This window comes from Mitsuokella apri (genome assembly GCF_047974105.1).
GTDB lineage: Bacteria > Bacillota > Negativicutes > Selenomonadales > Selenomonadaceae > Mitsuokella.
Window position 1 is genome coordinate 20,581 of the sequence record NZ_JBHYRS010000001.1, and the last position, 57,219, is coordinate 77,799.

53 protein-coding genes, 1 CRISPR repeat array and 1 riboswitch (1 of these 55 only partly in view) are annotated in these 57,219 nt (G+C 56.0%); of the genes, 10 read left to right on the forward strand and 43 right to left on the reverse strand.

Annotated features, from left to right (window positions below; all coding sequences use genetic code 11):
* Window positions 1-51: 51 nt before the first annotated feature.
* Window positions 52-4,228: direct repeats of the CRISPR family, unit length 29 nt; unit sequence GGGATCATCCCCGCGTGTGCGGGGCATAC.
* Between the two features lie 344 nt (window positions 4,229-4,572).
* Entirely contained in the window at window positions 4,573-5,688 is a 1,116-nt protein-coding gene (locus ACE419_RS00060; protein WP_435720607.1) for an IS110 family RNA-guided transposase, read from the forward strand.
* 297 nt (window positions 5,689-5,985) lie between these two features.
* Window positions 5,986-6,225 (forward strand): helix-turn-helix domain-containing protein, encoded by a 240-nt coding sequence (locus ACE419_RS00065; RefSeq protein WP_435720608.1) that lies wholly within the window; start codon window positions 5,986-5,988, stop codon window positions 6,223-6,225.
* A gap of 106 nt (window positions 6,226-6,331) precedes the next feature.
* On the opposite strand, the gene ACE419_RS00070 is transcribed toward ACE419_RS00065, so the two are convergent.
* From ACE419_RS00070 to ACE419_RS00100, 7 genes are all read right to left on the reverse strand, one after another.
* Window positions 6,332-7,225 (reverse strand): RpnC/YadD family protein, encoded by an 894-nt coding sequence (locus ACE419_RS00070; protein ID WP_435720609.1) that lies wholly within the window; start codon window positions 7,223-7,225, stop codon window positions 6,332-6,334.
* Between the two features lie 183 nt (window positions 7,226-7,408).
* On the reverse strand, window positions 7,409-8,686 hold the full coding sequence (locus ACE419_RS00075; RefSeq protein WP_435720610.1) for a TRAP transporter large permease: 1,278 nt from the start codon (window positions 8,684-8,686) through the stop codon (window positions 7,409-7,411).
* Window positions 8,687-9,232 carry a TRAP transporter small permease subunit gene (locus ACE419_RS00080; RefSeq protein ID WP_435720611.1) on the reverse strand — a complete coding sequence of 182 codons (546 nt, stop codon included), beginning with the start codon at window positions 9,230-9,232 and terminating at the stop codon, window positions 8,687-8,689.
* Window positions 9,233-9,249: 17 nt separating this feature from the next.
* Complete coding sequence (locus ACE419_RS00085; RefSeq protein ID WP_435720612.1) at window positions 9,250-10,257, reverse strand: TRAP transporter substrate-binding protein; 1,008 nt, start codon at window positions 10,255-10,257, stop codon at window positions 9,250-9,252.
* 284 nt (window positions 10,258-10,541) lie between these two features.
* Window positions 10,542-12,053 (reverse strand): dihydrolipoyl dehydrogenase family protein, encoded by a 1,512-nt coding sequence (locus ACE419_RS00090; protein ID WP_435720613.1) that lies wholly within the window; start codon window positions 12,051-12,053, stop codon window positions 10,542-10,544.
* A gap of 160 nt (window positions 12,054-12,213) precedes the next feature.
* Window positions 12,214-12,609, reverse strand: a complete 396-nt coding sequence (locus ACE419_RS00095; RefSeq protein ID WP_432646445.1) for a hypothetical protein — start codon at window positions 12,607-12,609, stop codon at window positions 12,214-12,216.
* 103 nt (window positions 12,610-12,712) lie between these two features.
* Entirely contained in the window at window positions 12,713-13,324 is a 612-nt protein-coding gene (locus tag ACE419_RS00100; RefSeq protein ID WP_432646444.1) for a DUF5662 family protein, read from the reverse strand.
* A gap of 207 nt (window positions 13,325-13,531) precedes the next feature.
* On the opposite strand from ACE419_RS00100, the gene ACE419_RS00105 reads away from it, so the two are divergent.
* The 5 genes from ACE419_RS00105 to ACE419_RS00125 all read left to right on the forward strand — a co-directional run bounded on the left by ACE419_RS00105 (window position 13,532) and on the right by ACE419_RS00125 (window position 19,225).
* Window positions 13,532-14,086, forward strand: a complete 555-nt coding sequence (locus ACE419_RS00105; protein ID WP_435720614.1) for a helix-turn-helix domain-containing protein — start codon at window positions 13,532-13,534, stop codon at window positions 14,084-14,086.
* A 244-nt stretch (window positions 14,087-14,330) separates the two neighbouring features.
* A complete protein-coding gene (locus ACE419_RS00110; RefSeq protein ID WP_435720615.1) occupies window positions 14,331-15,548 on the forward strand; it encodes an aspartate aminotransferase family protein in 1,218 nt (405 codons plus the stop codon).
* Between the two features lie 153 nt (window positions 15,549-15,701).
* On the forward strand, window positions 15,702-16,484 hold the full coding sequence (locus ACE419_RS00115; RefSeq protein WP_435720616.1) for a cytidylate kinase-like family protein: 783 nt from the start codon (window positions 15,702-15,704) through the stop codon (window positions 16,482-16,484).
* A 5-nt stretch (window positions 16,485-16,489) separates the two neighbouring features.
* Window positions 16,490-18,043 carry an APC family permease gene (locus ACE419_RS00120; RefSeq protein ID WP_435720617.1) on the forward strand — a complete coding sequence of 518 codons (1,554 nt, stop codon included), beginning with the start codon at window positions 16,490-16,492 and terminating at the stop codon, window positions 18,041-18,043.
* A 36-nt stretch (window positions 18,044-18,079) separates the two neighbouring features.
* Window positions 18,080-19,225 carry an iron-containing alcohol dehydrogenase gene (locus tag ACE419_RS00125; protein ID WP_435720618.1) on the forward strand — a complete coding sequence of 382 codons (1,146 nt, stop codon included), beginning with the start codon at window positions 18,080-18,082 and terminating at the stop codon, window positions 19,223-19,225.
* Window positions 19,226-19,397: 172 nt separating this feature from the next.
* On the opposite strand, the gene metK is transcribed toward ACE419_RS00125, so the two are convergent.
* The 21 genes from metK to ACE419_RS00230 form a co-directional block, all read right to left on the reverse strand.
* Window positions 19,398-20,573 carry a methionine adenosyltransferase gene (metK, locus tag ACE419_RS00130; RefSeq protein ID WP_435720960.1) on the reverse strand — a complete coding sequence of 392 codons (1,176 nt, stop codon included), beginning with the start codon at window positions 20,571-20,573 and terminating at the stop codon, window positions 19,398-19,400.
* 137 nt (window positions 20,574-20,710) lie between these two features.
* A riboswitch (SAM riboswitch) is annotated at window positions 20,711-20,814 on the reverse strand.
* A gap of 77 nt (window positions 20,815-20,891) precedes the next feature.
* On the reverse strand, window positions 20,892-21,470 hold the full coding sequence (gene pyrR, locus ACE419_RS00135; protein ID WP_435720619.1) for a bifunctional pyr operon transcriptional regulator/uracil phosphoribosyltransferase PyrR: 579 nt from the start codon (window positions 21,468-21,470) through the stop codon (window positions 20,892-20,894).
* 56 nt (window positions 21,471-21,526) lie between these two features.
* Window positions 21,527-22,477: an RluA family pseudouridine synthase gene (locus ACE419_RS00140; RefSeq protein WP_435720961.1), complete on the reverse strand. Its 951-nt coding sequence runs from the start codon at window positions 22,475-22,477 to the stop codon at window positions 21,527-21,529.
* A gap of 14 nt (window positions 22,478-22,491) precedes the next feature.
* Complete coding sequence (lspA, locus tag ACE419_RS00145) at window positions 22,492-22,935, reverse strand: signal peptidase II (protein ID WP_435720620.1); 444 nt, start codon at window positions 22,933-22,935, stop codon at window positions 22,492-22,494.
* A gap of 9 nt (window positions 22,936-22,944) precedes the next feature.
* Window positions 22,945-23,586 (reverse strand): DivIVA domain-containing protein, encoded by a 642-nt coding sequence (locus ACE419_RS00150; protein WP_435720621.1) that lies wholly within the window; start codon window positions 23,584-23,586, stop codon window positions 22,945-22,947.
* Between the two features lie 55 nt (window positions 23,587-23,641).
* Window positions 23,642-24,436, reverse strand: a complete 795-nt coding sequence (locus ACE419_RS00155; RefSeq protein ID WP_435720622.1) for a YlmH family RNA-binding protein — start codon at window positions 24,434-24,436, stop codon at window positions 23,642-23,644.
* 14 nt (window positions 24,437-24,450) lie between these two features.
* Window positions 24,451-25,257 carry a pyrroline-5-carboxylate reductase gene (gene proC, locus ACE419_RS00160; RefSeq protein WP_435720623.1) on the reverse strand — a complete coding sequence of 269 codons (807 nt, stop codon included), beginning with the start codon at window positions 25,255-25,257 and terminating at the stop codon, window positions 24,451-24,453.
* A gap of 47 nt (window positions 25,258-25,304) precedes the next feature.
* Window positions 25,305-25,826, reverse strand: a complete 522-nt coding sequence (locus ACE419_RS00165; protein WP_432646433.1) for a cell division protein SepF — start codon at window positions 25,824-25,826, stop codon at window positions 25,305-25,307.
* A gap of 35 nt (window positions 25,827-25,861) precedes the next feature.
* Complete coding sequence (locus tag ACE419_RS00170) at window positions 25,862-26,554, reverse strand: YggS family pyridoxal phosphate-dependent enzyme (RefSeq protein WP_432646432.1); 693 nt, start codon at window positions 26,552-26,554, stop codon at window positions 25,862-25,864.
* Between the two features lie 68 nt (window positions 26,555-26,622).
* Window positions 26,623-27,456 (reverse strand): peptidoglycan editing factor PgeF, encoded by an 834-nt coding sequence (gene pgeF, locus ACE419_RS00175; protein WP_432646431.1) that lies wholly within the window; start codon window positions 27,454-27,456, stop codon window positions 26,623-26,625.
* A gap of 34 nt (window positions 27,457-27,490) precedes the next feature.
* Window positions 27,491-29,215, reverse strand: coding sequence for a TIGR03960 family B12-binding radical SAM protein (locus ACE419_RS00180; protein WP_435720624.1), 1,725 nt, complete (start codon window positions 29,213-29,215; stop codon window positions 27,491-27,493).
* A 58-nt stretch (window positions 29,216-29,273) separates the two neighbouring features.
* Window positions 29,274-29,798: a transcriptional regulator NrdR gene (gene nrdR / locus ACE419_RS00185; protein ID WP_435720625.1), complete on the reverse strand. Its 525-nt coding sequence runs from the start codon at window positions 29,796-29,798 to the stop codon at window positions 29,274-29,276.
* A gap of 2 nt (window positions 29,799-29,800) precedes the next feature.
* Window positions 29,801-31,645 (reverse strand): YgiQ family radical SAM protein, encoded by a 1,845-nt coding sequence (locus tag ACE419_RS00190; protein ID WP_435720626.1) that lies wholly within the window; start codon window positions 31,643-31,645, stop codon window positions 29,801-29,803.
* Window positions 31,645-32,721 (reverse strand): helix-turn-helix domain-containing protein, encoded by a 1,077-nt coding sequence (locus tag ACE419_RS00195; RefSeq protein WP_435720627.1) that lies wholly within the window; start codon window positions 32,719-32,721, stop codon window positions 31,645-31,647. The genes ACE419_RS00190 and ACE419_RS00195 overlap by 1 nt, the downstream gene beginning before the upstream one ends.
* A 116-nt stretch (window positions 32,722-32,837) precedes the next feature.
* The gene (locus ACE419_RS00200) at window positions 32,838-33,983 is read right to left on the reverse strand and encodes a cysteine desulfurase family protein (RefSeq protein ID WP_435720628.1); all 1,146 of its coding nucleotides are present in this window, start codon (window positions 33,981-33,983) and stop codon (window positions 32,838-32,840) included.
* Window positions 33,980-34,432 (reverse strand): RrF2 family transcriptional regulator, encoded by a 453-nt coding sequence (locus tag ACE419_RS00205; protein WP_432646425.1) that lies wholly within the window; start codon window positions 34,430-34,432, stop codon window positions 33,980-33,982. Before ACE419_RS00205 ends, ACE419_RS00200 begins: the two co-directional genes overlap by 4 nt.
* A 153-nt stretch (window positions 34,433-34,585) precedes the next feature.
* A complete protein-coding gene (locus ACE419_RS00210; RefSeq protein WP_435720629.1) occupies window positions 34,586-35,992 on the reverse strand; it encodes a replication-associated recombination protein A in 1,407 nt (468 codons plus the stop codon).
* Window positions 35,993-36,047: 55 nt separating this feature from the next.
* A complete protein-coding gene (dut, locus tag ACE419_RS00215; protein ID WP_435720630.1) occupies window positions 36,048-36,500 on the reverse strand; it encodes a dUTP diphosphatase in 453 nt (150 codons plus the stop codon).
* A 130-nt stretch (window positions 36,501-36,630) separates the two neighbouring features.
* Window positions 36,631-36,885, reverse strand: a complete 255-nt coding sequence (gene hfq / locus ACE419_RS00220) for an RNA chaperone Hfq (RefSeq protein ID WP_432646422.1) — start codon at window positions 36,883-36,885, stop codon at window positions 36,631-36,633.
* 55 nt (window positions 36,886-36,940) lie between these two features.
* Window positions 36,941-37,966, reverse strand: coding sequence for a tRNA (adenosine(37)-N6)-dimethylallyltransferase MiaA (gene miaA / locus ACE419_RS00225; protein WP_435720631.1), 1,026 nt, complete (start codon window positions 37,964-37,966; stop codon window positions 36,941-36,943).
* Window positions 37,963-38,640, reverse strand: a complete 678-nt coding sequence (locus ACE419_RS00230) for a metal-dependent hydrolase (RefSeq protein ID WP_435720632.1) — start codon at window positions 38,638-38,640, stop codon at window positions 37,963-37,965. Before ACE419_RS00230 ends, miaA begins: the two co-directional genes overlap by 4 nt.
* A 143-nt stretch (window positions 38,641-38,783) precedes the next feature.
* On the opposite strand from ACE419_RS00230, the gene ACE419_RS00235 reads away from it, so the two are divergent.
* Window positions 38,784-39,590, forward strand: a complete 807-nt coding sequence (locus ACE419_RS00235; protein WP_432646419.1) for a thiamine diphosphokinase — start codon at window positions 38,784-38,786, stop codon at window positions 39,588-39,590.
* A gap of 10 nt (window positions 39,591-39,600) precedes the next feature.
* Here ACE419_RS00235 and ACE419_RS00240 read toward each other — a convergent pair whose 3' ends face one another.
* From ACE419_RS00240 to thrS, 5 genes are all read right to left on the reverse strand, one after another.
* Entirely contained in the window at window positions 39,601-40,416 is an 816-nt protein-coding gene (locus ACE419_RS00240; protein WP_435720633.1) for a TrmH family RNA methyltransferase, read from the reverse strand.
* Window positions 40,417-40,509: 93 nt separating this feature from the next.
* Window positions 40,510-40,863, reverse strand: coding sequence for a 50S ribosomal protein L20 (gene rplT, locus ACE419_RS00245; RefSeq protein WP_005842448.1), 354 nt, complete (start codon window positions 40,861-40,863; stop codon window positions 40,510-40,512).
* Window positions 40,864-40,914: 51 nt separating this feature from the next.
* Complete coding sequence (gene rpmI, locus ACE419_RS00250; protein ID WP_432646417.1) at window positions 40,915-41,112, reverse strand: 50S ribosomal protein L35; 198 nt, start codon at window positions 41,110-41,112, stop codon at window positions 40,915-40,917.
* Window positions 41,099-41,677, reverse strand: a complete 579-nt coding sequence (gene infC, locus ACE419_RS00255) for a translation initiation factor IF-3 (RefSeq protein ID WP_432646455.1) — start codon at window positions 41,675-41,677, stop codon at window positions 41,099-41,101. The genes rpmI and infC overlap by 14 nt, the downstream gene beginning before the upstream one ends.
* 206 nt (window positions 41,678-41,883) lie before the next feature.
* On the reverse strand, window positions 41,884-43,803 hold the full coding sequence (thrS, locus tag ACE419_RS00260; RefSeq protein WP_435720634.1) for a threonine--tRNA ligase: 1,920 nt from the start codon (window positions 43,801-43,803) through the stop codon (window positions 41,884-41,886).
* Between the two features lie 445 nt (window positions 43,804-44,248).
* Between thrS and ACE419_RS00265 the strand changes: the two genes are divergently transcribed.
* Both ACE419_RS00265 and ACE419_RS00270 read left to right on the forward strand, forming a co-directional pair.
* Window positions 44,249-44,458, forward strand: coding sequence for a hypothetical protein (locus ACE419_RS00265; protein ID WP_435720635.1), 210 nt, complete (start codon window positions 44,249-44,251; stop codon window positions 44,456-44,458).
* 628 nt (window positions 44,459-45,086) lie between these two features.
* Window positions 45,087-45,383 (forward strand): HigA family addiction module antitoxin, encoded by a 297-nt coding sequence (locus tag ACE419_RS00270; RefSeq protein WP_432646595.1) that lies wholly within the window; start codon window positions 45,087-45,089, stop codon window positions 45,381-45,383.
* Between the two features lie 45 nt (window positions 45,384-45,428).
* Here ACE419_RS00270 and ACE419_RS00275 read toward each other — a convergent pair whose 3' ends face one another.
* The 10 genes from ACE419_RS00275 to ACE419_RS00320 all read right to left on the reverse strand — a co-directional run.
* Entirely contained in the window at window positions 45,429-45,821 is a 393-nt protein-coding gene (locus ACE419_RS00275; protein ID WP_432646594.1) for a (deoxy)nucleoside triphosphate pyrophosphohydrolase, read from the reverse strand.
* Between the two features lie 49 nt (window positions 45,822-45,870).
* A complete protein-coding gene (locus ACE419_RS00280) occupies window positions 45,871-48,873 on the reverse strand; it encodes a DEAD/DEAH box helicase (RefSeq protein WP_435720636.1) in 3,003 nt (1,000 codons plus the stop codon).
* A gap of 92 nt (window positions 48,874-48,965) precedes the next feature.
* Entirely contained in the window at window positions 48,966-49,508 is a 543-nt protein-coding gene (locus ACE419_RS00285; protein WP_432646592.1) for a biotin transporter BioY, read from the reverse strand.
* 191 nt (window positions 49,509-49,699) lie between these two features.
* On the reverse strand, window positions 49,700-51,586 hold the full coding sequence (locus tag ACE419_RS00290; protein WP_432646591.1) for a glutamine synthetase: 1,887 nt from the start codon (window positions 51,584-51,586) through the stop codon (window positions 49,700-49,702).
* A gap of 202 nt (window positions 51,587-51,788) precedes the next feature.
* Complete coding sequence (locus ACE419_RS00295; RefSeq protein ID WP_432646590.1) at window positions 51,789-53,447, reverse strand: hypothetical protein; 1,659 nt, start codon at window positions 53,445-53,447, stop codon at window positions 51,789-51,791.
* Between the two features lie 73 nt (window positions 53,448-53,520).
* Window positions 53,521-54,267 carry an ABC transporter permease gene (locus tag ACE419_RS00300; protein ID WP_432646589.1) on the reverse strand — a complete coding sequence of 249 codons (747 nt, stop codon included), beginning with the start codon at window positions 54,265-54,267 and terminating at the stop codon, window positions 53,521-53,523.
* Complete coding sequence (locus ACE419_RS00305; RefSeq protein WP_435720637.1) at window positions 54,264-55,043, reverse strand: ABC transporter ATP-binding protein; 780 nt, start codon at window positions 55,041-55,043, stop codon at window positions 54,264-54,266. The genes ACE419_RS00300 and ACE419_RS00305 overlap by 4 nt, the downstream gene beginning before the upstream one ends.
* Before the next feature lie 38 nt (window positions 55,044-55,081).
* Window positions 55,082-56,053 carry an ABC transporter substrate-binding protein gene (locus ACE419_RS00310; protein WP_432646587.1) on the reverse strand — a complete coding sequence of 324 codons (972 nt, stop codon included), beginning with the start codon at window positions 56,051-56,053 and terminating at the stop codon, window positions 55,082-55,084.
* 90 nt (window positions 56,054-56,143) lie between these two features.
* A complete protein-coding gene (locus ACE419_RS00315) occupies window positions 56,144-57,121 on the reverse strand; it encodes a PilN family protein (RefSeq protein WP_435720638.1) in 978 nt (325 codons plus the stop codon).
* Window positions 57,114-57,219: the 3' end of a DUF3783 domain-containing protein gene (locus ACE419_RS00320; protein ID WP_432646585.1), read on the reverse strand. 389 nt of this gene lie beyond the right edge of the window; only the last 106 of its 495 coding nucleotides appear in the window; its start codon lies off the right edge, out of view; it ends in the stop codon at window positions 57,114-57,116. Before ACE419_RS00320 ends, ACE419_RS00315 begins: the two co-directional genes overlap by 8 nt.

Below are 57,219 nucleotides of genomic sequence, written 5' to 3' on the forward strand. Positions count from 1 at the left end.
CCGCGTGTGCGGGGCATACTATCTCGCCGAGGATGGCGTACACCTTCCGGCGGGATCATCCCCGCGTGTGCGGGGCATACTATCTCGCCGAGGATGGCGTACACCTTCCGGCGGGATCATCCCCGCGTGTGCGGGGCATACCGGTGTTGGCTCCGGCGTGACAAAATGCCGACGGGATCATCCCCGCGTGTGCGGGGCATACGCCAAAGTAAAGCCGATCGAACGCAGCCACCTGGGATCATCCCCGCGTGTGCGGGGCATACCGGTGTTGGCTCCGGCGTGACAAAATGCCGACGGGATCATCCCCGCGTGTGCGGGGCATACTGACTCTGGAACTGGGCGAGCTGTTGCGGAACGGGATCATCCCCGCGTGTGCGGGGCATACCGAAAACGACGAACTTGTTGTAGATCGTTGCGGGGATCATCCCCGCGTGTGCGGGGCATACGTTTGCCTGCTGCATCGTCTTCCACTGACGCAGGGATCATCCCCGCGTGTGCGGGGCATACTTCACCATCTCGCAGATCCACAAGATGATGGAGGGATCATCCCCGCGTGTGCGGGGCATACGTTGGTAGCAAAAAAGTCAACGGATACTTTGCGGGATCATCCCCGCATGTGCGGGGCATACGGCAGGCGACAGGGTAATGAGCGGCTGCAGGCGGGATCATCCCCGCGTGTGCGGGGCATACAGATTATCCTGACCTGCGACGGGGAGCGTTTCGGGATCATCCCCGCGTGTGCGGGGCATACTGATTCAGTCATCGCATCTGGAGATATCGGTAGGGATCATCCCCGCGTGTGCGGGGCATACCTCCAAGCATTCGAGTAACTCGCGTCATTGTAGGGATCATCCCCGCGTGTGCGGGGCATACCTGGCGCCGTGCCGGCATGATCGAGCTGCCAAGGGATCATCCCCGCGTGTGCGGGGCATACGGCGTGCCGTCGATCATGCCCGAGCCGCCATTGGGATCATCCCCGCGTGTGCGGGGCATACCATGACGCGCTTGACCGTTATATCGGCGGCATGGGATCATCCCCGCGTGTGCGGGGCATACTTATCCCGGAAGCTGAACGTCACTTCGGACTCGGGATCATCCCCGCGTGTGCGGGGCATACGCTTTCTTCTTGTCATCCGTTGCTTTCCTATAGGGATCATCCCCGCGTGTGCGGGGCATACGGGTTCACCTTGGTGGTTTTGATAACAACACCGGGATCATCCCCGCGTGTGCGGGGCATACAATATCATCATGGTTTATCTTCGTGTCTCTCAGGGATCATCCCCGCGTGTGCGGGGCATACTCGACGAAGCGCACGCCAGAGACGCAGGCCGAGGGATCATCCCCGCGTGTGCGGGGCATACTCACCGTCATGCCATACAAGCAGAGCAAGACCGGGATCATCCCCGCGTGTGCGGGGCATACCCAGCCGGTCATAATTTTTATCGTTATATTTTGGGATCATCCCCGCGTGTGCGGGGCATACAATTACAAGTGCTGCTCAGATTAATGGCAATCGGGATCATCCCCGCGTGTGCGGGGCATACTCCTAGTCTGTGATTACACCATTACAAAGAAAGGGATCATCCCCGCGTGTGCGGGGCATACTCGAGAAAGTATTTTCCAATCCACATTCAATCGGGATCATCCCCGCGTGTGCGGGGCATACTACAGACCTAATCGACAGCTACCTAGGCAGAAGGGATCATCCCCGCGTGTGCGGGGCATACTTCGTTACCGTTGGGAACGTGTACAGGTCAACGGGATCATCCCCGCGTGTGCGGGGCATACTAGAGCCCAAGCACAAAAAGTGCTCGGGCCGTGGGATCATCCCCGCGTGTGCGGGGCATACTAAAGAAGCTGCATCTCCGGTGGCGCCACACTGGGATCATCCCCGCGTGTGCGGGGCATACGACAAAGGAATTTCTCACGAACCTCATCAACAGGGATCATCCCCGCGTGTGCGGGGCATACTAAAAGAAAGAGCGTGCTGTATCATCGTGACCGGGATCATCCCCGCGTGTGCGGGGCATACTTCCTTTTCACTGCGGCGTGTGCTACAATGAAGGGATCATCCCCGCGTGTGCGGGGCATACATGCCAGAGTTAAAGAAATCTATCTGCTCAATGGGATCATCCCCGCGTGTGCGGGGCATACTCCTTGAAAAGGTACTGCGTGTCAAAATCCTCGGGATCATCCCCGCGTGTGCGGGGCATACGGACAAAAAGACATTCAAGAAGCGCATCCACCGGGATCATCCCCGCGTGTGCGGGGCATACTTGTTCACGAAAAGCGGTAGCGCAGTCGTTACAGGATCATCCCCGCGTGTGCGGGGCATACTTCACATCCGGAGACACTACAACCGTGATGAAGGGATCATCCCCGCGTGTGCGGGGCATACGTCGCCGGCCGCGCTGATCAGGCTCGTTACCAGGGATCATCCCCGCGTGTGCGGGGCATACCCGTACGGCGGGAGTGCGATGGATGCGCGGAGGGGATCATCCCCGCGTGTGCGGGGCATACGCAAGATACTGCTCGACCAGATAAACAGCCTGGGGATCATCCCCGCGTGTGCGGGGCATACCAAGCAGCCGCCGCATTATCAGCAACTATGGTGGGATCATCCCCGCGTGTGCGGGGCATACTTCGAGCTCATGATTTTCTTGCCGGCGTAAATGGGATCATCCCCGCGTGTGCGGGGCATACTATCAGAAAACGATTGACTATGTCGAAAAAATGGGATCATCCCCGCGTGTGCGGGGCATACGACGAAAACCATTTCATCACGCTCAAGCGCGAGGGATCATCCCCGCGTGTGCGGGGCATACGCGAGACAGCGGCATCGCAAGCTGGGAGTTATGGGATCATCCCCGCGTGTGCGGGGCATACCGGCTGATTGGCTGCGAAATCGCATTGCAGCAGGGATCATCCCCGCGTGTGCGGGGCATACGCTGGGTAGCCTCGGCATCGGGGCTCGCGCCGGGGATCATCCCCGCGTGTGCGGGGCATACCGGCGATAAACTGTATATCTCATGGGAGCGCGGGGATCATCCCCGCGTGTGCGGGGCATACGAGTTTTTCTTTTGCCCGAAAAAGGCGCACTAGGGATCATCCCCGCGTGTGCGGGGCATACTTTCATCCGTGCGGATGCCGACGAGCTGAGCGGGGATCATCCCCGCGTGTGCGGGGCATACATGAATCTGGGTGGAACAAAGTGCGCGATGCAGGGATCATCCCCGCGTGTGCGGGGCATACTAGTCTCTGGAATCAATCCAGAATCTTGCGGTGGGATCATCCCCGCGTGTGCGGGGCATACGCCCGGTCCTCACGGCCACGCGCCACAATCTCGGGATCATCCCCGCGTGTGCGGGGCATACTTTGACCACGCCAGGCTCCGGCTGCACCTCGCGGGATCATCCCCGCGTGTGCGGGGCATACTTCTTCATCTTTTCCAGCAGCGTGACAATCTCGGGATCATCCCCGCGTGTGCGGGGCATACGTTCATGCTCTCCCCCTCCTGAAATTCATCCAGGGATCATCCCCGCGTGTGCGGGGCATACTCCACCCTGCAATCGCACCAACGACAACTCCAGGGATCATCCCCGCGTGTGCGGGGCATACCTCGATAAACATCGGACAGCCTTTACAAGCCCGGGATCATCCCCGCGTGTGCGGGGCATACCTTATCAAGCATTTGCACGGGCGCAGAAAGTAGGGATCATCCCCGCGTGTGCGGGGCATACGCGTTGACAACGCACATCCCCAAGCTTGGTGCGGGATCATCCCCGCGTGTGCGGGGCATACGAAGTCATCAGGGCAAGGAAAGTGCTCGACGAGGGATCATCCCCGCGTGTGCGGGGCATACCATACCCATGTCGGCTCGAGGTATGATAAGCTGGGATCATCCCCGCGTGTGCGGGGCATACGCTTCCATCCAGCCGCCGCCGTTGCCGGACGTGGGATCATCCCCGCGTGTGCGGGGCATACGCCGCTGTGAGTACGTAGCCGCCCGTGTTGACGGGATCATCCCCGCGTGTGCGGGGCATACTGATGCTCTTGTAGCTTCTCTTGTAAACAAAGGGGATCATCCCCGCGTGTGCGGGGCATACAGACGAACACGAAGCAGAAAATGAAGCAGGCAGGGATCATCCCCGCGTGTGCGGGGCATACACACGATGATTTACATCTGGGGCGCGTATAACGGGATCATCCCCGCGTGTGCGGGGCATACACTAACAAATCCCAATAGTAGCGCCATTTCTAAAATCCGTTTTCATTATTTTATTTAGTTTTAGTAATTATTCACTACGACAACATTCTTCTCGATAGCACGAATTGTAGTCAGATCGATAAAGCCTTGTACATCTGTCTGTAATTTATTTAACCAAGTTTTTAGTCATCTGTCAAATATAGCACAGACCAGTCTCCGCCTTCCCGATATTCCTCAGAAAGATGTTGTATACTGGTCTTAGATAATATGTAGTGACCTCCAATTGCAAGCATCGTGGATTTACCTGTATGATAAAGATGACATCAAAACCAACAGGATTTACCGCATACAAATGGAGGCCACCTATGAAAAGTATAGTATATGTCGGAATGGATGTCCATTCCTCTAATTACACTCTTTCCTGCTACATGGTAAATAATGACAAATGCTTCGCAACGGTCCAAGTGGAACCGGACTACAAGGAAATCTTGAAATATCTGGCAAAGGTCCAGAAGAATGTTGGCGAGCCGTGTGAATTCCACTGCGGTTACGAAGCAGGATGTCTTGGTTATTCTCTCTACCATCAGCTGGTGGATCATGGTATCGATTGTACGATTCTTGCGCCCTCGACCATGCCAATGTACAAGAAAAATGAAATCAAGACGGATAAGCGGGACGCCATGAAGATTGCGCGCTGCCTGGCATTCAACACCTATCGCGCGGTGTATGTTCCGACGAAAGAGGATTCTGAAGTCAAAGAATATATCCGTATGCGGGACGCTCATAAACTGGCGTTGAAGAAGGTAAAGCAGCAAATTCTGGCATTCTGCCTGCGCTACGATTTCCAATTTACGATTGGCAAGAGTTATTGGACGGTGAAGCATTTAACTTGGCTGAGAAGTCTTAAGATGGATGCTTTGATGAGAGAAATACTGGATGAATACCTCCAGACCTACCAGCATCTTACCGATAAGCTGGAACGCTTTGACAAGCGCATTGAAGAGCTTGCCGGCGGTACTGCTTATGCTGAGAAGGTGAAGAAACTTTCCAGCCTGATTGGTATTCGGACGCATACCGCTTTGGCACTGGTTGTTGAGACTGGTGATTTTGCACGGTTTGCGAAAGCAAATCAGTATGCAGCGTTCCTGGGACTGGTCCCCGGAGAACAATCCAGTGGTGATAAACAAAACCGAACAGGCATAACAAAAGCGGGCAATACGCATCTGAGAAGATTGTTAACAGAAGCAGCTCAATGTTACGGACGAGGCCGTATTGGCTACAAGTCCCAGGCATTGAAGGCACGTCAATATGGCAATACGCCGGAGACGATTGCGTATGCCGACAAGGCAAACGAACGCCTGAGAAGGAAGTTTTACCACATGGTTTTGAAGAATAACAAGAAACACAACGTAGCAGCGACGGCAGTGGCTCGGGAATTGTCCTGCTTTATTTGGGGACTGATGACCGACCATACTGCCTGACAGGTGGCCGAAAAAAGCTGCTGGAAGGCATCTTGAAGGGACTTTGGCATAGCAGTGTAAGGTTTAGTGATCTACGACCTTTCTATGCTGACACAATATATTGTGATTCACGATTTTAGATCGTAGCACTTACGGCGAAACCATTACACTGTGGTAACCAATCCACGTATAACAGAGTGGCACTGCCGAGAACTATGTTATCTAAGGTCTTTTCAAAATGCCTTCTGGCAAAGATATAGAAATTGGTGCTTGACAAAAGGCACTACATAACAGAAAAGAGGTGATAAAATGTAGCACATGAAGGACTATCTCCACCATTACGGCTTGAAGGTCCACATCTACCCCAGCGACCAACAGAAAAAAATAATCCAGCGCAATGCTGATGCCGCCCGATTCGTGTACAACGAAATGGTTGCCGTAAATCAGGAGATCAGCCGTTTTGGCAAACACAATATCTGCATTGATTTTATCGAGCAGCGCGTCAGGGAACTGCGGGACAGCATTCATTCACTCACGACTTTAAATATGATAGGATGAAAATTCTCGGTTATGAAGCGCGCACGCAGCATTCTGTCTATTATCAGAAAAAATCGCCATCCTACGATGACGATTTTTTCTCTCTCATACTGCAAAATTTATTCCATCAAAAAGCCAGACCATTATCTCGTGCAAGTTTTTTCACCTCTTCAACAGAAAGCTGTGTAGTTTCCGCAATAAAATTCACCGACATCCCCTTGCGCAGTAGGGACAGAGCAATTCCTAGAATCGCGCGCTTCTTATCCGCACGGCCTTCTGCACGCCCTTTCTCGATTCCTTTCTCGAGGCCTTCGGCAACGCCATCTTCCTTCGCGATTTCGAGCGCACGTTTCTGATCCCATTTAAAATTCACCATGTCGAACACCTCTTTCTCATTTTCCGCAAAATAGTCAGCCATGAGGTCGTGAGTCTTGCAGTACGCAATAGCCAGACGAACAGCCCGTGCAAGATCGTGGCTTTCCGCGTAATAATCGCGGGTCTTCTGCACGAAAATGCTGTAGCACCGCAGCTCGTAGCATTGATTCAAAAGCTCGCTGTGTTCCGAATAGTTGATATTATAGCAGTCCACCACGAGTTCAAGCGTATCCGTCTCATGCGCAAACGCATCGGAAAGACGCAGTTTCTGGTAGGCAAGTTCTTCCTGATGCCCATTGTAAAGCACATAGAATTCCGGTGCCGGAATTTCTACCATCTGCGAGCGGTATACGATATCCCTGCCAATCTGACGGCTGTAGATTTTCGCGATATACCAGAGCATCCGCAGTGCCATATTGGGATTCCACGAGCTCTGATGTTCCATGAGGATGATATCGCGGTTGCCGATACGAAAACTGATGTCATTCTTGATATCGTTGAAAAATACACCCTTGAGCGTCGTAATCGTGATATCCTTTGTGTCGATCTCACGCCCAGTCAGCCCCTTGTAGAGACTCGCCAGCCTCGCTTTATCATTGAAGATATGACGAAAAAGCGAATCCTTATAACTCCGTTTGGCCTTCATTGCGCGCCCTCCCTCTTTTTATCTTTATTATACCATTCCATTCTGGAAAGAAGAAGTGGCCCTGTTTTTTCATCCTCTCACCAAGCTGCCTATGCAGCTTTATCGACAAAGGCCCTGCCCAGAGATTCATGAATCTGTGAGCAGGGCCTTTTTTAAGCCTATATTATATAGTAGGAAACTGCTTTACTGCAGTACGGACGGCAGCCACGTGGCGAGCTGCGGAGCGAGGCACAAGAGGACGATTTCAAGGGCCATGATGATGGCGAAGGGCACGGAGCCCTGAATGATCTGGCCGATGGTGCTGTCGGGGCTGATGCCTTTGATGACGAAGAGGTTCATGCCAACCGGCGGGGTAATGAGGGCAAGTTCCATGTTGATGAGCATGACGACGTTGAACCAGATGAGATCAAAGCCCAAGGACTTGACAATCGGATAGAGCATCGGCAGCGTGATGAGGATGATCGAGACCGTTTCGAGCACGCAGCCGAGGGCCAGAAGGACGAGGTTGATGCCGATGAAGATGAACCAGCGGCTGACCTGCGCGTTCGTGACGAGCGACATCAGGGCCTGCGGGGCCTGCAAAGCCGTCAGGATAAAGCCGAAGAGCATCGCGCCAATCATGATGGCGAAAATCATCGAAGTTGTCTTGACCGTGTCCTGCAGAATGACGCCCATGTCACGGAGTTTTACGGTGCGGTAAACGAAAAACGTGATCACGAGGCTGTAGAACGTGCCGACGGCAGCGGCTTCAGTCGGGGTGAACAGGCCCGTGTAGATGCCGCCGACGACGATAATCGGCAGAAGCAGGCCCCAGATGTTTTCTTTGAGGGTCGCCATGCGCTCTGACCAGCTCGCCGGCTGCTGGCGCTCCATATGGCGGCAGCGGAAGACAAGGTAGCAGATAAAAAAGAGCGTCATCAAAGCGCCCGGCACGATGCCCGAGATAAAGAGTTTGCCGACCGACTCGCCCGTGATGGAGCCATACAGGATCATCGGGATGCTCGGCGGGATCAGGATGCCGAGCGTGCCGCCCGCAGCGACGGCGCCGAGGACGGTCGTACGCTCATAGCCGCGCTTGAGCATTTCCGGAATAGCCATGGCGCCGATGGTCACGGCTGTGGCCACGCTTGAGCCCGAAATAGCGGCAAAAATCGCGCAGGCGAAAATCGTCGCAACGCCGATGCCGCCCGGCAGATGGCCGAGCCATTTGCTGCCAAGTTCGAAGAGGCCGTTGCCGACCTTGCCCTTTAAGAGAATCTCGCTCATGAGGATGTAGAGAGGCACAGCGACGAGGACAAAATCGTCAAGGGTCTTATAGGCGATGACCGGAATCTGCGTGAACGCAGCCGGACCGCCGAGGAAAAACAGCATGCCGAGCACGCCGCCGAGCATGAGCACAAAGGCCACGGGCATGCCGAGGGCAAATAAAGCTAAAACGATGATGGCAAAAACAGCTGACATTTAACGCACCTTCCTTTCCTTCTCCTCTGCTTCCTCTTTTGTCAGCGGCAAACGCAGCAGCTCAAAGAGGAAACGGCAGGCAATCTCGCCTAAGAGCAGGAAGGAGCCTGCAACGAGTGCAAACTGCGGAATGTACAGCGGAAAGCGCAAAATGGACGGCGAAAGTTTATGATAGGTATAGGACGATGTCACAAGGTCCATGCTCTCCGTCATGAAAATCAGGAACAGCAAAAACGAAATGACGTTCAGGGCCATATCGAGTTTGCGCTTTGTCTCCGGAGCAAAGCGGCCGGCGAAAATGTCGACGCGCACATGGGCGTTGTCGCGGAACGCGACGGCAAGGCCGAGAAAGCCTGCAATGATGATGGCGTAGGTCGCGACTTCGAGCACCCACTCGGTTGGCGAATGGAAGAAATCGCGCACGATGATTTCGTAGCAGATGATCAGGGCTGTCAAAAGGAGCAGCAGACCTGCGAGCACGGCGGCAAGGCGCGTGAGTTTGCCGAGCAAACGGTCATAGAGCAAAACAATTTCTTTGAATGTCATAAAATCTGCTTCCTTTCTCACTGATTATTCGCGGCAAGGCACTGGTCGACGAGCTGACGGCCGAGGTCACCCATTTTGCGGATGAAGTTTTCGCGTACGGGCATCGTGGCTTCCTGCCATTTCGGCAAATCCTCGGGCGGAATCTCGTAAACTTCCATGCCGGCGTCGCGGAGTTTTTCCATGCATTCGCGGTCCTGCTTCTTCGTTTCTTCGCGCAGTTCGTCGCGCGTCTCGTTCGCGCATTCCTCGACAATCTGCTTCTGCTCGTCGGTCAGCCGGTCCCACGAGCCGCCGTTGACGGCGAGCACGAATTCGCAGTAAGCGTGATTCGTCATCGTCAGGTATTTGGCGACTTCGTAGATTTTTCTCTGATACATGGCCGTCGTGCCCGAAGTCTGGCCGTCGATCGTGCCGCGCTGCATGGCCATGTAGACTTCACTCGAACTCATCGTAACAGGCGAAGCGCCGAGGGCCTTGATGGTCTCGGCCGGAATCTGGCCGTAGCCGCGCAGCTGCAGGCCCTTGAAATCCTCCGGTTCTTTTAAAGGACGTTGGTTGTTGCAGAACTGGACATAGCCATAATCAACCCAAATCAGCGGATGGACGCCCTTTCTTTCCATTTCGCTTGTCAATGTGCGGCCGAGGCTGCCGTCCATCGCACGGCCGACGGCTTCGTAGCTGTTCAGCAGGAACGGGACATCGAGGACATTGAGGGCCGGCACAACGGTCGTCCACATGGCCGTGGAGTTCAGGCCCATGTCAAGGCCGCCCGACATGATGGCGTCATTCATGCTCTTATCCGTGTAGAGCTGGCCGGCCGGATACGTCGTAATCTTGATGGAGCCGCCCGAACGTTCATTGACGCGCTCGGCGAAGCGTTCCATGCCCTGCGACAGGTAGTGGTCCTGCGGCAGATGGTAAGCTAGCTTGAGCTCGACAGGTCCACCCTGAGCGGCCTGATGTTCACGGGCCATCTTGCCGAGGCCGCAGCCTGACAGCAGCAGGGCGCTCATCACCATGGCCATAACAAGACATATGATTCTGCTTCTTCCCCAAATCCTCATCTTCTATGTACACCTCCAATAACCAAATGTTACATATATATGGAAATAATTTTGTATAAAAGCGTTTTTATGTAACGTTTGATGGACTCTAGTGTACACCAATGGTATACAAAATGCAAGCCTATCATCAATAAAAATATCTTATGAAAAGATTGATAATTTCGATGTGGTATACATAAAAAACTGACCCTGCGGTCAGCCGGACGTGGCCGGACGCCTGCAGGATCAGTCGGAATGCTTCTTATTTACTTTTTCTCATAGTAATACCGCGTCCACATGGTGACTTCAGACAGCGACGGATGCGGGGTCATACTTTCGCCGAGGGTGTAGACGGAGCGCGGGTCGAGGTCGCGCGTCAGCGGCAGGGCGCGGAGTTTTTTTGTGGTCTCCGAGGCGATGTCCTCGCTTATGGGCTTTATGGTATGTTTGCCGCACATGAGCAGGTTGACGAAGGGCTGGATGAGAATCGAGGCTTCGTGGCCGACGATATGGGCGCCAAGGATATGGTGCTTTCTTTTGTCGAGCACGAGTTTGACGAAGCCATCGTCGGAACGGCCTGGTTCGAAGCCGAGTGCAAAGCCCTTGACGGCTGCGGAGTAGTTGTTATGGGCCGTTTCCGTTTCATAGCCCTGTGCCTGTGCTTCTTTTTCGGTCAGGCCGACATGCGCGGCTTCGGGGTAGGTATAGGTCACGGCTGGAACGGCATCGTAGTCGGCCCAGCGCCAGTCTTCGGGGGCTCTCCCCTCAAAGAGATTGTGCGCGAGGATTTCAGCTTCGTAGTTGGCCTTGTGGCGAAACGGGGCCTTGCCGTTGACGTCGCCAATCGCCCAGATGCCCTCAGCACTCGTCTCGAGGAATTCGTTTGTACGGATATAGCCGCGCTTGTCGAGGCTCACGTCCGTATGTTCGAGGTGCAGGAGCTCCGTCATCGGGCGGATGCCCGGCGCGACGAGGATTTCCTCGGCCCGGACTTCTGCCTGTTCGCTGCTCTTTCTGTCCTGCACGGTCAGGACTTTTTCGCCATGTTCCACGCGGACGGAAATGGTATCCTTGTTCAGGAGCACTTCGATGCCCCTGCCCTCAAACTGCTTCAGCATAAAAGCCGATATTTCCTCGTCTTCTTTCGGCAGCAGCCGCACATTGTGCTGAACAATCGTGACCTTTGTGCCGGCCGCCCGGAAGGCATGGGAAAATTCGCAGCCGATGGGCCCGCCGCCGATGACAATCAGGCTCTTGTAGGGCTTCTTCGGGAACTTCTGGCCGAAGAACGTCTCCGACGTCACATAGCCCGCTTCTGCAAGACCCGGAAGCTTTGGGATATTTGTCCGGCCGCCCGTGGCGATGAAGATATTTTGGCCCTCGATTTCCTCGCGGCCGCCGTCGTTCTTTTCGATGAGCAAAGTCTTTTTGCCGGTAAACGAAGCCGTGCCGTTGTACGTCGTGACATTCGGGAACTGGTCGTAGTACGTCTGAATCCCGGGACCTTCGTCGATTTTCTGCCACAGGCGCTTCGCGACGGTCTCCCAGTCGAGGCGGATGTTGTCAGCGAGAACGCCGATGCGCGCACTTTCCCGCATTTCGCAGACGAGGTTGGCTGCCGTGACCATGACTTTGGTCGGAATGCAGCCGCGGTTCAGGCAGGTGCCGCCAAAGCGTCCCCGCTCGATGATGGCCACGGTCTTCTGTGCGCGGATGGCCGCATCGGCGATGATATTGCCCGCGCCCGTGCCAATGATGATGACGTCGTATGCTTTCATAAAATTACCTCCTTCTTTCCTTCTATTTATATAGAAGTTTTCTTACACTTATCAACAGTCCAACAGTGAGAAAAACAGCCTCCCTGTGCCGCGCCAGTTATGCCATACAGCATAAGGCGGTGCGCAGGAAGGCAGCTGCAGAATCAGTCAGAAGCAAAAATCAATCCGCTGATGTATAAGCCAGAACGACCTTCAGGACGTCCTGTGCGATGCTCTTTTCCTCGACGATGGACCAGTAATGCGTATCATCCTCGTAGATGTCGCCGGATTCAGCCTTGTCCTTCTGTTCGAGGATGTACCACGCACCGCGGCCCGAATTGTACCAGAATTTGTAGACATACGGATACGTCTTCTGCTTGATGTTGTCCGTGTAGTAGACGCCGACGTTGATGTGGTCGGCATCCGGACGGTAGACTGTCGAGGTGTCGACGACGTATTTTTCATCGACGTGCTGCTCATAAGCCGTGACATAGGCGGCCGAGCAGACGGCGACAGGCGCGCAGACGGCAGCCGTGGCCGCGAGCAGCATGCCCAAAATATTCTTTTTCATCTTCATGATGCAAACCCTCTTTCCAAAGGATATTTTCCTAAAACAAGCAATGCCAGTGTGTGATAGCATCAACTACAGTATACAAGGAAAACGACAAAAAGACAAGCGTTTACGCACGCGGCGGCACGTGGCGGTCGTAGATGGGACGCAGATTTTCGGGACGCAGCAGACTCTCGTCTTCCGTCCTCGCGATGGTGCTCAGGACCTCTTCCATAAAGCCCTGCATGTGCTTCGTCATCGCGACGCCGTGCCGGCATTTGCGCTGCCACCACTCGTATTCTGCCTGATAGCTGAAGTTTTTACGGCCATAAGCACGCGCTGCCGCGAGGCAGTCGCAGACCATTTCGGCAGCGTAGTTGTACGGCATATCGATGGGCCGCGGGCCGTCCGGTCCGTCAAAATTGTCCCACCATGCTTCGTAATGGTGCAGATTGCGCCCCTTATGGTGGATCCACGCGAACGAATAGCCGTTGTTGAGTTCCTTGCAGCGGCGTATCGGCGAATAAATGCCATTGTAGTAATGCACACTCTCCCAGAATTCAATGCGCGAGAACTTCGAAAGGTCGTGCGTGATTCCCTGCCACGGAATGCCCGCGATGCAGGCATAGTGAAAGACCCAGTATTTATGGCGCAGGACCATCCACGTATGGCCGAAGAGCCGGCGCAGGAACGGCAGCCGCTCTTCGGGCAGCTCTGCCGCTGCCTCCTGATTTTTCTTCATCTTATCATCCCTTCTCTATTTTCTCATGGGGCTGATAATCCTTATTATAGCGGATTGGGCCGAAAAGTACAGTGTCCGGCTCACACTTCCCTGAAAATTGCCCCGGCAGCGAGAAAGCAAAAAAATGCCGGACCAGACGTATCTATGTCATGTACCTATGTTATAATGAAAGCATCCTCCCTTAAGCAAGACAAAGAAGGAATCCTTATGAATTATCTCATTCACAACATCTCCATCAACCTCAAGCACATCCGCAAAGCCAAGGGCATGAGCCTCGATGTTGTCGCGGAGCAGACGGGCGTGAGCAAGAGCATGCTCGCGAGTATCGAGCGCGGCACGGCCAATCCGTCCATCGGGGTCATTGACAAGATTTTAAGCGGCCTGCGCATCAAGCTCGCGGACCTCACGCAGGTCCCGACGAAAGATGCGTACCTCGTCGACGTCGATGAGATCGCGCCGACGAAGGACGTGCCCGGCGAGTACCGCGTCTGGACGTGCTTCCCGATTGCCGACAATCACGTTGTCGAGATTTACCGCATCGATGTCGAAGCGGGCGGCACCTACTGGAGCGGCGGCCACGGCGAGCGCACGAAGGAATACGTCTTTGTGCTGCAGGGCACGCTTTCCCTTGAACTCGCAGATGGCGAAACGTTCACCATTAAGACCGGCGAAGCCTTCCGCTTTGCCTCGGAAGACGACCATGTCTACCGCAATCACGGCCGGGAGAAAGTCAGCTTTGCCTCGTTCTTCGTCGTGAGCTGAATCCTTTTGACAAATATCAAAGTATCTATATATGCAGTATATTGCACATATATCGTTATGAATACAATAAACATGGCTAAAATAGGCTTGACGCATTCATACTTGTGTGATATATTGTACATAAGCTCGAGAGCAAAGATAGCAAGTACCAAATACAACATCCACAAAAACGATGACAATGGCGTCAGCGTGACATGAGAAATGTCCGCTGGCGCCTTTTTGATTGGACAGGGAGGAAATCATCATGAAACTCAAGGACACGGGACTCACTGCAGCAGATATCAAAGCCAAAGTCAAGAAATACATGATTGAGACGTACGAGCGTTTCGATTTCCTGGCTGAAACAGCCAAAGACCAGTACATGTACGATGAGAACGGCACGCCGTACCTCGATTTCTACGCCGGCATCGCCGTCAACAGCGCCGGCAACTGCAACGAAAAAGTCGTCAAGGCCATACAGGAACAGGCCGGCGAGCTCATGCAGACGTTCAACTATCCGTACACGATTCCGCAGGCACTGCTTGCTGAAAAGGTCTGCACGACCATCGGCATGGACAAGATTTTCTTCCAGAGCACCGGTACCGAGGCCAACGAGGCCATGATCAAGATGGCCCGCAAATACGGCATCGAGCACTACGGCCCGAACAAGTACCACATCGTCACGGCTAAGATGGGCTTCCATGGCCGCACGTTCGGCGCCATGAGTGCTACGGGTCAGCCGGGCAATGCCTGCCAGGTCGGCTTCGGCCCGATGACGTACGGTTTCTCCTATGCTCCTTACAATGACCTCAAGGCCTTCAAGGATGCCTGCACGGAGAACACAATCGCCATCATGATTGAGCCGGTACAGGGCGAAGGCGGTGTCCATCCGGCCACGCAGGAATTCATGACGGGCCTGCGTAAATTCTGCGATGAGAACGGCATGCTGCTGCTCATCGATGAAGTCCAGACGGGCTGGTGCCGCACGGGCAAGCCGATGAGCTTCATGAACTACGGCATCAAGCCGGATATCGTCTCGATGGCAAAAGCTCTTGGCGGCGGCATGCCGATTGGCGCCATCTGCGCACGCGAGGAAGTCGCCAAAGCCTTCACGATGGGCTCGCACGGCACGACGTTCGGCGGCCATCCGGTCTGCTGCGCCGCTGCCCTTGCCGAAGTCAATGAACTCCTCGACCGCGACCTCGCCGGCAATGCCAAGAAAGTCGGCGCTTATCTCCAGAAGAAACTTGCCAAGCTGCCGCATGTCAAGGAAGTCCGCGGTCAGGGCCTGCTCGTCGGCTGCGAGTTCGATGATACGATCTCGGGCGTCGATGTCAAGCACGGCTGCTTTGACCGTCACCTGCTCATCACGGCCATCGGCAAGCACATCATCCGCCTCATCCCGCCTCTCATCATCACCGAGGCCGACTGCGACAAGGCTGTGGCCATCATCAAGGATACGGTCGAGAGCCTGAGCAAATAATCCCATCACAACCAACTAACCAAGCTATCCTACAATACTACTATATACATCCCCATTTTGGGATACAGCAATGAAGCTGATGCGGGAGTCCTGTACTCTCGCATCAGCTTTTTGCTTTTTCTTTTTATAATCAGAAAGCGAGATGAAGCTTTTATGGATACAGGCAAAAAGAAAGTCATTATCACCGTTGGCTGCGAATACGGCTGCGGCGGGCCGGAGCTTGCCAGGCGCATTGCCAAGGACTACGGGATCCCGTGTTACGACCGCGGCCTCATCGACGATATCATCGAGGAAGCGGGCTTCTCCAAGGACCTTCTTGACAAGGCCGAAAAGGCCAAGGAAATCCGCGGCCGCGACCTCGATACGAATCCGCAGAAACTCGGCGCCATCAAGTACCATAACCTCACGGACCGCGTGGTCTTCCTGCAGCGCGAAACCGTCAAGCGCCTCGCCGCCCGCGGCTCGTGCGTTTTCGTCGGCCGCTGCGCCGACCACATCCTGCGCCATCAGGAAAAATGCCTGAACGTCTTCATTTACGCGCCGAGTCAGGTGCGCCTTGAAAACGTCATGAAGGCCCACAGCCTCAACAAGACCGATGCCAGCCTCTTAATCAAAAAGAGCGATGAAGATCTGCATGCTCGCTACAAACAGGTAGCCGGCACCTACCGCGGCGACCGCCACAACCGCCATATGCTGATTGATTCTTCCCTTTTAGGCATCGACGGCACGGCCAAGCTCATCGAGGACGTCGCCTCCAAGGTCTTTGGCTTTGCAAGTGTAGCCGAGATTGCCAATACCATCAAGCCGGCCGAACCTGCAGAAAAAGCGGCAGCCGCTGCCACGAAAAAAGCGATGCCGGAAGAGCCGGCAGAAGCCGCCGCCAAACACGACAGTTCCATCAAACCGCCTGTCACGGCTGATGCGTTAGGAGTGTGAATACTATGGCAAGCGTAGAAACAAAAACATCATCCTTTGACCGCGTGCTCGGCGCGTGGGATATCCTCGTCATCGCCTTCGGCGCCATGATCGGCTGGGGCTGGGTCGTTTCGACCGGCAGCTGGATTCACGATGGCGGCGTGCTCGGTGCGGCCCTCGGCTTCTGCATCGGCGGCGTCATGATCTTCTTCGTCGGCCTGACATATGCCGAACTCACAAGCGCCATACCGCAATGCGGCGGCGAACACGTCTTCAGCTACCGCGCCATGGGGCCAATCGGTTCCTTCATCTGTACTTGGGCCATCGTTCTCGGATATGCCAGCGTTGTCTGCTTTGAGGCCTGTGCCCTGCCGACCATCATCACGTACATTTTCCCGAATTTCCTGCAGGGCTACCTCTACACGGTCGCGGGCTTTAAGATTTACGCTTCGTGGCTGGCCGTTGCCGTCGGCATGAGCATCATCATGACGTTCGTCAACATCCGCGGTGTCAAAGCTGCCGCCAAGCTCCAGACCATTTTGACCGTCATCATCGGCGCCGCAGGCATCCTGCTCGTCGTCGTCTCCGTCATCACGGGCAGCACGGATACCCTGATGCCGCAGGCCTTCATCGCCAGCGATGATGCGTCCGTGACCATCAAGGCCGTGCTCGCCGTCGCCGTCACCACGCCATTTTACTTCATCGGCTTCGATGTCATCCCGCAGGCCGCCGAGGAGATCAACGTACCGCTCAAGAAAATCGGCAAGATCCTGATTCTCTCCGTCGTCTGCGCCGTCCTCTTCTATGCACTCGTCATTATCGCTGTCGGCCTCGTGCTCACGAATACTGAAATTATGGCTTCCGAAAGCGGCACGGGCCTCGTCACGGCCGATGCCATGGCCAAGGCCATGAACTCGGCCACGATGGCCAAAGTCATCATCATCGGCGGCATGTGCGGCATCATCACCAGCTGGAACTCCTTCCTCATGGGCGGCAGCCGCGCACTCTACTCCATGGCCGAGTCCTACATGGTGCCGCGTTTCTTCGCCAAACTCCATCCGGTCTATAAGACGCCTGTCAATGCCCTTTACCTCATCGGCTTCCTCTCCGTCATCGCGCCGTTCGCCGGCCGCAAGATGCTCGTCTGGATCGTCGATGCCGGCAACTTCGGCTGCTGCCTCGCTTACTGCATGGTCGCCATGTCGTTCCTCATTCTGCGCAAGAAGGAACCGGACCTTGAACGTCCGTTCAAGGTTTCGCATTATAAGCTTGTCGGCTGGCTCGCCGTCATCCTCTCGGGCTTCATGGTTGCCCTCTACGTCATCCCGAATTCCGGTGCAACGCTCGTTTGGCAGGAATGGGCCATGGCCGGCGGCTGGTGCGTGCTCGGCCTGATCTTCGGCGTAGCCTGCAAGCGCGAGTACGGCGAACGCTTCGGCCTGCTCGTCGACATCATCTCCGACAAGGATGCTGCGGCCCTGCAGTCGAGCGATGAGGAAATCTCCGAAGCCCTCGACCATGCCATCGACGCAGCCATCAACAAGATTCTCGCTGAGCGCAATCTGACAACTGCGCCCTGAGTTACCCCCTATTCTATATAGAAAGGACTCTTACCCATGCACGAATTCAGCTTCTCCATCCCCCAAGATATTCTCGTCGGCCGCGGCACGGTCGAAAAACTCGCCGCGGCTGCCAAAAAAATCGGCGGCACGCATGCCTTCATCATCTCGGGCCCGCACCTCACGAAGATGGGCCATGTCAAGCACTGCGCGGACCTCATGGCAAAAGAAGGAATTCCTTCGGATATCTTCAGCCAGACGGAGGGCAATCCTTCCGTTGAGACGGTCGCAAAAGCCGCTGAGGCCTTCCGCGCGAGCGGTGCTGACTTCATCGTGGCCTTTGGCGGCGGCTCGCCGATGGATGTTGCGAAAGCTGTGGCCGTCGTCGCCAAATACGGCGGCAGCATCACGGAATACGAGGGCGGCGGCAAGGTGCCGGGCGACATCATCCCGCTCATCGCGATCCCGACGACGGCCGGCACGGGCTCTGAAGTCACGGCATTCTCCGTCATCACGGACCATGCGAGGAACTACAAGCTCACGGTCTTCAGCTACAAGCTGATTCCGCGTTACGCGATTCTCGATGCCGACTTTTTGACGACGGCGCCGGCCTCGGTCGCGGCGGCCTGCGGCATCGACGCCATGGTGCATGCCATTGAGTCCTACATCTCGCGCGCGGCTTCGCCATTCTCCGATGCCATGGCCGAAAAGGCCCTTGAGCTCATCGGCAAAAATATCCGCCGCTACGTCGCCAACCGCGCCGACGTCGAGGCCGCTGAGGCCATGCTGACGGGTTCCCTCTTTGCCGGCATCGCCTTTTCCTGGGCCCGCCTCGGCGATGTCCACGCCATGAGCCACCCCGTCAGCGCGTATTTCAACGTGCCGCACGGTGTGGCCAACGCCATCCTGCTGCCGACGATCATGGATTTCAACGCCCTGACCGACAATGGCAAGTACAGGAAAATCTACAATTACGTATCGCCGACACCGGCAGCTGCAGACTTCGAGCCCATCGAGCTCGTCTCGCTGCTGCGTGAACTGAACGCCGAACTCGGCATCCCGGCCAGCCTCAAAGAAGCCGGTGTCACGGCCGAGAAATTCGACGCCATGGCCGACGATGCCATGAAGAGCGGCAACATCGCGGTCAACCCAAGGGCCACGACCAAAAAAGATGTCCTAGCGCTTTATCAAAAAGCACTTTGACATATACCACCCATAGCTCAAAATGCGAAACCGGCGGGCAGCATCTTCATCCGAGGATGCTGCCCGTTGGTTTTTACTCTTTTTAGCTCTTTTTAGCCTTTTTACACCGTAAAACACACGCAAAAAAGACAGCCCCACGAGCGAGGCTGTCTTTTCTTATGCTGTTTTTTGCTCAGAGGCCGGCTTCTTCGCGCAGGATGGCGGCCTTGTCCGTGTGCTCCCACGGGAGGTCGACGTCCGTGCGGCCGAAGTGGCCGTAGGCTGCGGTCTGTTTGTAAATCGGGCGGCGCAGGTCGAGCATCTTGATGATGCCGGCCGGACGCAGGTCGAAGTGCTTCTTGACGAGTTCTTCGATCTTGTCCTCGTCGACTTTGTTCGTGCCGAATGTGTCGACCATGATGGAGACCGGATGCGCTACGCCGATGGCATAGGCAAGCTGAATCTCGCAGCGGTCAGCAAGGCCGGCAGCGACGATGTTCTTCGCAACGTAGCGGGCAGCGTAAGCGGCGCTGCGGTCCACCTTCGTCGGGTCCTTGCCCGAGAATGCACCGCCACCGTGACGGGCCCAGCCGCCGTAGGTGTCGACGATGATTTTGCGGCCCGTGAGACCCGAGTCACCCTGCGGACCGCCGATGACGAATTTGCCCGTCGGGTTGATGAAGATTTTCGTCGCGTCCGTCAGGAGTTCGGCAGGAACTACTGCCTTGATGACGTGCTCGATGAGGTCTTTGCGGATCTGTGCGAGCTCGACATCTTCGTCATGCTGCGTCGAGATGACGATCGTGTCGACAGCGACGGGCTTGCCATCTTCGTAGAGCACCGTGACCTGCGTTTTGCCGTCCGGACGCAGGTACGGGAGCGTGCCGTCCTTGCGGACTTCGGCAAGGCGGCGGGCCAGCTTATGTGCGAGCGCAATCGTCAGCGGCATGTACTCCTTCGTCTCGTTCGTCGCGTAGCCGAACATCATGCCCTGGTCGCCGGCGCCGATGGCATCTTCGACGTCCATATCGCCTTCGCGGGCCTCGAGAGCCTTGTCGACGCCCTGTGCAATATCCGGAGACTGCTCATCGAGCGAAACGAGGATGCCGCAGGTATCGGCATCGAAGCCGTATTTTGCGCGCGTGTAGCCAATCTCACGCACCGTCTCACGGATGATCTTCGGGATATCGACGTAGCATTTCGTCGAAACCTCGCCGACGACATGAACCTGTCCCGTCGTCACGAGCGTTTCGCAGGCCACGCGGCCGTTCGGGTCTTTTTCAAGGATTGCATCGAGGATGCTGTCGGAAATCTGGTCCGCCATCTTGTCCGGATGACCTTCCGTGACGGATTCCGAGGTAAACAACATACGCTTTTTACTCAAAGGAATAACCCCCTTCTAAAATCTTGGTTAACGTTAAGCTTGCAGAGCAGTCTCTCGCAGCCTTTATCATGTATCATGCATAAGAAAAGCTCTCTATCCATAATAGAGAGCTCGTTATCGCACTCTCATCTTATAGGTCAGACCTAAAGGAATTGGCACCGTTTTGACAAAGTCAATGGTTGCCGCGGTTTCATCGGGCCAGTCCCTCCGCCGCTCTGGATGTGAGTTCACTATTCTGCTTTGTGTATCCATCATAACGCATACACGGGATACTGTCAAGATAAAAATGAAGCAGGTTCACTTTTATTCTTCCTCTTTGCCGTCTTTCTTATCCTCGCGGAATTCGCGGATGACGACTTTTTCGGCCTTGTCCGTGCTGCTGAGCTGCACGCTGACGACCTCATGCGAGGAAGTCGGCACGTTCTTGCCGACAAAGTCGGCGCGAATCGGCAGCTCGCGATGGCCGCGGTCGACGAGCACGGCGAGCTGGATGGCCTTCGGACGGCCCATGTCGATGATGGCATCGAGGGCGGCGCGGATTGTGCGGCCCGTGTAGAGCACATCGTCGACGAGCACGATGGTCTTGTCCTGAATATCGGCCGGCAGCTCCGTCTGATGGACAATCGGCTGATAGGAAAGTGTGGAGAGATCGTCGCGGTACAGCGTGATGTCGAGGATGCCGACGGGCGGCCTCTTCCCCTCGATGTGCTCGATGTTGTCGGCAATGCGTTCGGCGATGGGTACGCCGCGCGTGCGGATGCCCACGATGACGAGGTTCTCGACGCCCTTATTGCGCTCCACGATTTCGTGGGAAATGCGCGTCAGGGCACGGCGGATGCCCTCAGAATCCATGATGACGGTCTTATCGGTCAGTACTGGCATAGAAATCCCTCCTAATTACCTAATTACCTATTTACCTAATTATTTTATTTTGCCTGTTAACGGTGAAACTTGGCGCGCAGCGTCCGAAGAATTTTTTCCATATCTTCGGGCAGCGGTGCCGTAAAGGTCATGCGCTCATGCGTGCGCGGATGCGTGAGCGTGAGCTCGCACGAATGCAGGGCCTGCCCTTTGATGGCAAACGGACAGCTGCGGCGCGGGCCGTATTTCGGGTCGCCGAGCAGCGGATGACCGATGCTCGTCATGTGCACGCGGATCTGATGCGTGCGGCCCGTCTCGAGCCTGCATTCGACGAGCGTGTAGTCGCCGAAGCGCTCGAGCACGCGGAAGTGCGTGACGGCCGGCTTGCCGTGCTCATGCACGATGGCCATTTTCTTGCGGTCCGTCGGATGGCGGCCGATATCGCCCTTGATGACACCGGCCTCTTCCTTGATATTGCCGCAGACGATGGCCTTGTAAATGCGGTGGGCCGTTTTCGTGCGGATCTGCTCCGCGAGGTCGAGGTGCGCCGCGTCATTTTTCGCCGCGACCATGACCCCGGAGGTATCCTTGTCGAGACGGTGCACGATGCCGGGCCGGATCTCGCCGTTGATGCCCGAGAGGTCATCGCAGTGATAAAGAAGCGCGTTGACGAGCGTCCCCGTGTAGATGCCCGTGGCCGGATGCACGACCATGCCGCGCGCCTTGTTGACGACGATGATGTCGCTGTCCTCGTAGAGAATGTCCAAGGGGATATTCTCGGGCAAAATTTCGACGGGCTTGGCCTCGGGCAGATGGAACGTGACTTCCTCGCCCGCCTGCAGCTTGTAATTCGACTTGCGCGCCGCGCCGCCGACAAGTGCCTGCCCCTCCGCGATGATTTTCTGGACGTGGGCGCGCGAGAGTTCGGGCTCCATGCGCGTCAAAAAGACGTCAAGGCGCTCGCCGTCTTTGTCTGCCGCAAAGACCTTTGCAGGCCCCGCAGCGCTCGCAGAATTAGTAGGCTCCATAGAATCTGACATATTCAATCATCCATCTCTTTCATGCGGAATAAAATCGCGAAAATCATGCTGGCCACGCCGAGCACGATGGCCACATCGGCGATGTTGAAGACCGGCCAGATGCGGAAGTCAAAAAAATCAATGACAAGGCCCTGACGGATGCGGTCGATGAGGTTGCCCACGGCGCCTGCAAGCAGGGCCACGCAGCCATAATAAAAGGCAGCGGGCTGACGGCGCAGTCTCTTGTGATAAAAGAGAAACGCCGCGAGCAGCGCGGCAGCTGCCAGCACGAAAAACCAGCGCGCGGAGGGCAGCATGCCGAAGGCCGCACCGGGATTCAGCACATAGGTGATGTGGAAAAACGGCTCCACGACGCCGACGCTCTCGCCCGGCAGGAAATTGCTGCTGATATAAAACTTCGTCAGCTGGTCGATGACGAGGATAAAAGCAAAGAGTAGGTACGCCATGGCGCGCAATCAGCCTTTCTGTGCGGCAGACGGGGCAGCCTGCGCAGCGTTCTGTGCATTCTGTGCGTTCTCATTCTGCACGCTGCTGACACTGCCATTGATGCTGCCTGCCTGCTGAGACTGCGGATTCTGCGGTGCTTCCTGCTTTGGCGCAGCTGCCTGCTGGCGCGGCAGGCGGTCGATGGCATCGCGCAGCACGGCGAGCTCCGACTCCAGGGCAGCCTTCGTCTGCAGCAGGAACTGCGACTTGGCTTCGATGAGGCGGCAGTACTCGACCGTTGCGGCCTTGACCTGATGGTCTGCGGCTTCCGTCATCTGGCGGGCCGAAATCTCCGCATCGCGGCGCATGTTCTGGCATTCCTTGGCCGTGTTTTCGCGCAGGCTCTGGGCATCCTGCTTCGCGGACTCCGTGAGATTCGTCGCCGTCTGCTGAGCGAGCTTCAGGGTCTCCTTGATGCTGTCCTCATTTTTCTGGAACTGCTGGTTCTCTTTCTTCAGGCGCGCGACCTCTTCCTTGAGGTTGTCGTTGTCGCGGAAGAGTTTTTCGTAGTCGTTGACGACCTGGTCGAGGAAGTCATCGATTTCATCCTCATTGTAGCCGCGAAAACTGCGCTTGAATTCTTTATTGTGGATATCGAGTGGTGTAAGCAAAGCCAAGATCTCCTATCTTTTCTTTCTATATAATAGATGAGTTCTTACTACTTATTTAAATGTAACGCTTGAGCACGACGACCGTGCGGCCCTTTTTCGTCTGGCCGCGGACTTCGGCGACTTCAAGGCGGCCGCGGCCGCGCATCGAGATGATGTCGCCTTCCTTGACCGTCTGCGAGGCGCTCTTGACGGGCTGCCAGTTGAGCTTCATCTTGTCGGCCGCGATATCAGCGGCGGCGCGGCTTCTTGAAGAACCAAAGCCCGAGGCCGCAATCGAGTCGACGCGAAGCGACGCCACGGTCGCGCGGATTTCCTTGCAGCGCTCCTCGCGCGGCGCGATGTCCGCGAGGTCCGCCATTTCGCAGGAGACGCCGACCGCGCCGATTTTGGTTAGATTCTGCAGGAGGTATGCTGCCATCTTGCTGTCGCAGAGGATGCGCACGGAGTCAGCCGTGACGAGAAGGTCGCCGAGGCGGTCGCGCTCGATGCCGAGGCCCATCAGAGCCCCTAAGACATCGCGGTGCGACAGGCGCGCAAACTGGCCGTTCCAAGAGGTGCGCAGGCAGGCGATGTCAAAGCCTGACGGCGTGCCCTGAAAATCTTCGTGGATGTACATGGCCCGCGCGCGTTCCGCGCCCTGATAGCCGCCATTAAAATCCACGCGGATTCCCGGATAGTTTGCGGCTACAGTCTCGGCGATTTCCTGACCGTACGGGTCAAGAAAACCGCTCAGGCGGAATTTCTGGCTGCGCTGCACGGCTTCGGCGAGGTCGACGAGCTTGACGACCGTCTCCTCACCTTCCGTACCCTTATAAAAGCGTATGAGTTTTTCTTTTTGTTCACTTGCCATGATTTATTTCTTTCTTATTTCCCTAACTCCCGGGACTTTTCCGTCGCCGCGATGACGGCATCGATGAGCGCGCCGCGCAGGCCGCGGTTTTCAAGCACGCGCACGCCGGCAATCGTCGTGCCCGCAGGGCTCGTGACCTGGTCGCGCAGGACATCGGGGTGTTTGCCCGTCTCGAGCACCATCTTTGCGGCGCCGTAAACCGTCTGCGCGGCAAGAAGCGTCGCGGCATCGCGCTTAAGGCCGGCGGCCACACCGCCATCAGACAAAGCATCGATGAGCAGGAACACATAGGCCGGGCCGCTGCCTGAAAGGCCCGTCACGGCATCCATGGCCGTTTCCGAAACCTCGATGGCACGGCCGGCCGCCGCGAGGATTTCCTGCACGATGGCGGCTTCTGCCTGACCTGCTTTTTTGCCGCAGGCAAAGGCCGACATGCCCGCGCCGACGGAAAGCGGCGTATTCGGCATGATGCGCACGACTGGCTGCTTCGCAAACGATGCTTCGAGCACCGTAAGCGTCAGGCCGGCGACAATGGAAAGAATCAGCGTGTGCTCCCCGACTTTATCCCTGACTTCCGCAATGGCCTTCGCAGCAGCCTGCGGCTTGATGGCCAGGAACAGCACATCGACCTTGTCGAGAAAAGAATCGGCGCCGACGCAGGCATGAATGCCGTACTTTGCGGCGAGTTCCTGACAGCGTGCGGCCTTGTGGTCGGATACAAAAACATTTTCACGGCTGACCGTGCCCTGCGTGATGCCGGCAACAAGTGCCTCTGCCATCGCGCCGCCGCCGATAAAGCCGATGCGTAAATCCATGCCCATGGAAAAGCCCCCTGTTATTTATGACCTGTTATAGTATAATGATGTTTTTATTTCTTGAGCCACGGCATCTCGGTCGAGACCTTGCGCTCTTCTTCCGTGTACGTCACATTGACATTGCTCGGCGCACAGAGGAAGACATTATGGCCAACCTTCTTGATTTCACCATTGAGCGCGTACGTCGTGCCGCTGATGAAGTCGATGATGCGCTTCGCGGACTCGGCATCCGTGTGCTCGAAGTTGATGACGACCGGCTTTCTCTCGCGCAGGTTGTTGGCGACCTGCTGTGCGTCGTCGAACGTCTTCGGCTCGATGATGATGACTTTCATCTGCGCCGCTACGACATTTTCACGGACGGAAGTGCCGGAACGAAGATTGACTACATTGTCCGCTTCCTTCTCCTGCCGCTCTCTATTGTTTCCCAACTCTTCTTCCTCCTTCTCGCCATAAGGGCGCTTCTGACTGCGTTCTCTTTTGGCCGCTTCTTCCTCTGCCTCTGCTTCTGCGAGCTTGGCTTCCTCATCCGGATCCGACAGGCCGAATTTGCCACAAATCTTGTCGATTACATTCATCTAAAACACTCCCCCAGTTTCTCTATGGACTGGCATCAATACTGACGCGGTCCAAAGATCGCCGTGCCGACGCGGACGATATTCGCGCCCTCTTCCACCGCAATCTGATAATCATGAGTCATACCCATTGATAAATATTTAATATTCGCGGTCTTAAACGGAATTTCCTTTACCTGCTGGAAAATTTCATACATTTCGTGGAAAAGCGGACGGCATTGTTCCACATCATCGTAATTCGGCGCAATGCACATGAGTCCGACGAGGTGGAGATGCGGCAGCGTGTCGATGAGGTCGAGAAGCGGACGCAGATCTTCCTTGTAAATGCCCGACTTGCTCTCTTCCTTCGCGAGGTTGACCTGCACGAGGATATCCTGCACTTTATCGATTTTGCCTGCTTCCTTGTCGAGTGCGCGCGCGAGGTGCTCGGAATCGACGGAATGAATCAGGCTGAAGTATTTGACGGCCTGCTTGGCCTTGTTCGTCTGCAGATGGCCGATGAGGTGCCACGTGACATCGCGTTCGAGGACATCGAACTTGCTCTTGGCTTCCTGAATGCGGTTTTCGCCGATGTCCGTCGCGCCGGCGTCGATAGCCTCGCGCATCGCTGCGACATCGTGATTCTTCGTGACGGCCACGAGTTTTACGGGCGCGTCTTTCGGCACGCGCGTGCGGTGTTCCATGGCTTCTTTGATATTCTGTTCAACTTTATGGAGATTTTCTGCAATCATGCGACTTCCCCCGTTTTATAAAGAAAGGATAAAATAAAAAATGATAACGTGATGAGAGACCTCGCGGCTCAGCCGCGCAGCGCGATGACCGCGGCGAGGCGGCCCGTTTTGCCGGCATCGGCGCGATGCGAAAAGAACATATCGTGATGACAGGACGTACAGGTCTGCGCTTCATCGATGTGTTCCGGCAGGACGCCGGCCTCTTCGAGCTGGATGCGGTTGGCCGCCCAAAGGCTCAGATGCGGCTTGCCCGTATCCGCAGATTTTTCCGGGAAGAGCTCCGCCTCATGGCCCGGAAAGGCCTCGCGGAATTTCGCTTCGACCTCAGGGCCGATTTCATAGCAGCACGGGCCGATGGATGGGCCGATGGCCGTGAGCAGGTCCCTTGGCTGCGTGCCGAATTCTTCCTGCATGCGGCGGACCGTCTTATAGCCAATGCGGTTTACCGTGCCCTTCCAGCCGCCGTGCGCGATGCCCACGGCCTTGTGCACGGGGTCGAGGAAAAGAATCGGCGTACAGTCGGCAAAGCAGAGCAGCAGTGGCAGGTTCGGCACATTCGTAATCAGCGCGTCCGTGCGCGGGATGGCATCGGCGTAAGCTTCTGCGCCCTTGCCGGCCTCAGCGAGGCCCACGCGCTCCACGTGAATGCCATGGACCTGTTCCGGCGTCACGAGGCGCGCGGCGTCGAGGCCGAGGGCGCCGAGATAGCGGCGGCGGTTCTCGATGACATCCTCGGGATTGTCGCCGACGTGCAGGCCGAGGTCCAATGAAGACCACTGACCACGGCTTACGCCGCCCCTGCGCCCCGAGACGCCGTGTACGGCAATTTTCTTTGGAAACAGGGAAAACTCGCCGCTCTCTATATGATGTTCTTTATCGATTTCATGCAAAGAAAAGCTCATGAAAACACCTCTTTATAAAATTCAGGAAAGCGCTTCAGCAGACGCCGCAGCGGTGGCAGCCCTCAAAGCACGGGATGGTGGGCTTGAGCTCCTTCGCTTTTTTGAGCTCATCGTAGAGATACGACTTATGAAAGCCCATATCGAGACGCTCCCAGGGGAAAATCTCATCCTCGCCGCGCTGCCGGTAAAGATAAAACGCGGGGTCAAGCCCCTTTTCCTTCAGCGCGCGCTTGAAGGCCTTGCTGCCACCGAGTTCATGGGCAAGGAGCAGGGCCTCGCCAACGCGGCGGTCGCCGCGCGAAAGCACGCCCTGAATATAGGCTTCTTTCGGCGACTCGATGTTGACGATGACGTTTTTGCGGCGGCGCAGGGTCTTTTCAAGGCGCTTCAGGCGTTTCTCGACGACCTTGCGGTCGGCCATGGGCTCCCACTGAAACGGCGTAAAGGGCTTCGGGATGAACGGATTGACGGAAAGCGTCAAATTGCCCTTGCTGCCGCGCTCTTCCATGTAATCCTTGAGCCGTTCGGCGAGGTCGATGATGGCGTCGATGTCCTCCTCTTCCTCAAAGGGCAGCCCAATCATGATGTAGAGGCGGAAATTGCGGATGCCCGCGGCGAGGCCGAGGTCCATCGAATGGAACAGATGGTGCTCCTCAATGCCCTTGTTGATGACGGCGCGCATGCGGTCGCTGCCGGCCTCAGGTGCCATCGTCAGCGTCTTGAGGCCGCTTTCCGCGAGCGAATCGACGAGCTCCTTCGTGACGGAATCCGCGCGGAACGAAGCTACGGACATCGAAAGTCCCTCGCCCAAAATATCCTTGCAGAGCTCGTTGATTTCAGGATAGTCGGAAATCGCCGCCCCCATGAGGCCGATGCGCTTGCGGTATTTCAGGGCTTCCTGCACTTCCTCGTTGATGACTGTAAGCGAGCGGTTGCGCGGCCTGCGGAAGCAGTACCCCGCCATGCAGAAGCGGCAGTGGCGGCCGCAGCCGCGCGCCGTCTCAATGAGGTAGAAATTGAATTCCGTGTTGTCCGTGACGACGACCGTATGCGCGGGATACGCGTCAAGGTCCTGCACCCACTGGCGCGAGACCTTCTCAGGAGCCCCCGCAAGCGGTTCGATGGCCGTGATATGTCCCTCTTCGTCGTAATGATGCTCGTAGAGCGACGGCACGTAGACGCCCGGCACTTCGGCGAGTTTTTTCAGGAGCTCCGTCCGCGTCAGGCCCTCTCGTTTTGCCTCATGGTACGCATCCATAAAAGCCGGCATGATAACCTCGCCCTCGCCGATGATGAAGGCATCAAAAATCGCGGCGAGCGGCTCCGGATTGAACGTCGGGCAGGGACCTCCTGCCAATAAAATCGGGTCGCGCTCGCCGCGCTCGGATGCCCGGAGCTTGACTTTGCCCATCTCGAGAAGCTTCAATATATTGAAATAGTCCATCTCAAACGAAACGGCAAAGCCCAGCACGTCAAAATCATAAAGAGGCGACTGCGTCTCGATGCTCATGATTGGCGTGCGCGTATTCTCGTAGCGCTTGATTTTCGTGCGTTCCGGCAGAAAGACGCGCTCGCAGGCCGTGTCCTGACGCTTGTTCAAAAGGTCATAGATGATGTGAAAGCCGAGATTTGACATGCCGACAAAGTAGGAATTCGGATAGACGAGGGCAAAGCGCGTGCGCGTGCCGACGGGATAGACATAGTATCCCTGTTCTTCCTGCAGCTGCTCTTTGAGCTCTTTCTTGAGTTCCCAGTCCAAGCAAAATTCCTCCAATAAGAATCTAAAAATCAAAAATCATAACATACAAAAGCCCGTCTCACTTCTCAGGCTCTTGTTTGGTCTTTGCTTCAGGCTCTGCGCCTGCCTGTTTTTTCTTCTGCCCCCGCTGCTTGCGCGCCTGCATATCCTGCAGTTCTTCGAGGAAGCTTGAGATGTCCGCGAATTTACGATAAACCGAGGCAAAGCGGATGTAGGCGACATCGTCGAAGTCCTTCAGCCGCTCCATGACGAGGCGGCCGATGTCCTGCGAAGAGATTTCGCGGTCCATCGTATTGCGGATGTCGCGCTCAATCTCATTGACGAGGCCCAAAATGCGTTCCATCGAGATGTCGCGCTTGTCGCAGGAACGGATGATGCCGTTTAAGATCTTGTCGCGCTTAAAGACTTCGCGGCGGCCGTCGTGCTTGATGACCATCAGCGGCAGCTTCTCAACGACTTCATACGTCGTGAAGCGTTTGCCGCAGGCCGTGCATTCGCGGCGGCGCCGTATCGTCATGCCGTCATCTGTGGCGCGCGAATCGATGACGCGGCTGTCTTCATGTTTACAATAAGGACATCTCATACTTACCCCTTCTTTATCTGTCTGCGCGGCCGCACGAGACACTTGGGCCCAAAACCGATGAGATCTTCGCGGTGGGCCATATGCAGGGCCTTCCGGACGATCTCATGATTCTTCGGCAGCCAGTACTGCATGAGCGCCCGCTGCATTCTCTTCTCTTCATATGTTTTGGCCGAGTAGACCTTTTCGCCTGTCAGAGGATTGATTCCCGTGTACCACATGCAGGTCGAGAGCGTGCCCGGTGTCGGGATGAAGTCCTGCACCTGCTGCGGATGGTACCCCATGTCGCGGATGAATTCCGCAAGTTCGATGGCATCGCTGAGTTCCGAACCCGGATGACTCGACATGAAGTACGGCACGAGGTACTGCTTCTTGCCGAGCTTCTCGTTGATACGGCGGAATTTCTCGGCAAAGCGCAGGTAGACGGCGCGGTTTGACTTGCCCATGAGCCGCGTCACGCGGTCGGAGATGTGCTCCGGCGCAATTTTGAGCTGGCCGCTGACGTGGTACTTGCAGAGCTCGTAGAGGAAGTCGTCCTTGGCGAGCAGCAAATAATCGAAGCGGATACCCGAACGCACGAAGACTTTCTTGACGCCCGGCAGGCTCCGGAGCTCCCTGAGAAGCTTGATGTAATCGCTGTGGTCGGCCACGAGCATTTTGCAGGGCTCCGGCGACAGGCACGGTTTGCCGCGGCAGGTGCCGCGCTTCAGCTGGCCGTCACACGAAGGACGGCGGAAATTCGCCGTCGGGCCGCCGACATCGTGGATGTAGCCCTTGAAGCCCTTCATCTGCGTGAGGATTTTCGCCTCGCGCAGGATGGACGCATGGCTGCGGCGCTGGATGATGCGGCCTTCGTGCGAGATAATCGCGCAGAAATTGCAGCCGCCAAAGCAGCCGCGCTGCGAGACAAGGCTGAACTGCACTTCCTTGATGGCCGGCACGCCGCCCGCCTTCTCGTAAATCGGATGATATGTGCGCATATAAGGCAGGTCGTAAATTTCATCCATCTGCGCCTCATTTAAAGGCAGTGCCGGCGGATTCTGCACGACGCACCATTCGTCGTTCTGCTGCAGGAGCCTGCGCCCGCGGATCGGGTCCTGCTCGAGGTATTCGAGCTTGAAGGCCTCGGCAAATTTCTTCTTATCTTTATGCACCTCGGCAAAGGACGGCAGTTCGAGGTAGTCCCACGCGTAGTCCTTATTGGGCACGCGGTAGCACGTGCCCTGTACATCCTGAATATTAGAGACTTCAATGCCCTGCTGCAGATCTGCGGCAATCTCGATGATGGCGCGCTCGCCCATGCCGAAAATCAAGAGGTCGGCCATGCTGTCGACGAGGATGGAGCGGCGGACTTCGTTCGACCAGTAGTCGTAATGCGCCATACGCCTGAGGCTCGCCTCAATGCCGCCGATGATAATCGGCACATCGGGGTAGAGCTCGCGCAGGCGGCTGCAGTAGACAATCGTCGCGCGCTCGGGCCGGTGGCCGGACTGTCCGCCCGGCGAATACGCATCTTCGTGGCGGACTTTCTTTGCCGCCGTGAATTTGTTGAGCAGCGAGTCCATATTGCCCGCCGAGACGAGGAAGCCGAGACGGGGCCTCCCAAGGCGGCCAAAATCCTTCGTCGAGTGCCAGTCCGGCTGCGGGATGATGCCGACCTTGTAGCCGTGCTTTTCAAGCAGGCGGCAGATAATCGCCGGGCCAAAGCTCGGATGGTCGACATAGGCATCGCCTGAAATAAAGACAAAGTCAAGCTGCTGCCAGCCGCGCTTTTCCATATCTTTGCGGCAGATTGGCAAAAATCCCTCCGCATTCAACTGCCCTTTTGGCGTTTCGTTCTGCTTCTGCATCAATTATTTTCCTTCGTGAAGGTCTTGTTGGCAACCTGACCGTCCTTGCCGGCCTTGCCGAGGTCCTTGCCGTTGACGGAGAACGAGACGGCACCGGCATCGCCGACGCGGACCGTGACCTTATCCTGACCTTTCCAAGTCTGGCTGTCGCCCTTCTTCAGCGTGCCCTCGTAGATGGTCTTGCCGTCGGCCTTGACCTCGAGCCAGCAGTCGGCGGAGAACGTAGCCGTGACTTCGACGTCATCGTACGTCTTTGGTGCTGGAGCCTGCTCCTGCTGCTGTGCCTGCTGCGGGGCCTTTGAGGCACTGTCATCGCTGCCCGTCAGTGCATAAGCGGCACCCGCGAGCACGACGAGGATAACGGCGACAATGGCGATGAGCTTCGTATTCGAGCGCTTTGGCTCGTCAAAATCATATTTTGCGGCCGGCTGTTCCCTGCGCGCAGGCCGTGCCTTCGGTGCGGCCGGTTTCGCCGGTCTTACCGGTTTCTTGGCCTCAGGCTGCGGCGCCGGTTTTGCGGCTGGCTGTTCCTGAGTCTCTTGATTTGCCTGACGAACCGGGCGTGCCGGGGCCTGCGGGGCTGCTTTTGGCTCCGGTGCCGCCTTGGGTTCAGCGGCTTTGGGCTGTTCCGGTTTTGCTGCGGGCTTTGTTTCCGCTTTCGGAGCTGGCTGGCTCATGTTTTTTGCCGGTTTTACCGGCTCTGCCGGGGATTTTGGTGCAGCGGCTTTCGGTGCTGCCGGAGCAGCAGGTTTTGCGGCCGGCTGTACCTGAGTTTCCTGATTTCCCTGACGGGCCGGGCGTGCCGAGGCCGGATTCTGCGGTGCAGATGCGGCCGGCTGAGCCGCTCCCCCGTGGCGCTCCGCCGTGAATTCCTGCACGAGCTCATTTGGATTGAGCTTCAGGAAGTTCGCGTAGCTGCGGATAAAGCCTTTCGTGTACACGTCCCCCGGCAGTTCATCATAATTGCCGTTTTCGATATATTCAATGTATAAAGCACGGATGCTCGTGCCCTTCTCGATGTCCTTGTATGTTAAATTCTGTTTCTCCCGCGCCTCGCGCAGTTTATCTCCTAACATCGTGATTCCTCCTTGAAATGAAATGCATTGCCTGCACCTCATTCCATTATACATGATTGCTTTTCTGAAAACAAATTATCCTGACATAATCCTTGACAAATTCTGCTGTTTCTGTCTCAGGCCTGCCCGCGCATGGAAAGAGCCGCCGTCTTCACTGCCTGAAGGAACGCTTCGACCTCTTCCTTGTCCGTGAAGCGGCCCATGGTCACGCGGATGGAAGTATTGGCCTGTTCAGCAGACTGCCCCATGGCCGTCAGCACATGCGATGGCTCAAGTGACCCGGCACTGCAGGCACTGCCGGCCGAGACGGCAAAGCCCATGAGGTCGAGCCTTATGAGCAAAGTCTCGTGGTCGATGCCCTCAAGGCCAAAACTCACATTGCCCGGCAGACGCTTTTCGCGCGGGCCGTTTAAGTGCGCCCCCGGAATCTTCAGGATTCCCTCGATGAGCTGTTCGCGCAGGGCCGTGAGCCGCGCCGTTTCGGAGATCATTTCTGCTGCCGCGAGTTCCGCCGCTTTGCCGAGCCCGACAATGCCGGGTGTATTTTCCGTGCCGGCGCGCAGGCCGCGCTCCTGTGCGCCGCCCGCGATAAGCGGCAAGATCTTTTTCCCACGGCGCAGATAAAGCGCGCCAATGCCCTTTGGACCATATAGTTTATGCCCGGAAAGCGAGAGCGCGTCAACCTGCAGTTTCTTCACGTCCATGGGGATATGGCCGACGGCCTGCACGGCATCCGTATGAAAGAAAATGCCCCCCTCACGGCAGAACGCGCCGATTTGGGCAATGGGCTCAATGGTGCCGACTTCGTTGTTCGCCGTCATAATGCTGACGAGAAACGTATCAGGGCGCACGGCCTTTTCGATGTCTTCCAGGTGTAAGCGGCCCTCTTCATCGACATCGACATACGTCACCTCGATGCCTTGAGGCAGCGACTCGCAGGCGTGCAGCACGGCGTGATGCTCGATTTTGGACGTGATGATATGGCCGCCGCCATTTTTTTCAAGAGCTTCCGCGGCCAAAGAGCGGATAATCCAGTTGTCGCTCTCGCTGCCGCCGCTCGTGAAGAACATCTCCTCAGGCTCCGCGTTTAAAAGTGCCGCGAGCTGCCAGCGCGCGCGGCGCACGGCCTGACGCGCCTCGCGGCCAAAGGAATACAGGCTCGACGGATTGCCAAAATGCTGCGTAAAGTACGGCAGCATGGCAGAAACCACGCGCTCATCCGTTGGCGTCGTCGCCGCATAGTCGAGATAAACGGGCTTCATCTTGCACACCCCACTCTCTTATGCGAAGCATGGGTATCATTGCAGAGGTCGTAGAGCGTGATGTGGTTCAGCACTTCGCTGATGCTGTCGCAGACTTTTTCCCAGACGCCGCGCGTCACGCAGGCACAGGCCCGGTCGCACGGCTGCTCCGAGGACTCCGCGCTCGTCAGCAGGCAGTCCACAAGCGCAATCGGCCCCTCGACGGTCGTGATGATCTCGCCGATGGTGATTTCCTTCGGGCTGCGCGCAAGCATATAGCCGCCCTGCGCGCCGCGCACGCTCTTGACGATGCCCGCACGGCGCAGCGGGGCCATGAGCTGTTCGAGATAATTCTCCGAAAGCCCCTGATTTTTCGCAATACTCTTCAGCGAAACGGCCCCCTCGCCGTCGTGCAGGGCGAGCTCGTAAAGCGCCGTTACGCTGTATCTTCCTTTCGTCGATATCTTCATGGTGCACCTCAGCTTGACAGGGCAAGTATCCCTGTCTCTATGTTGCTAGTCAATAAAATTCACAAATTGGAAATCCGAGTAATTACCTAGGATTTACATATGACAATATAGCAGAAATGCCCCGCACTGTCAAAGATTCCTGTCTGTGAAGCCTCAGGAAAAGCGCTTGGGCCAGCAGGCCCTGAGATACGCGTGGATTTTTGCCTCCGTGCCGTTGTCCGTCGGCTCATAGTAGCGGGCCGTGCGGATTTTATCGGGCAGATACGCCTGCTCCTTGAAATGATGCGGATAATCGTGCGGGTAAATGTAGCCTTTGCCATGGCCGAGTTCGGCTGCTCCCTTGTAATGCGAATCGCGCAGATGCACCGGCACCGCGCCGCAGTCCTTCGTGCGCACATCCGCGAGGGCTTTATCGATGCCGAGATACGCCGCGTTGCTCTTCGGCGCCGAGGCGACATACGTCACGGCCTCGGCGAGAATGATGCGCGCTTCGGGCATGCCAACGAACTGCACGGCCTGAGCCGCCGCGTTCGCGAGAATCAGGGCCTGCGGGTCCGCCGTGCCGACATCCTCGGCCGCGCAGATGACAACGCGCCGCGCGATGAACTTGATATCCTCGCCGGCCGCAAGCATGCGCGCGAGATAGTGAAGCGCCGCGTCGGGGTCGCTGCCGCGCATGCTCTTGATGAAGGCCGAGGCCGTATCGTAGTGATTGTCCCCTTTTTTGTCGTAATGCTGCACACGCTCGCCCGTGATTTCTTCAAGCATGGAGAGCGTGATTTCACCGCCCGAAAGCGGCAGCATGGCCGCGGCCCCCTCCAGAAGATTCAGGGCCATGCGCGCGTCGCCGCCCGCCATCTGGGCCATGGCGAGGAGGACTTCGTCGCTTACGGCAATGGCCTGTGCGCCAAGGCCGCGTTCCTTATCCTTTAAAGCCTGCTTCAAAATGGCGATGAGCTGGCCGTCGGTCAGTTTGTAGAGCCTGACAATGCGCACGCGCGACAGAAGGGCGTGATTGACCTCAAAAAATGGATTTTCCGTCGTCGCGCCGATGAGTACGAGGCGTCCGTCCTCGACATACGGCAGCAGCACGTCCTGCTGGCTCTTGTTGAAGCGATGAATCTCGTCGATGAAGACAATCGTACGGCGCTGGTAGTAGCGCCTTGCCTCGTCGGCCTCCTTGACGATGCGGCGGATGTCGCCGATGCCCGCGGCCACGGCGTTGAGCTTTTCAAAGCGGCTGTCCGTCATCTGCGCGATCATCTGCGCGAGCGTCGTCTTGCCCGTGCCCGGCGGCCCGTAGAATATAATAGAAGGAATCTGGTCCATCTCAATCAGACGGCGCAGAAAATGACCGCGCCCCACGGCCTCCTGCTGGCCGATGAATTCGTCAAAACTGCGCGGGCGCATGCGGCGGGCCAAAGGCTCAAATGTGCGCAGGGCGCCGCTGCCGGCCGCCTGACTTTGCGCCCTGCCCGAACCGCCTGAACTGCCTGAACTGCCCGCAGGCTGTGCCGGCGGCATCGCAAAGAGGTCGAAGCTCTCTTTATCGTTGTCCATACTGCATTTCACCCTCTCGTACCTGAATTTTTATCATTGCAATCCCCTAACTGCCTTAACGTCCCGTCGAGCCAAAGCCGCCCTTACGCGTTTCGCCCTCGCCGGCCGCATCGCCGTCCGTGGTCAAATACTTCAGAAAGATGCCCTGCGCGATGCGTTCGCCGCTCTCAATCGTCACAGGCTGCGTGCCGCGGTTCCAGAGCGCAATGAAGATATGGCCCTCGTTGTCTTCATTATTATAGTAGTCCGCATCGACAATGCCGACGTGATTGACGAGCATGAGGCCGCGCTTGACGGCCATGCTCGAACGGATGTGAATGGTCAGCACCTCATCGGGCTGCATATAGGCCTTGAGCCCCGTCGGCACCATGGCCGTCTCTCCCGCACCAATCACCACGGAGCATGCTGCCTGCAGGTCGTAGCCGGCGCTCATCGCCGTCTTGCGTTTTGGCACCTCGATGCCGCGTCCCTGATACTGCGATACGATTTCAAAACCTCTCGTCTTCATATAATGTATCTCCCGTTCTTTCTCACCAGAAAAGGCCCTTCCCGCTCAAGGCGGAAGGACCTTTAAACCAAAAAGCAAAATCAAAAACCGAAAAACAACAGAAAATGCCTCTCCTCAGGCATGCTCCTCTTTATTTTTCCGCGTGTTCTGCATGTTCCGCAGAAAAGGCTCCGGCAATCGGATGGGCCGGCGTAATCGTCGAAATGGCATGCTTATAAACCATCTGCTGCTTGCCGAGCGAATCGAGCACGACCGTAAAATTATCGAAACCACGTACATTCCCCTTAATCTGGAACCCATTGACCAGATGGATCGTGACGGGAATATTTTCTTTGCGAACCTGATTGAGGAAACTGTCCTGCAGGTTGATTGTCTTGTTTGGCATAGAACTCCACCTTTCCTAGCACCTGTTTATTACCTATCTATATCTTTACTTTCGCTTATCTTTCTAAAAATCCTGCCATGTCACGCAAAATCCTGTGCAAAAGTTCATCAGCAGACTGGGCCGCGGGCTCGTACCAGTGAATGTATTTCATCTTGCGGTACCAGGTCAGCTGGCGTTTGGCAAAGCGGCGCGTGCCCCTTTTGATGGTCTCGACGGCCTCCGCGCGCGTCATTTCGCCCGCGAGGTACGCGGCCGTCTCCTTGTAGCCGATGCCCTTCATTGCGGGCATAGAGCGCGTGACCCCCGAAGCCAGCAGTCCCCTGACTTCTTCTTCGAGTCCCGAAGCAAACATAATATCGACACGCCTGTTGATGCGTTCGTAAAGAGCCTCGCGCTCCCACGAGAGACCGATGACAAACGCATCGTAGAAGAGATTTTTCTGCAAATCTTCGGCATCTTCCGTGCCTTCGGCGTTTTCTGCAAACGATTTTTCGCGCGAGATGGTCTCGCCGAAATGTGCGAGCTCCAAAGCTCTTATGACGCGGCGCGGATTCTTCGCATCGACGAGGGCTGCGGCCTGCGGATTTTCCTGCTGAAGCAGGGCAAAGACGGCCTCCAGCCCTTCTTTCTCGGCCAGAGCCGTCATCTTTTGCCGAAAGTCCGCATGCGTGCCCGTCCCGTTGAACTGATAATGCTCGAGCAGGGCCTTGCTGTAAAGGCCCGTGCCGCCGGCAAGAATCGGAATCTTTCCCCTGCCGTTCAGCTCATGGATGATGGCTTCGGCCTGCTGCTGAAAGAGCGGCACGCTGTACGTTTCCGCCGGCTCGCAGATATCGATGAGGTGATGTTTTACGCCCTGCCGTTCCTCGTGCGTCGGCTTGGCCGAGCCTATGTCAAAGCCCTTGTAAACGAGCATCGAGTCGCCCGAGATGATTTCGGTATGCAAGGCCTTGGCGAGCTCAACCGAAAGTGCGGTCTTCCCTGAAGCCGTCGGCCCGAGAATGGCGATGAGTTTTTCACGCCGTTTTGAGCCGCCTGCCGCTGCGGATTTTCCTGAATTTGGCTGTACGGACCCGCTCATTTGAGCTCCATGGACTGGCCCGGCTCGACGATATGAACCTCGGCGCGCGACATGGCCTCGGTGATTTCCTTATAATGGCGCACATCCTGATTGATGAGGGGCCACGTGTTGTAGTGAATCGGGATGACGTGACGGGCATTTAAGAGCTGCGCCGCCATGGCCGCATCCTCAAGGCCCATCGTGTAATTGTCGCCGATTGGCAGCAGCGCGTAGTCGAGCTGGTCTTTGTGGCCGATGAGCTGCATATCGCTGAAAAGCGCCGTATCGCCGGCAAAATAGACGACCTCGCCGCCCATGTAGACGACATAGCCGCAGGCGATGCCGCCCGCGACACCGGCACTGTGCTGCGCGAGCGTCATGCGCACTTTGCCGAACGGCAGCGTCAGCGAGCCGCCGAGATTCATCGGATGCTGCTTAAGGCCCGGCACGCGCTGCTCGCAGACCGCGAGCACCTCCGGGATGCCCACGAGCTCTGCCCCCGTGCGCGCCGCAATTTCCGGCGCATCGCCGAGATGGTCCGCATGAGCATGGCTGATGAGGATGTAATCGCAGTCGACATCCTCGGCCTTAATCGAAGCCTTTGGATTGCCCGTGAGGAACGGGTCAAAGAGCACCTTATATTTGCCATCATCCAGCAGAAAGGCCGAATGACCATAATACGTAAAGTTCAGCATAAATCACAACTCCCTTCGTTTGGTAAAAATTCCTGAGCTTGCCCGTCTTTTGCGGGCGTGTTATGCTATGGTTATCATTATAGCATACTCCTCTGCGAAATTCCTGAAATTCCAGAATATAAGAGAAAATCGAGGTCTTCCCTATGACGCAAAAAAATATGCAGGACAACGCAGCGTCCCAAGCATCCCAAGCAAGCCAAGCGGAACAGTTCTGCACCTTCGAGCTGCCGCAGCTCCTCATCATGCAGAAAAAAACAGCCCCGGCCGCTTCTGACGCTTTCGACGCGCCGGATATTTCGGCCTTTCAAGAAGCCTGCCTGCTCGTCAGCGGCGGCCGTGCGCCCGCAGGCAGCTGGCTGCAGGAAATGGCGGCAGGACGCGATGTCTGGGCCGTCGACCACGGGCTTGATGCCTGCCGCAAAGCGGGGATTCTCCCAGACCGCCTGATTGGTGACGGCGACAGTGCAAAGCCCGCATCCTGGCAGTGGGCCAAAGAGCAAAACGTCCCGATTGCCAAATTCCCAGTCGAGAAAGACGATACGGACACGCAGCTTGCCCTGAAGATGGCCAAAGGCGCCGGCTTTCCCGCTGCCATTGTCACGGGGGCCTTTGGCGGCCGCTTCGACCACGCACTGAGCACCATGATGAGCTGTGCGTTTGCGCCGCTGCCGTGCCTTGTGTCCGACGAGCGCGAAACTTTGGTCTTTGTGCGCGGCGGCGAAACGCTGCAGGTCACGCCAAAAATCGCGCCGAAGGCCATCTCGCTGCTGCCCTTCACCGCTGTCTGCGAAGGCGTGACGCTCCAAGGCACGCACTGGCCTCTCAAAAACGCCGTGCTGACGCAGAAAAGCATGCGCGCCGTCAGCAACGTGCTCGAAAAAGGCCATGACTCGCTGACGATTTCCCTAGAAGACGGCCTCTTGGGCCTCTGCTTTGTCTGGAAGGAATAAACCGGAAAACTCAGGCAAAGCGGCGCTGACGCACGGCCTCGTAGAGCACGACGGCCGCCGAAATGCCGACGTTTAAAGACTCGGCTTTGCCGTACATCGGGATATAGACTTTTTTAGCCTCTTTGAGAAGCTCAGGAGAGACGCCATTGCCCTCATTGCCAAAGACGATGGCCGAAGGCCGCCTAAAGTCCACGGCAAAATGCGGTCTGGCCGTCTCATCGAGGGCCGTCGCAAGGAGCTGGCAGCCCTGCTTTTGGGCAAAATCCACGAGCTCCGCTGCCATCACATTCGTCACAATGGGCAGATGAAAGAACGAGCCCATCGTCGCGCGCACGGTCTTGTCGCCGAAGACATCGACCGAGCCCTTCGTGAAAATCACGCCGTCGGCGCCGACGGCATCGGCCGTGCGGATGATCGTGCCGGCGTTGCCGGGGTCCTGCACGCCGTCGAGCACGGCATAGAGAGGCTCCTGCCCCTGCTTTCTGCGCTTGGCAAGGCCCTCAAGGTTCTCCGTCTTCTGCTCCGCCGCGAGGAAAATGCCCTGCGGCGTGTCGGTCGCGGCGATTTTCTTTGCGAGCGATGCACTGGTTTCGTAAATGGGGCATTTTTTCTGCAGGGCCTTGAGAAGCTTCTGTCCGCGCTCCTTTTGCGCAAATTCCTCCGTATAGAGTGCAAAGCGCAGGGAAAAGTCCGACGCAGCCGCCATTTCCGCGAGGCGCAGCCCTTCCACGCGGAATAAGCCTTCTTTCATGCGGTGCCTGCGCGCAAGCAGGCTCTGCATCAGCTTGATTTTCTTGTTAGCCGCGCTGTCAATGATCTCGGTCATGATAATTTCCTTCTATTATATATAGCGATATACAGAAAAGGCCCGGCGGGCAGCATATGCACCCGCTGGGCCTGAATCATTTCAGAATGAATCTTACTGATTCTCTTTAGCAACAGCTACGAGCTGAGCAAAAGCCTTCTCATCGGAGATGGCGAGGTCAGCCAGCATCTTGCGGTTGACTTCAACACCAGCCTTCGTCAGGCCGTTGATGAGTTTGCTGTAGGAGATACCGTTCGTACGTGCAGCAGCATTGATACGAGCGATCCAGAGACGACGGAAGTTGCCCTTCTTCGCACGGCGGTCACGGCGTGCGTAGTAGAGAGCCTTCATGACGGTCTCATTGGCTTTCTTGAACTGTTTGCTCTTGGAACCTTTGTAGCCCTTTGCGAGCTTCAGGATTTTCTTATGACGTCTATGTGCAGTCACGCCGACTTTAACTCTTGGCATGTTTTTATCCTCCTAAATATATCAATCTTACCAAACGCGCAATCTTCTTGATTAGCCGTTCGGGAGCATCGTCTTAACGCGGGCAAAATCAGCACCAGCAACGAGCGTTGCTTTGCGCAGATTGCGTTTACGTTTCGGAGATTTCTTCTCCAGGATGTGGCTCTTGAAAGCCTTGTTGCGTTTGAATTCACCGCTGCCCGTTACAGTAAAGCGTTTTGCGGCAGCTCTGCGAGTCTTAATTTTCGGCATTGCTATTTCCTCCCATATTCTTCGTCTTTTGCGGCTTCTTTTTCGACGATTTCGCGACCTTCGGTGCGACAATCATCGTCATATTCTTACCCTCAAGTTTGGCATTGCGCTCAACGGAGACGGCATCCCCGAGGGCGGCAGCCACACGCGAGAGAACTTCCTTGCCAAGCTCCGGATGCGAAAGCTCACGGCCGCGGAACATGATCGTGACCTTGACCTTGTTTCCTTCCTCGACAAAGCGAAGTGCGTTCTTCAGCTTGACATCGAAGTCATGCTGTTCAATATTCGGGCGAAGTTTTACCTCTTTGATGTTGATGACTTTCTGCTTCTTCTTGGCTTCCTTCTCCCGTTTCTGCTGTTCATAGCGGTACTTGCCAAAATCCATGATACGGCAGACCGGCGGCTTGGCCTTCGGTGCAACCTCGACGAGGTCGAGATGCTGTTCCTCGGCCATGCGCAGCGCTTCGCGCGTCGGCATGATGCCGAGCTGCTCACCCGTCGCGCTCGTCACGCGGACTTCGCGGATGTGGATCTGTTCGTTGATTCGTAACGATTCCCTGCTAATAGTGGAAACACCTCCTGATTAAAAACGTGACAAACCTGATAAAATAACATAAAAAAGAGGCGGCACAAGGCCACCTCTCAAAACATTCCTGTTATAAACCCAAGTGACTGTTCATCATCAGGTGAGAAGCGGTGGCTTCTTCTTGTTGCGTACTTGACTAGTATACCACGGCAGTCATGCCCTGTCAACACGATTTTGTCAAGTCATTAATATTTCTTGGCTTTCGTCGCAATCTGGTCCTGCAGATAAGCAATGAAGTCCTCGACTTTCATCGTTTCGCTCTTCTGCTCGCCGTACTTGCGGACCGCGACCGTGCCGTTTTCCATCTCCTGGTCGCCGACGACGAGGGAGTACGGCGTCTTGAGCATCTGGCTCTCGCGGATCTTCTTGCCGATCTTTTCGCTGCGGTCATCGACTTCAATGCGCAGGCCGAGGTCGAACATCTTCTTGCGGAGCTCATGCGCGTAGTCAGCCTGCTTGTCCGTGATTGGCAGGATGCGGGCCTGTACCGGAGCGAGCCAGGTTGGGAATGCACCGGCGTAGTTCTCGATGAGAATGCCGATGAAGCGTTCGATGGAGCCGTAAACAACGCGGTGCAGCATGACCGTGCGGTGTTTCTCGCCGTCTTCGCCGACATACGTCAGGTCGAATTTCTCCGGCATCAGCATATCGAGCTGAATCGTACCGCACTGCCACGTACGGCCAATCGAATCCTTGAGGTGGAAGTCGATTTTCGGGCCGTAGAACGCGCCGTCGCCTTCGTTGACAACGTATTTGAGGCCGCGGTGCTCCAGGGCGTTGCGCAGGGCTGCCGTGGATTTCTCCCAAATTTCGTCCGAACCCATCGAATCATCCGGACGCGTCGAGAGCTCGGCGACGTACGTCAGGCCGAACGTGTTGTAGACTTCATCGAAGAGGTCGATCGTGTGCTGGATTTCTTCTTCGATCTGGTCCGGCGTAACGAAGAGATGCGCATCGTCCTGCGTGAAGTTGCGGACGCGGAACAGGCCGTGGAGCTCGCCGGATTTCTCATGGCGATGAACGAGGCCGAGTTCGCCGAGGCGCAGCGGCAGGTCGCGGTAGCTGTGCTGCTTCGAATTGTAGACGAGCATGCCGCCCGGGCAGTTCATCGGCTTAATCGCGTAATCTTCGCCGTCAATCTTCGTGAAGTACATGTTCTCTTTGTAGTGGTCCCAGTGACCGGAAGTCTCCCAGAGTTTGCGGTTCAGGATCATCGGGGTCTTGATTTCCTGATAGCCGTAGCGGCGATGTACTTCGCGCCAGTAGTTGATGAGTTCGTTGCGGATAACCATGCCGTTCGGATGGAAGAACGGGAAGCCCGGGCCTTCCTCATGCAGGCTGAAGAGGTCGAGCTGCTTGCCGAGCTTGCGGTGGTCGCGCTTCTTGGCTTCTTCGAGCATGTGCAGGTAGGCATCGAGGTCGGCCTGTTTCTCAAAGGCCGTGCCGTAGATGCGCTGCAGCATCTTGTTGTGCTCGTCGCCGCGCCAGTAAGCACCGGCGATGCTCATGAGCTTCAGGGCCTTGACCTTGCCCGTCGAAACGACGTGCGGGCCGGCGCAGAGGTCCGTGAATTCGCCCTGCGTGTACATCGTGATTTTTTCGCCTTCCGGCAGGTCGTTTATGAGCTCGACCTTGTACGTCTCACCCTTCTCCTCGAAGAACTTCAGGGCCTCTTCGCGGCTGACTTCCTTGCGCTCGAGCTTGAGGTTCTCCTTGACGATCTTCTTCATCTCTTTTTCGATGTCGGCGAGGTCGGCTTCCGTGAGCTGACGGTCGATATCGAAATCATAGTAGAAGCCGTTGTCGATGGCCGGTCCAATGGCCAGGCGAACGTTGTTGTCCTTGTAGAGGCGTTTGACAGCCTGTGCGAGGATGTGAGAAGCCGTGTGGCGCAGTGCCCAGCGGCCGTCCGCATCATCAAACGTCAGGAACTCTACCTTGCAGTCTTTATCGAGAACGGTCGTGAGGTCTTTCGTCTCACCGTCCACCTTGGCAGCCAGGACCTTTTTAGCCAGGCTGTTGCTTACCTGTTTCACGAAATCCTGAATGCTCGTACCCGCTTCAACCTCGCGTACTGCACCGTCTTTCATGGTAATATTCAACATCTGTATGCCCTCCTTAAAAATCAAAAAAGCTCCGTCCCGAAGAGGGACGAAGCTTAGCATCGTGGTTCCACCCTGATTGCCATCTCCCTATATATAATAGAAGGAAACAGCCACTCAGCATTTCGTAACGGAGAATGTGCTCCGGCAGAGCTTACGCAAAATATCTTCAGCCCTGCAGCTTGGAAGGGGTAACTCCGGCGCTCACCTAGGATGCTCTCAGCCAATGCATCCCTCTCTTGAAGCAGCGTCCCCGCGGTCATGTCTTCCGCATCGCCTTTGCTTTATTCGATGCCCTTATTATATGAGCCTCGCATACACTTGTCAAGCCTTACGGGATTTATTTTTCTGCTGCTTGACGAACTTCCTGCATCTGTTAAAATAAAAGGAACAAACAAGAAGAATCACTCTTCCTATTCCGTACTCATAAATAGAAAGGACTCATGCCATGACCATCATGACCGTACTCTACTTCGTCGTCAATGTCGTCTTCTTCCTCGCGTTCCTCATCCTGCTCGAAGTCATCTGGGGCAACACAAAGATTGCATGGAAAGAAAAGAACTACACAAACCTCTTCCTCTACCCCGTCGGCGGCACCGTCATCTTCGTCATCCTCGCCAAACTCAGCAGCCTCGCGCATGATTTCTTCGTCGGCTGATACTGCGGCACTTATTTCTTGCAGGCCTTGCGGGCAAATGGTATAATAAGTATAGAAAAAGAGGCCACCGTAAGCGGCTGCCCCTAGAACAAATCAAAATGACCGGTCAGATGGGGGTCTTGGCGGTCATTTTTTGTTGCTTCTATCTTTACCAAAGGCGTAGCCTAGGGAAAAACAAGCAATGGCAAGTCCGAAAACATTAAATACGATATCGTATACAACCATTCCGTCCATGCTTCATCCCTCCTTTCAGCCGAAACTGTGGAGGGCTTACAAAATCCCTCCACTTCCAGAAAGAAACCGGAATCAGAGGGCAACCGCCTACCGTTGGTGGCCATCAGCAGTACATCGTACTGCTGATTTTTTTATTCTATCATAAAAGAACACGTAACAGCAACTGTAAACAATTTACTTGATATATACCTGCTTTTCAGGTATAATAAAATCATGATTACAAGTTTTCGGGACAAAGAGACCGAAAAAGTCTATCATCAGATATTTTCAAAGAAACTGCCACAATCAATTCAGCGTCTGGATCAACAAGCAATATCGAATCTGTTTCAGGCTGAAAGACAGCAATCGTTTCTATGATGTACAAATTGAAGATTACCATTAAGGGGTGATAGATATGGAAAAGTCGTTCATTCCTACTCCGACGATTGCAGAGATTCTGCACGAGGAATTCATGGAGCCATTGGGGATTTCGGCTTATCGCCTGGCAAAGGATATTCACGTTCCCATTTCGAGAATTCAGGATATTTTGCACGGAAAGCGCAGAATCACAGCGGATACTTCCCTGCGTCTTGCGAAGTATTTCGGTGTCAGCGACCGCTACTTCATGGATTTGCAGAACGACATCGAGCTGCGCAATGAAAAAATTGCCCTGAAAAATGAACTCGAAAAAATTGAACCATGTATCGCATAAGCGACAGAAAAATGACCGCACAGCTGCATAACTGGCGGTCATTTTTTATGCCCTTAAAGCTTCTTTGGCCCAGCCGACGGCTTTTACGTCGGCCGGCAGCCAATTGACGGTGTCGAACTCGTCCGGATGAAGCCACTTGGCGCGGTCGTGCACGGTCAGGGTGATATGGTGGCCCATCAAGCGGCAGAGGTAGCAGTCCATCGTCAGATGGAATTTCGGATAATCATATTCGACTGTGCCGAGCAGGCGGTCGATGACGATTTTGGCCTTGAGTTCCTCGCGAATCTCGCGGTGCAGGGCTTCTTCCCCGCTTTCTCCGGCTTCGAGCTTGCCGCCCGGAAATTCGTAGCCGCCCGCAAAATCGCCGTAATTACGCCTTGTCGCCAGCACGCTCGTACCATCCGTAATGACTGCTGCTGCCACGTGAATCTTTTTCATCTATCTCTTCCTTTCTATCTTTCTGCCCTTCTGCATTCTTATGCAAAAGTCAGGCTTCTTTGCTTGTAAGGTAATCGTAAAGGTCCTCGCGGACCGCCGTGTCGAGCTGCCAGAAAAGTTCCACGGCCGTGTCGCCCGAGTCCATCTTGATGGGCTCAGCCCCGTGATTTGTCATACGGCCCAGATAATAAAAACTCTTGGCCTCTTTATCCTCTTTGTTTTTCCGCACAAAGAGGTCAATCGGCAGTCCCTCTGCCTTTGCCCTGCAGAAACGCTGCACATCTTCAGAATCAAGGCTGCGCTTGCTCTTGGAAATCGAAATGAGCTGGCCGTTATTCAAGAAGCGGTCATGGTAATTGATGGAATCCTGCACATCCGCCGCCTTGTCGTAGTTGATGAAAACGGGATACGTCCGGCTTTCCGCATCGTATTTATAACCACCGATATTGAGCGGCACGAGGGAATGGCTCCAGTCCATGATGCGGCAGACATCCTCATAATCGTATTTTTGATAAAGCTGAAAGCCGCTGTCCTGATAGGGATTGCTGTAGTTTTCCCGATAGCGCCGCAGGCCGAAGCGGACGAGCTCATCTATCTGACTCCGAAAGTCCTCATGCTGCAGCAATTTGCGAAACGAGGCCGACGCTGTGTAGTCCCCTGCACATGGTTCGATAAAAATGCAGTCCTGAAACGTCTTGCGGGACGCGCCTGTCGCAAAATCTCCCGTCATGATGTGGATGAGATTTTGGCGCGTATTGCGCTTGAAGGCAATTTCATAAGGAGGCAGCGAGAGACGCCGCTCCAGCACATGAAAAATCCGCTTTTCCCCGGGATGCTGCAAAATGATGTCGAGCATCAATAGCTCATGCGGCCGCTTGCCCTCGGCAAATTCCTTCGAGATGTACTGCAGAAATTTTTCTTCAAGGGCATTGAAGGCAACGCGATAGTCCTTTTCATATTTCTTCAGAAAGGCATGATACGAGCCGAGGCGATTGGCACGAAATACGCAGGTGATGTCCATCTCGCCGAAGCGGTCAAACTCGTCCAGCTTAGGAATTCGCCCCAATTTATAGCGCAAATGGAAATAATTGTCCTTGATAAGCTGGATTGCCGCGAGGTTCGACTGGTCGATGGAATGAAAGATCTGCTCCCGCGCGACCGCATCGAAGTGAATCGTCGAGGCCCCCGGAATCATGCGTTCACCCTCAAGCAGAAAGTGGCGGATATTGTCTTTATTGTAGCTGCGGTCACCCGAAAGTGCGATGGGAATCAGGTAATTCTTGTCGCTGTAATTGCCAATAAAATCGAGTATGACGACGTATTCCTTCCCCTCCGCCTTGCGCAGGCCGCGGCCGAGCTGCTGAATAAAGACAATCGGGCTCTGCGTCGGGCGCAGCATGATGACCTGGTTGATTTCAGGGATATCGACGCCCTCATTAAAGATATCGACCGTCAAGATATAATCGAGGGGATTGGGGATGTCATCTTCGATGAGGCGGCTTATGGCCGCTTCTCGTTCTGCCTGTGAATTTTTGCCGGATAGACTCAGCGTGCGCAGGCCGTGTTCGTTGAACTTCTGCGAAAGAATTTCCGCCTCCCGATTTGTACTGCAGAAAATCAAGCCCTTGACGCGCGAGCCGCTGAAACCGTAGAACTCGGCCTCACGGATGATATGCTCGACACGGCTCTCACCTGTAAGCTTTTGAAAAAGATGTTCGTCATGCACCTCATCCGCCGCATACGTCCGCTCTCCCAAACTGATATCATGGATGCCAAAATAATGGAATGGGCAGAGAAGATCCTCAGTCAGAGCCTGCTGCAGGCGAATTTCATAAGCGATATTGTGGTCAAACAGGGCGTAAATATCAAAGCTGTCCGGCCGGTCCGGACTGGCCGTCATGCCGAGGCAGAACACCGGCGTAAAGTAGTCGAGCAGTTTTTGATACGAGGCCGCGCCGGCGCGGTGCACCTCATCGATGATGATCAGGTCAAAAGCATTTGGCGAAAATAAATGCAGGACGTCCTCACGCGAAAGCGTTTGGATGGTCGCAAAGAGATACTGTGCATCGACGTCTTTAGCCGTACCGGACAGCAGGCCCGCGTCAATATTTTCGCCGAGAACGCGCCTGTAACTCTTTAGGGCCTGCTTGGCAATCTGCTCGCGGTGCACGACAAAAAGCATGCGCCGCGGCTGAAAATCACGCGCGGCAAAGGCTGAGGCATACGTCTTGCCCGTGCCCGTCGCGGAAATCAGCAGAGCTCTGCGGGCCTTATGGTGACGAAGGGCGCGCAGGCTCTCAATAAACTCCTCCTGCATGAGATTGGGACGCAGGGCTGCGGACGTGCCGGTCATTGCCACCGAATCGGCATTTTCCGCCGCCAGCGGCAGGTCTGACAGGGGCAGCTCATAAGACTGTCCCTGTTTTGCCTGCATGCGTTCGCGCTCATGCTGATAAATCTTTTGATACGCATCGTAAAAGAGCGCAAACGAAAGGGTATGTTTTTCGTCCGACCAAAGGTCTTCAAAGCGCGTGAGCATGCTCTGCGTGTATTCGCCATCATGAAGGGAAATGAGCTTCGTGTTCCATTCCTCATTTTTGGTCAAAGCTGCTGCCGTGAGATTGGAACTGCCCACAATCATGCGGTAAACATCGCCGCGGCGGAAGATATAGCCCTTCGTGTGAAAGCCAGCTCCCTGTTCCGACCAGTACATGCGCAGTTCAATGTTGGAGAATGCCTGCAGCTTCTTCAGGGCCTTGGGGTCGCTGAAATTTAAGTAATTCGTTGTCAAAATGCGGCCGGGAATTTTTCGCTCTTCCAGTTCCCGCAGAATGCCGAGCAGCGGCGTGATGCCGCTCATCGTGATAAAGGCCACACTGATGCAGAAGGACTCGCAGTGCTCGAATTCGCGCTCGAGGGCCGACAGGACCTTGCGGCCATTGTGGTAGTCATTGTACACAAATTGAGGGCGATATTCGGCAGCCGAATTCACCCTCGCATCGAAGAAGGCAGTCTTTTGCCCCTGCAAAAGACTGTCCGTTATTTTGTTCATGCCCCCACTTCCCTTTCGCGCCAACGTATAAACAGTATTAGTATACCACGCGGGAGACTGCAGCGCTATGATTTCCGCAGGAACAGATTCTTTTATCTGCGGTCGATGGCCTGATTGACCTTGACGCCGAGGAAGGCGGCCATGAGGCATTTGATGATGTCGCCGGGGATGTACGGCAGGACGGCCATGACGACGGCGGCTTTGAGGCCGATGTCCATGACGAGCATCATGGAGATGAGGCCGCCGACGTAGGTAAGAGGGATGCCGACGACGATGTCAACGAGGGCGTAGCGCTTGAAGCTCGGCTTATCCCCTTTGAGCGCACTGATAATCGGGTAGACGACGAGCCACGCGATGATGTAGCCGCCCGTCGGGCCGACGAGGCGGCCGACGCCGGCTGTACCGCCGACAAAGACCGGCAGACCGATGCAGCCGAGCATGACATAGACAAAGAGTGCGATGAACGTCTGTTTTGGCGGCAGTACGAACGCCGTGACGCCGAGCGCAAGCGTCAGGGCCGTGACCATGCCCGGCGTAAATGGCAGCGGAAACGAGATATACGCCGTCACGCAGCAGAACGCCACGCAGAGTGCCATTTTGGTCAGGTCTTGTACGGAAAATGCTTTTGCATTCATGATGAATCCCTCTTTTTCTCTCATAGAAATAAATTTTATAATGCCCTACATATGTTCCTATTATAGGACGGCATTCCCTTATCGTCAACCTCATCGAAATAACGGTTGACACAGGAAACAGCAAACAGCCCCATACCATACAAAGCGTACGGTATGGGGCTGTCCTTATTTCAACTAATTGCCTGAGGCAATCAGATCATGTTCTTGACATAGGAGTCATAGAGGGATTTAAGCTCTTCGACTTTGTCGTACATCTCAACCTGCAGGCCGGATGCCGTTGCATAGTCGCCTTCGTTCAGAGCGTTGATGAGCAGCGTGAAGAGGCTCTTCTCATCGATGCTGTCTTTAGCGAGGTAGCTGCGAATGCCGTTGATCTTGTTCCAGTTGTAGGAATCGAGGTCCGTAACGAAATCCGTCTTGACTTCCTTGGCACTGCGGACGATGTCGCGGTTCTCCGGAATGATGCGGGCGATGAGCTCGGTCTTCCAGCGCGTCAGGGCACCAGCGCGGAATGCTTCGATGATCTGGTCGCGCAGAGCGCCGCCAGCCGTGATGACTGCGAGCTTAGCCGGATAGTTCTCGAAGTTCTGCATGTTCTCCCAGACCGTAGCCGGCGGAGCACCGAAGAGGCGCGTGCGCTCTTCTTCCGTGTAGTCTTCGAAGACATCGTCTTCACTGCGGTATGCACGGTCTTTCTCGAGGTAGAAGCCTTCTTCGCCGGCATCTTTGGAGATTTCGGCGAGGCATTCTGCCGTCGTGTGCGTTACGCAGGCTTTGACACCGTCGAGGCAGGCCGAATAGATGGCAGCGAGGACGAGGTACGTATTCGTGTACGGGTTGCAGGCACGCAGCTCAAAGCGCGTAGCGTACGGATTGCTGAGGTCGCGAATAAGACCTGCGAGGATCGTACGGTTGCGGGACGGGATCTTCGGCGTATGGCCGAGGGACGTAACGACGCAGACCGGAGCCTCGAAGCCCGGTTTGAGGCGGTTCAGGGAATCGTTCGTAGCAGAAACGAACGGGTTGATGACTTCGTAGTTCTTCAGCAGGCCCATGAGGGAACCATAACCGATGGCGCTCATGAAATCCTTCTCCTGGTCGTCAGCCGTGAAGAGGTTGTGGAGCTTGCCGTCCTTCGTGATGGCAGCCATGCCGATGTGCGTGTGCTCGCCGTTGCCTGCGAGGCCAATCATCGGTTTTGCCTTGAAGTTGACTTCGAGGCCGACAGCGCGGAATACTTCTCTTACAATCGTGCGGACGAAGAGCTCGTTATCGGCAGCCTGCAGAGCATCAGCGAAGCGCCAGTCAATCTCGAGCTGTTCGCAGACATGCGTCATGCGGCCGCTCTCGTCGATCTGTGCTTTGAGACCGCCGACTTCCTTATGGCCCATCTCGACTTTGAAGCCGTATTTGTCGAGGACTTCGAGGCACTGCTCAAGAGCCGTGCGGACGATGCCGTGCGTGCGCTCCCAGTACTGCTCCTGCAGGACCTGCGAAGCGGACATCTCTTCGATGGCAGCATCTTCAAGCGGCGTCTTGACCCAGAACTCGAGCTCCGTAGCTGACGTGAACTGGATATCCGTAACATCGTTGCCGTTGACGCTCTCGATGCCCGCAATCTGCGGATGCTCTTTGAAGAGCTTCAGGAGTTCGCCCTTGACATAGGCGAGCGTGTCAGCAAGCACTGCACGCGAATCAACGCGTTTGCCTTCATGAATCAGGAAGGACGGGATACGCAGCGTGCCAATTGGTTTCTCCGTCTCTTCGTCGTAGTTTTCCATGTTGTAGTCAACAAACCAGTTGACGGAAGGATCAATCGGCATATCGACTTTTGCGTTGTTCAGGGTGGCAATGCCCGTCAGCACGACGGAAGAACCATCCGTCTGGACAGCCGTGCCAGCATAGAACTCATCGATATCCTTAAGGAAGATGCGCATTGGGATTTTTTCATCCGTATCGTTGCCGGCCATATCGATGCCGACCAGCGAAACGAACTGGATTTCCGGATGTGCTTTGAGCGTGTTCAGGATTTCATCTTTTTTGGAGTTTGCAGGAATCACATAAAGTAACTCGTCCATGTTTATACCACCCTTTTTAAAATTGAGCAACAAAAAAGCCATGCAGAAAAAACAACCTGATCAAGAATCCTGATAGGAAGCATCACCTCTGCATGGCGCCATTGCCATATTGACTATTCGTCTCGTTCAAGTTCAAGTGCATCGAATGTACTCGCTTGAACGACTATTATGTTATCACAGAAGAATCTTTTTGTAAAGGGGCTCAGCGTGTATACATTTCATGCACCAGGCGCGAAGCTGACGACGAGGCATACGCAGCGGGGCTCGTGCCGTAGACGCTGCGGAAGGCCTGTGCACCGTCGCCATCCGCGAGATTCGCGGCATGCAGCCATTTGGCAAAGCTTTTCCAGCCGTGATTTGCCGCGAGGTCGTAGGCCGTGAGCTCCGCGATGATGGAACACGATTCATCGCCAAAGGAGGCAACGGCCTGTTCGTAGTTCTTCGGCGCCGTCAAAGACGCGGCATCGGGGAAGCTCCCCTTTTCCGCGAGAATATCGTACCAAGTGCGCCGGTAGTCCGCAAACTCTCCAAGGCCCTCTTCGCCGAGACGCTGCGTGCCGATGAGATAGGCCATGCCGCGCGCGAGCCACGCGACTTCTTTTTCCGTGCCGCCCATGGCCTGCGCCTCCATGACGCGCGTGAGCATGACGCCCGTGCTGAAAATCTGCTGACGCCGCGAATCAAGCGCCGCGGCATCGAGAAACAGCGTGCTGCCGTTCTCGAGCCAGAGGCTCTCGCCGATATTTTTCGCGGCTTCCGCAGGCGTCATATCGGAGTGCGCGCTGACGGCCCCGGCCATCTGTTCCTTGCCGTTTGCGAGCACGAGCGTGTACTCGCCGTGCAGCGTCATGCCGAGCCGGCGCTGCAGAAGGTTCTGCACAGCGGCGAGCTGCTCCTGATAAAAACCGGCCTGCTCCGCCGCCACGCCCTCGCCCGCTTCGATGTGAATCACGGCCGGATTTTCCTTCTGTCCCTGCCACCACGCAGAAAACTCCGTGAGAAAATCGTCAAGCGACAGGCCAAAGGCCTCCGCAAAAGCTTCTTCACCGCTTTTGCCCGTGCCCAGCGCCTTGAAATACGATGCGAGCTTTTGGCCGCGCTCTTCTTCAGAGTAGCGGCCGAGAAGCCGCGCGGTCATCATGTCGGCCATCTCGTAGGCGTGATAGTTCTTCTTCATGATGGACTTTCGTTCGGCAAATTCAAGATGAAGGAGGTCCGCCGGCTCGGCAGGCTGCGGCGCGCCGAGAAGGTCATCGAGGACGTCCATCTGCCAGCGCGCCATTCTGCGGCCGCCGAGTTTTTCGGCCATCATGGCGCCGACGTAATCGGCCGAGCCCTCTTCGAGCCAGAACAGGGCCTCCTTGTCCGTGTCGCGGCCGTCGCTTAGTTCGTACTGCAGTTGATGGAAGAGCTCATGGGCCGTCGTCGCATAGCGGTCGCTGTGACTTTCCATCACACCGGCCTTGGCGTTGATGGCCGTAATGTGCTGCCGTCCGCCCGACCAGCCGCCCGAGATGCCCGCAATCTCTGCCGCCTCATCGTCCGAGAGTGCGAATTTTTCCCTGAGGATGCTGCGGTAGTCGGCATCCGAAGACGCGACATAGACCTTGACCGAATGCTGCCTTCTCGCGCCCATCTGCTGCTCCGTGAGCTCGTCAAAGGCGCCCGCCGCTTTTTTGACGTCCGCGAGCGCGGCGCCGCTGCCCTCGACGTGGATTTCGCCGTCGTCGCGCTCGAAAAGGCTCAAAAAGGAATCCATGCAGCGCTCGGCCTGCGGCAGAAATTCCGGCGCATGAAAGCCAGCCCAGCCTGCCCCAAAGAGAAGCGAGAGCAGCACAAGCAGCCCCAAATATTTTTTCATATCTTACGCACCTTCCTCATCTTCTGCACCTTCCGCATCGCACAGTCCCTCATGATTTTCCGCCTTCTGCTTCTCATTTCCGCTGCCAGCGGCAGGCAAAATATTCAAACGCATCGATCAGGCCAAAAAGCAAGAGGCCCATCAGGCTCAGCACGACGATGCCCGCGTACATCTCGAGGTAATTGACGCGCAGCCATGCATCCATGATGTAATAGCCCATGCCAAATTTCGTGCCGAACGTCTCAGTGAAAAACAGCACGGAAACGGCCGTGGCCATCGCGACGCGCACGGCCGTGATGAATTTAGGCAGCGAGGCCGGCATGATGACAAAGCGGAACACCTGCCAAAAAGACGCGCCGAGCGAGTACAGCGGATAATACGTCTCCTCCGGCAGCGTCCTTATGGCATCGCGCACAGCCACGACGACCTGAAAGACGATAATCAGGAAGATCATGAGGATTTTCGAGAGCTCACCGACCCCCGCGAGCAGCATGAGGATTGGCAAAAGCGCAATCTTCGGAATCGGGTAAGTCAGGTAGACGACAGGGGACAAAAAGCGGTCGGCCCTTTTAAAATAGCCCATGAGTACGCCCAAAGGATACCCGACAAGCACGGCAAGGCCGAGGCCCGCCGCGATGCGCCAGAGACTCCAGGCCGCGTGCACGAGAATGTACTGCGTGAAGACATGGCCGAGCTTTGCAAAGACCTTGTCCGGCGTCGGCACAATCGGCAGTGCCATGATTTCTGCGACTGCGTACCAGAGTACGAGCAGGAAAACGGCCGCGGCCGCATAGGAAGCGAGTGTATGTTTGATTCTCATGCTTCTTCCCCCCTGCTGATGCGGCGGATCTCTTCGCGTAAATTACGCCCCATTGTGAAGAACTCCTGCGTACTGCGCTTCTCGGGGCTGCCGCTCAGCGGATTTTCGAAGACGCGCACGATGCGGCCGGGCTTTGCGCCCATCACGACGATTTTCTGTCCGAGATAAAGGGCCTCCTCGACATAATGTGTGACGAGGATGGTCGTGACGTGCTGCTCCTGCCAGAGCGTCAAAAAGACGTCCTGCATCTCCTCGCGCGTGATGGCATCGAGCGCCGAAAAGGGCTCATCCATCAGCAGAATATCAGGGCGCAGCAGGAAAGAGCGCGCGAGGCTCACGCGCTGCTGCTGGCCGCCGCTGAGCTGCCGCGGATAGCGGCTGAGCAGGTCTTCAATATGAAGCTTCTGCGCGAGTCCCTGCAGGCGCGCCTCATCTGCCTCCCTGCCATCCTGCCAGTTTTTGCGGATGCGGCAGCCGAGCACGATATTTTCGCGCACAGTCTGCCATGGCAAAAGCCCGTAATTCTGCGGCATGAAGCCGATGCAGTCTTTTTTCGGGTCGAGGGCTCTCTCGTCCAGTCGTACATTGCCCTCTGCAGGCTTTATAAGTCCGGCCGCGGCCTTTAAGAGCGTGGATTTGCCGCAGCCCGAAGGCCCGATGATAGCACAAACCGTTCCTTGCGGAACGGTCAGGCTGATATCATCGAGCACGGTTGTCTTATTCTTTTCTTTTTGTGCCGTCCGGTAGCGGACGGTCAGATGTTCAAACGCAATCATGCTGTTCCCATATCATATATCAATTTAATTGTTCTCTCTTATTCGCCAAGCAGATTGACAACGAGGTCATCATAGCCGTAGGTCTCATTGACGAGGCCCTTCGTGTTGAGCCATTTCATGCAGTCGGAGACATCCTGCTTCGCTGGCAGCGCGGCCTTGTGGTACTTCGGCAGAACGAGCGCGTCCTTGGCCTCAGCCGGGAAGCCGGCCTTCTCGATGACAAAATCGATGTATTCGTCGCGCGGCGTGTTGTTGAGGTAATCGACGGCGCGGTTATAGGCGCGGTACATGGCCTGAATTTCCTTTTTCTTGTCCTTGGCAGCTTTGCTCGTGAAGAGGATGACGCCGGGGTTGATGCCGAGGTCATCGGAGCTCTTGATGAGGTGCCCGCCGTTGTGGATGGCGATGCTGGCCATCGGCTCCGGCAGCGTCGCGGCCGCGAGTTTGCCGTTCTGCAGCATCTCAAGGCGCGTCGGAATCTGCGGAATGATGACCTTGTTGATATCATCGCCCTGCAGGCCGTCCTTCGCGAGAATCTCATCTGTCACGTATTCGATGATGGTATTGCGCGAAACACTGACGTCTTTGCCCTTGAGGCTTTTTACGTCTTTGGCCTGCTCATTCGGGCCTGCGATGAGCTTGTAGCTGCCATCCGTGGCCGACGTGATCTTGACGTCAAAGCCGCCCGATTTGGCAAACGAAGCCGCGAGCATGTCGGAGACCGCACCGTCGAGGTTGCCGCTCTGCAGTGCCGAGTCGCGGTCCATCGCACTCTTGTACTGCTGGATATCGACCTTGAGACCTTCGTCCGCAAAATACCCCTTCTCCTCGGCGATGAGGAACGGCAGCGAATCTGTATCCGGCATCAGGCCGACCGAAAGCGTCTGCAGTTCGCCGCTTGACGAGCCTGCCTGCTTATCGGAGCCGCAGCCCGAAAATACAAGCGCCGAGAGCAGCGCCGCAGCCGTCAGGCCGAAAACGAGTCCCTTCTTCCAGTGTTTTCCTATCATCTTATATGCCCCTTCCAAAATTTCACAAGTTCAGAATACTATTTTCCCCTTGTCTAAACCTGCCTAAAAACTATACACCTAAAGACTGCATCAATGGAACAGCAGGTCGCCGAGCATCGAAGCCCCTTCCTTGGCGTACGAGAGCACGGTGTCAATCGTGTCCTTGTTCTCGGCGTACGTATCCGCGGCCTTGTCCTTGACCTTGCCGGCCTCGTCCTTCAGGGACTGGACATCGTCAAGCTTCTGCTGCACGTCGTCGAGTTTCTGCTGCGCATCATTGATGGACTGCTGCACATCGGCAGCCGCCGCGGCCGTATCGGCACTCTGCTGCTGATTATCGGCAGAGGCTTTCTGCTTCTTGTCCGACTGTCCCGTCACCTTGTCGAGGATTTTCTGCAGGCCGGATTCGCCATCGGCACTTTCCTGCATGGCCTGACTGCGTCCCTCAAGGCGGCCCTGTTGGCGCTCGAGGTCGCGCTGCTGCTGCTCGAGGTCCTTCTTTTTCTTTTCAAGGGCCTGACGCTGCTTCTGAAGGTCTCCCTCCTGCGCGTCGAGCTGCTGCTGACGCGCCTGCATCTGCTGTTCCTGATGCTGGCGCTCATTGTTCTGCAGATCCGCCTGATCCTGACGGTAGCCCGCGAGCACAAAGCCGATGAAGACGGCCACGAAGAAGCCCGCGATGAGCAGCAGAGCCTTCTTGCGCTTGCGCGTCAGCCATTTTTTCTTTTCCTGCTGTTTGGCCTTTTTCTGCAGGTCCTTATCGGGCTTCAGTTCGCGCACGCCGGGCTGCAGAGGCTCTTCTTCCTGCTCCTGCTGCGGAAAAGGCTGCCGGATGGGTCCGTCCTGCGCCCCCTCTGCAGCCGTCATCTTTGGCAGCTGCTGCGTATCTTCAAGGCGGCTGGCCGGCTCTTTTTCGTTTGCGGCCGCCGGCTTTCCCTGCGGCGCGTTGATGGAGCTGCCGGATTTTTCCCCTGCCGCGTCAAACGAGGCCGTCTTATTCAGCAGGACCGTCTTGTCGAGGTCCTCAGGCGCTGTCTTGTTTTCCCTGTCTTGCTGCTGGTCACTCATCGCCCCTGCCCGCTTTCTTTCCGGCCTGTGCTGCCCTTGCGGCCTTCTCGGCCTTGGCTTTTTCTTTTTCTGCCTTTTTCTTTTCCTTGGCCTCTTCC

What these genes read in the sequence shown, in the direction of transcription:
- ACE419_RS00060 (WP_435720607.1), top strand. Translation starts at nt 4,573, where the DNA reads ATGAAAAGTATAGTATATGTCGGAATGGATGTCCATTCCTCTAATTAC.
- ACE419_RS00065 (WP_435720608.1), top strand. Translation starts at nt 5,986, where the DNA reads ATGAAGGACTATCTCCACCATTACGGCTTGAAGGTCCACATCTACCCC.
- ACE419_RS00070 (WP_435720609.1), bottom strand. Translation starts at nt 7,225, where the DNA reads ATGAAGGCCAAACGGAGTTATAAGGATTCGCTTTTTCGTCATATCTTC.
- ACE419_RS00075 (WP_435720610.1), bottom strand. Translation starts at nt 8,686, where the DNA reads ATGTCAGCTGTTTTTGCCATCATCGTTTTAGCTTTATTTGCCCTCGGC.
- ACE419_RS00080 (WP_435720611.1), bottom strand. Translation starts at nt 9,232, where the DNA reads ATGACATTCAAAGAAATTGTTTTGCTCTATGACCGTTTGCTCGGCAAA.
- ACE419_RS00085 (WP_435720612.1), bottom strand. Translation starts at nt 10,257, where the DNA reads ATGGCCATGGTGATGAGCGCCCTGCTGCTGTCAGGCTGCGGCCTCGGC.
- ACE419_RS00090 (WP_435720613.1), bottom strand. Translation starts at nt 12,053, where the DNA reads ATGAAAGCATACGACGTCATCATCATTGGCACGGGCGCGGGCAATATC.
- ACE419_RS00095 (WP_432646445.1), bottom strand. Translation starts at nt 12,609, where the DNA reads ATGAAGATGAAAAAGAATATTTTGGGCATGCTGCTCGCGGCCACGGCT.
- ACE419_RS00100 (WP_432646444.1), bottom strand. Translation starts at nt 13,324, where the DNA reads ATGAAGAAAAATCAGGAGGCAGCGGCAGAGCTGCCCGAAGAGCGGCTG.
- ACE419_RS00105 (WP_435720614.1), top strand. Translation starts at nt 13,532, where the DNA reads ATGAATTATCTCATTCACAACATCTCCATCAACCTCAAGCACATCCGC.
- ACE419_RS00110 (WP_435720615.1), top strand. Translation starts at nt 14,331, where the DNA reads ATGAAACTCAAGGACACGGGACTCACTGCAGCAGATATCAAAGCCAAA.
- ACE419_RS00115 (WP_435720616.1), top strand. Translation starts at nt 15,702, where the DNA reads ATGGATACAGGCAAAAAGAAAGTCATTATCACCGTTGGCTGCGAATAC.
- ACE419_RS00120 (WP_435720617.1), top strand. Translation starts at nt 16,490, where the DNA reads ATGGCAAGCGTAGAAACAAAAACATCATCCTTTGACCGCGTGCTCGGC.
- ACE419_RS00125 (WP_435720618.1), top strand. Translation starts at nt 18,080, where the DNA reads ATGCACGAATTCAGCTTCTCCATCCCCCAAGATATTCTCGTCGGCCGC.
- metK (WP_435720960.1), bottom strand. Translation starts at nt 20,573, where the DNA reads ATGTTGTTTACCTCGGAATCCGTCACGGAAGGTCATCCGGACAAGATG.
- pyrR (WP_435720619.1), bottom strand. Translation starts at nt 21,470, where the DNA reads ATGCCAGTACTGACCGATAAGACCGTCATCATGGATTCTGAGGGCATC.
- ACE419_RS00140 (WP_435720961.1), bottom strand. Translation starts at nt 22,477, where the DNA reads ATGGAGCCTACTAATTCTGCGAGCGCTGCGGGGCCTGCAAAGGTCTTT.
- lspA (WP_435720620.1), bottom strand. Translation starts at nt 22,935, where the DNA reads ATGGCGTACCTACTCTTTGCTTTTATCCTCGTCATCGACCAGCTGACG.
- ACE419_RS00155 (WP_435720622.1), bottom strand. Translation starts at nt 24,436, where the DNA reads ATGGCAAGTGAACAAAAAGAAAAACTCATACGCTTTTATAAGGGTACG.
- proC (WP_435720623.1), bottom strand. Translation starts at nt 25,257, where the DNA reads ATGGGCATGGATTTACGCATCGGCTTTATCGGCGGCGGCGCGATGGCA.
- ACE419_RS00165 (WP_432646433.1), bottom strand. Translation starts at nt 25,826, where the DNA reads ATGAATGTAATCGACAAGATTTGTGGCAAATTCGGCCTGTCGGATCCG.
- ACE419_RS00170 (WP_432646432.1), bottom strand. Translation starts at nt 26,554, where the DNA reads ATGATTGCAGAAAATCTCCATAAAGTTGAACAGAATATCAAAGAAGCC.
- pgeF (WP_432646431.1), bottom strand. Translation starts at nt 27,456, where the DNA reads ATGAGCTTTTCTTTGCATGAAATCGATAAAGAACATCATATAGAGAGC.
- nrdR (WP_435720625.1), bottom strand. Translation starts at nt 29,798, where the DNA reads ATGAGATGTCCTTATTGTAAACATGAAGACAGCCGCGTCATCGATTCG.
- ACE419_RS00190 (WP_435720626.1), bottom strand. Translation starts at nt 31,645, where the DNA reads ATGCAGAAGCAGAACGAAACGCCAAAAGGGCAGTTGAATGCGGAGGGA.
- ACE419_RS00195 (WP_435720627.1), bottom strand. Translation starts at nt 32,721, where the DNA reads ATGTTAGGAGATAAACTGCGCGAGGCGCGGGAGAAACAGAATTTAACA.
- ACE419_RS00200 (WP_435720628.1), bottom strand. Translation starts at nt 33,983, where the DNA reads ATGAAGCCCGTTTATCTCGACTATGCGGCGACGACGCCAACGGATGAG.
- ACE419_RS00205 (WP_432646425.1), bottom strand. Translation starts at nt 34,432, where the DNA reads ATGAAGATATCGACGAAAGGAAGATACAGCGTAACGGCGCTTTACGAG.
- ACE419_RS00210 (WP_435720629.1), bottom strand. Translation starts at nt 35,992, where the DNA reads ATGGACAACGATAAAGAGAGCTTCGACCTCTTTGCGATGCCGCCGGCA.
- dut (WP_435720630.1), bottom strand. Translation starts at nt 36,500, where the DNA reads ATGAAGACGAGAGGTTTTGAAATCGTATCGCAGTATCAGGGACGCGGC.
- hfq (WP_432646422.1), bottom strand. Translation starts at nt 36,885, where the DNA reads ATGCCAAACAAGACAATCAACCTGCAGGACAGTTTCCTCAATCAGGTT.
- miaA (WP_435720631.1), bottom strand. Translation starts at nt 37,966, where the DNA reads ATGAGCGGGTCCGTACAGCCAAATTCAGGAAAATCCGCAGCGGCAGGC.
- ACE419_RS00230 (WP_435720632.1), bottom strand. Translation starts at nt 38,640, where the DNA reads ATGCTGAACTTTACGTATTATGGTCATTCGGCCTTTCTGCTGGATGAT.
- ACE419_RS00235 (WP_432646419.1), top strand. Translation starts at nt 38,784, where the DNA reads ATGACGCAAAAAAATATGCAGGACAACGCAGCGTCCCAAGCATCCCAA.
- ACE419_RS00240 (WP_435720633.1), bottom strand. Translation starts at nt 40,416, where the DNA reads ATGACCGAGATCATTGACAGCGCGGCTAACAAGAAAATCAAGCTGATG.
- rplT (WP_005842448.1), bottom strand. Translation starts at nt 40,863, where the DNA reads ATGCCAAGAGTTAAAGTCGGCGTGACTGCACATAGACGTCATAAGAAA.
- rpmI (WP_432646417.1), bottom strand. Translation starts at nt 41,112, where the DNA reads ATGCCGAAAATTAAGACTCGCAGAGCTGCCGCAAAACGCTTTACTGTA.
- thrS (WP_435720634.1), bottom strand. Translation starts at nt 43,803, where the DNA reads ATGTTGAATATTACCATGAAAGACGGTGCAGTACGCGAGGTTGAAGCG.
- ACE419_RS00265 (WP_435720635.1), top strand. Translation starts at nt 44,249, where the DNA reads ATGACCATCATGACCGTACTCTACTTCGTCGTCAATGTCGTCTTCTTC.
- ACE419_RS00270 (WP_432646595.1), top strand. Translation starts at nt 45,087, where the DNA reads ATGGAAAAGTCGTTCATTCCTACTCCGACGATTGCAGAGATTCTGCAC.
- ACE419_RS00275 (WP_432646594.1), bottom strand. Translation starts at nt 45,821, where the DNA reads ATGAAAAAGATTCACGTGGCAGCAGCAGTCATTACGGATGGTACGAGC.
- ACE419_RS00280 (WP_435720636.1), bottom strand. Translation starts at nt 48,873, where the DNA reads ATGAACAAAATAACGGACAGTCTTTTGCAGGGGCAAAAGACTGCCTTC.
- ACE419_RS00285 (WP_432646592.1), bottom strand. Translation starts at nt 49,508, where the DNA reads ATGAATGCAAAAGCATTTTCCGTACAAGACCTGACCAAAATGGCACTC.
- ACE419_RS00290 (WP_432646591.1), bottom strand. Translation starts at nt 51,586, where the DNA reads ATGGACGAGTTACTTTATGTGATTCCTGCAAACTCCAAAAAAGATGAA.
- ACE419_RS00295 (WP_432646590.1), bottom strand. Translation starts at nt 53,447, where the DNA reads ATGAAAAAATATTTGGGGCTGCTTGTGCTGCTCTCGCTTCTCTTTGGG.
- ACE419_RS00300 (WP_432646589.1), bottom strand. Translation starts at nt 54,267, where the DNA reads ATGAGAATCAAACATACACTCGCTTCCTATGCGGCCGCGGCCGTTTTC.
- ACE419_RS00305 (WP_435720637.1), bottom strand. Translation starts at nt 55,043, where the DNA reads ATGATTGCGTTTGAACATCTGACCGTCCGCTACCGGACGGCACAAAAA.
- ACE419_RS00310 (WP_432646587.1), bottom strand. Translation starts at nt 56,053, where the DNA reads ATGATAGGAAAACACTGGAAGAAGGGACTCGTTTTCGGCCTGACGGCT.
- ACE419_RS00315 (WP_435720638.1), bottom strand. Translation starts at nt 57,121, where the DNA reads ATGAGTGACCAGCAGCAAGACAGGGAAAACAAGACAGCGCCTGAGGAC.